We start from the raw sequence: 56,526 nt of genomic DNA on the forward strand, positions 1-56,526 counted from the left end.
CGCCGAAGGCGACGACCGCCGGTTCGTGGCCGCAGGCGCGGATGAAGCGCAGCAGGTCGCCCGGCCGGATCGCCGTGGTGCGGTCGTTCAGCAGCGGGTGGTAGTTGAGCGGGTCGTGCGCCATCATCGCCCGCTGAAGCACCACCTTCACCCGCCGCTCGGTGTCGTTGACCAGCGCGAAGGGCGAGACCGAGCCCGGCCGGATGCCGAGATGGCGCCACAGCCGGTCCGCCGAGGCGAAGGACAGCCGGGCCGAGCCGATCACCTTGTCGAGCCGGTTGAGATCGATGCGCGCGTCCTCCAGCGCCACCACCAGCCAGAGCTGGTCCTTGCGGTCCTTGAGGAACAGGTTCTTGCAATGGCCGCCGGGCAGCGCCCCGCGCAGGGCCTTGCTCTCCTCCACCGTGTGGAGCGGCGGATGGCGGTGGGTGGCCGTGACGATGCCGAGCGCGTCGAGGCGCGCCAGCAGCTCCTCCGGGGAGGTCGGCAGCGGGGCGTCGGCCGCCGGATCGCCGGCGCCTCCGACGTCCGCGGAACGGGTCGAGGCGGTGTCCATGCCCCTCTTTCTATCGGTCTCCCGCAAATTCGTCCAGCCGCCACCGAAAAACCGAAACAGGAGGCTTGCATTGCGCCCGGCGATGAGTATAGTCCGCCGCACGCCGCCGGATGGACCGGCCGCCGACGCGACAGCGCCGGACCGGGTCGGGCAGCGGATACGGAGCGCGGGCGTAGCTCAGGGGTAGAGCACAACCTTGCCAAGGTTGGGGTCGAGGGTTCGAATCCCTTCGCCCGCTCCATTTTCCACCGGCCTCATCGCCGGATGGATCGCGATCAAAAGGCCGGGCCCTTCGGGCGCCGGCCTTTCGCGCGTCTGGACCACCGGATCGTCCCATCCGCCGCGCCGGGACGCCGTCCGCCATGTTTGGATCGCCCCCTCCCGCATCACTTCCCCCGACATCGCTTCATCGGCGGCACCGGCCAGGGGCGACGCCGACCAGGCCGCCCCTGCGTTCCATCGCTTCCGGCGCCCGATCCCAGCGGCAGGCAACAGCCCTGATTCGCCCGCTCCGGCCTTCGCGGCCGCCCGGCGGGCACCACGCAACCGGCGACCCGCCTCCATCGCGGCGGCTCCAGGCGGTTGTTTGAATTCATTTGTATGCGCTTATTGGTGATTCCAGCGGTCTCAATGAGACGAATTCATTATGACGAATTTACCGTTTGTCAACTTACTTGCGTATGACCAAGCGAAGAGTTAAACTTCAAGATCGAAACAAAGCGCATATGGCGTTACGGGGGTTGTAGCAGGCATCCGCAAAACCGTGCATGGGTAACGCCGGCCTCCCTGTTTTCCCCGGATGGGGAGCGGCCGGTGGGCCGCGCCACGCGCTGCCCGGTCCATCCCCTTCGCGATGGCTCGGCGCCTTCCCGGCCAGGGCGCGCACGGCGCACCGAGGCATGCCCCGCGAACCGTTACGACCCGCCACGACCGCAAAAGGATCACCCCGATGGCTATGCAACGTTACCCGGTCAATTTTCCCCGCCTGTCCCCCGAAACGCTCGCGCTGTGGGAAACCGTGCCCAGCAGCGTCGCGTCGGACACGCAGAACCGCTGCCAGAGCATGGACGCGCGGATCAAACCCTGCGCTCCCGGCATGCGGATCTGCGGGCAGGCGCGCACCGTGGCGGCGATGCCCGGCGACAACAGCATGCTGCTGACCGCGTGCAGCGTCGCCGATCCCGGCGAGGTGGTGGTGGTGGCCGGGGGCGGCCTGGACGACGTGGCCATGGCCGGCGAATGGGTGGCGCGCGGCTGCCGGTCGCGCGGCCTCGGCGGCCTCGTCATCGACGGGTCGGTGCGCGACCTGCGCGAAATCCGCAGCATCGGCTTCCCGGTCTTCGCCCGCGGCGCGGTTCCCCGCGGCCCCCACAAGTCCTTCGGCGGCAAGATGGACATCACGGCGGCGGTCGGCGGCATCGCCGTCAACCCCGGCGACCTGATCATCGGCGACGACGACGGCATCACCGTGGTGCCGCTGGCGGCAATGGACGAGGTCCTGCGACGCTGCCTCGACCTGCTCGCCAGGGAGAAGATCTGGTCGGAGCAGCTCGACGCCGGCCGGAGCCTGGCGGAGGTGCTGGGCGTTCCGGAGCCCGAACTGATCGACGAGCCCCGCTGACCGTCCGCCAGGCGGTCCTCCGCCCGGGGCCCCGTCCGGCGGGCCCCGGCGGACCGCGCCCGTGAACCGCCTTCCCGCGCCGCGACTTCCCGCGCCGCGCCCCACCGCCATCGCCACCGGTACCGCTTTCCATGACGGCCATCATCCAGATCGTGTTGCCCATGTTCATCCTGGTGCTCGTCGGCTTCTACGCCGGCAAGTCCGGGAATTTCAGCAACACGATGTCCCAGGGGATTTCCCGGTTCCTCGGCATCTACGCACTGCCGGGACTGCTGTTCGTCGCCATGGCGAAGGCGAAGATTCCCGATCCGATCGAATGGGGCTTCGTCGCCTCCTTCTTCATCGCGGCCTTCATCGTCTTCGCGATCGGGTCCGGCTGGATGTGGATGCGGCGGCGGCGCGAGGAGATCGCCATCGTCGGCTTCGCCACCTCCTTTTCCAGCATCGGCCTGCTGGGCGCGCCCATCCTGATGGACGCCTACGGGTCGGGCGTCGCCCTGCCGGTGATGCTGCTGATCGTCTTCCAGTCGCCGCTGCTGTTCACCACCGCGACCATCATCGCCGAAGCCCTGCGCAGCAGCGGCGGCCGCCCCATCCCGACCGCCCTGGCCGCGGTCAAGGCGACGCTGCTCAGCCCGATGATCCTGTCCATCGTGCTCGGCCTCGCGGTCAACCTTCTTCACGTTCCCATGCCGGAGGTCGTGCTGAAGGCGGCCTCCCTGATCGCCTCGACGGTCCTGCCCTGCGCCTGCTTCACCCTGGGCACCGCCCTCTCCTACAGCCCGCTGACCGGAAAACTGATCCCGGCCACCGTCATGGCGCTGATGAAGGTCGCGCTGCACCCGGCCCTGACCTGGGTCCTGGCGGCGAAGGTCTTCCATCTGCCGCCCGACTGGATGGCGCCGGCGGTCACCGCCGCCGCCCTGCCCATCGGCATCAACGTCTACGCCGTGGCCGAGCGCTACCAGGCCGGGCGGGAGCTGGTGTCGATGTCGCTGCTGATTTCCAGCATGCTGTCGCCGCTGTCGATCTCCATCGCGTTCATCGTCGCGACCGGATGATCCGGAGCGACTTCCCTCATTCACCGTCTGTACTTGGATACATCTGTAATTTGACAGAACAGATGTCAATTCGGTGACGGCGCCGCGGGGCGTCGGCAATCGCCGCCCCGCGCCCGTGACATCACTTATGTCGCGGGATTGCGACAGGCTGTACACTTGTATGGCGATATTTATCCTGATAGCCTCTCGTTTCTTGAGAGAAAATCGGATGGATCAATCCCCGTGGCCGCAGAACCAGTCTCATGGCCGACTCCGCCCCGATCATCCATCCGGACGGAAACAGATAGACTCCTAAGCTTTCATCAAATCAGCGCAAAGACATACTGTAGTATGCCTACCTTTGAAATCCGGAATTTTCATAAAAATGCCGGACTGTGAAAAATCGATAGAACGGTGACATCAATAAATTTGTTAACGAATGGCCAACAATTTGCGCCCTAACGTGCATCGCACAAGAAATGATGCGGGAGCGCTGCGCTTCGCGCGCCGATCTTCCGCTTGAAAAGCCTGATCATGGCATAAAAAGGGGAATCCAGATGAACACTCGCAGCAGATTTCTGGCGGTCGCCACCGGCGCGGCGGCCCTGATGGCCGTGGCGGCCCCGCTGTCCGTCCAGGCCGCCTACCCGGAGAAGCCGATCACCATGGTCGTCGCCTACGATGCGGGCGGGTCGACCGACGTGACCGCGCGCATGCTGGCGCCCTTCATCGAGAAGCATCTGGGCGGCGCCCGGATCGAGGTGGTCAACCGGCCCGGCGCCGGCGGCGAGATCGGCTTCGCGGCGCTCGCCGACTCGCCGGCCGACGGCTACACCATCGGCTTCATCAACACGCCCAACCTGGTGTCGATCCCGATCGAGCGGCAGGCCCGCTTCTCGCTCGACCGGCTGGATCCGCTGATCAACGTCGTCGACGACCCCGGCATCTGGACCGTTCCCGCCGACAGCCCGTTCAAGACGCTGGGCGAGGCCGTGGCCCACGCCAAGGCCAACCCCAACGCGGTGACGGTCGGCACGACCGGCGTCGGCTCCGACGACCAGCTCGCCATGCTGCTGGTCCAGCGTCAGGCCGGCGTCCAGTTCACCCACGTTCCCTTCTCCGGCTCGGCCGCCAACCAGAAGGCGATGCTGGCGAAGAAGATCCAGGTCTGCGCCCAGAATCTCGGCGAGGGGCTGCGGGCGACCGCCACCGAACAGGTGCGCATCCTCGGCGTGATGAGCAGCGAGCGCTGGAAGGTCGCCCCCGACCTGCCGACCTTCAAGGAGCAGGGCTACGCCGTCAACATGGCCTCGCTGCGCGGCATCGGCGCGCCCAAGGGACTGCCGGCCGACATCCGCGCCAAGCTGGTCGACGCCCTGACCAAGGCGGCCGCCGATCCCGACTTCGTCGCCAAGGCGGAGGCCAAGGAAACCTTCCAGCCCCTGCGCGTCCTGGCGTCGGATGCCTTCGCCGGCGAACTCGCCCAGCTCGACAAGGAACTGCGGGCGCTGTGGCAGTCCTCCCCGTGGCTGAAGTGAGCCGGCCGGCTTGACTCGGCCGGGCTCCAGTTCCAGGGGCCGATGAAGCGGATGCCGTCCGGGTCCCTCCGGCGGCATCCCCTCCCGCCGGCTCCGATCCTGTCTCCCGATGGTTGATGCAGGTGTCCCATGACCTTTCTGAACCACCTTCACATTCCCACCAAAATGGGAATACCGGCCACCACCGCGATCATCGGAATGGTGGTGATCGCCTTCCTTGGCTGGTCCGCCATCACGGAGCAGTCACGGCTGCTGGACACGCTGTTCAACCGGTCCTTCACCCGTGAGGCCGAGGTCCAGTCGCTGACCGACACCCTGACGGTCGCCCACGCCGGCATGTACCGCACGGTGATCCTGAGCAACGCCAACGCCTCGCCCAAGGCGATCGAGGGAGAGACCAAGACGCTGGGCGACTATCTGAACCGGCTGAAGGGCGAAGCCGACACGCTGAAGAACGCGACGGCGGCGGACGAGAGCGAGGCCAAGTTCCTCGAACGGTTCGGCAGCGACACCGCCACCTATCTGGCGAAGGTCACCAGCTTTCTCGACCTGCTGAAGATGGGCGTCGATCCGCTCGACTTCCTACAGGAGGTGCAGGCCGCCTACACCCGGCTGCACACCACCAGCCGCGAATACCTGACCTTCCAGCGCCAGCGCTCCACCGACGCCTACACGCTGGTGAACAGCTCGGTCGACGTCACCACCCGCGCCTTCGCCATCGTCGCCGGCCTGGCGCTGGCGATCACGGTCGGCGTCGCCCTGTTCATCGGCATGAACGTCGCCCGCCCCATCGTGCGGCTGACCGACGCGATGGAGAAGCTGGCCAACGGCAAGCTCGATTCGGAGATCCCGGCCGCCGAGCGCGGCGACGAGATCGGCCAGATGGCCCGCACGGTGCAGGTGTTCAAGGAGAACGCCATGCGCGTGCAGGAACTGTCGCACGAGCAGGAGGCGATGCGGGTCCGCAACGAGGAGGAACGGCGCACCGCCATGACCTCGCTCGCCAACGACCTGGAGGCGTCGGTCAAGGCGATGATGGGCGAGGTCGTGCGCTCCGCCGGCTCGGTGCGCAACGAGGCCAGCTCGATGCTGGAGAACGCCAAGCAGACCAGCCACCACAGCGACAGCGTCGCCCATTCGGTGCAGGAGGCGACCAGCGAGGTCGAGAGCGTCGCCGCCGGCGCCGAGCAGCTCCGCGCCTCCATCGACGAGATCACCCGCTCGATCACCCAGTCGGCGCAGTTGGCGCGCGGCGCCGTGGACGAGGCCGGGCGGACCGACAGCATCGTCCAGGGCCTCAGCGAGGCCAGCCGCAAGATCGAGGAGGTCGTCGGCCTCATCCAGTCGATCGCCGGCCAGACCAACCTGCTGGCGCTGAACGCCACCATCGAGGCGGCCCGCGCCGGCGAGGCCGGCAAGGGCTTCGCCGTGGTGGCGCAGGAGGTCAAGAGCCTCGCCAACCAGACGGCCAAGGCGACCGAGGAGATCGGCGCCGAGATCGCCGCGGTCCAGGGCGCCACCCACGCGGCGGTCAGCGCCATCCGCGCCATCGTCGGCACCATCCGTCAGGTCGACGAGTCGCTGGGCACCGTCGCCGCCGCGGTGGAGGAGCAGGATGCCGCGACCCGCGACATCAGCGCCCGCTCGCAGCGCGCCGCCGTCGACACCATGGCGGTGATGCAGGAGATGCGGCTGGTGCAGCAGGCGGCCGAGACGACCGGCAAGTCCGCCGGACTCGTCCAGAACACCACGGAGGAGCTGTCGCGCAGCTTCAACCGGCTCGACCACGAGATCGAGGCCTTCATCACCCGCATCACCGCGGCCTGAGGGGAGCCTGAACGGGACGGCGTGGACAGGGCGGCATGACCGGCCTCGGCGTCTTCAGCGAAAAGGCCCCGCCGTCGCCGGCGGGGCCTTGCGCGTTCCGGCCCCTGTCGTTCCGGCCCCTGTCCGGGCCGGCCGCCTCACTTCAGCCAGGGCATCTCGGCCCACAGGGCGCGGAAGTCCTTGTCGAGTTGCGTCAACTCGGCGGTGAAGGCCGCCGAATCCAGGATGCGCAGGGGCTGGAAGGTTTCCCGTGCCTTGGCCTGGAACTCCGGATCCTGGGCGGCCTTGGTCAGGGCGTCGACCAGCTTGGCACGGATGTCGGGGGGAAGGCCCTTGGGCGCGCCGATGCCGCGCATCGACACCATCTCGATCTTGTAGCCCAGCTCGGCGAAGGTCGGAATGTCGGGAGCCACGTCCCAGCGCTTGGCGCTCATCACGCCGAGGATGCGCACCGGATCGCCGGCGGCGACCCCGCGCAGCCCCTCGCCGAGATTCTGGTTGCAGACCTGGGTGTGGCGGCCGAGCATCGCCCGGTAGTTCTCGGCGCTGCCGGGGAAGGGCACATGGATCATCCGGGCGCCCGACTGACGCTCCAGCAGCAGCATGGCGAGATGGTCGTCGGAGCCGACGCCGGTGGAGCCGACCGTGGCCGTCCGCGGGTTGGCCTTGGCGTGGCGGACCAGATCCTCAAGCGTCTTGTAGGGGCTGTCGGCGTGGACGGTCATGACGCCGGGATCGTCGATCACGTTGACCAGGGGATCCAGCCGGTCGAGGCTGTAGCGGGCCTGCCGCTCGATCGGAATCGTGATCAGGTTGGGCGTGTTGATGAAGCCGATGGTGTAGCCGTCGGGAGCCGCGTCGGCGATGGCGGCGAAGCCGATCTCGCCGCCGGCGCCGCCCCGGTTCAGCACCACGATGCGGGCCCCGCCGCCCAGTTGCCTCTCGATGAAGGGCGCCAGCATGCGCGCCGTCACGTCGGTCGATCCGCCCGCCCCGTAGGCGACGATCATGGTGATGGGCTTTTCCGGGTAGGCGGCCTTCGCACCGCTCGGCGCCAGCGCGGACGCGGTCAGGACGCCGGCCACGGTCAGGAAGGGCAGAAGCTTGGTTGCGATCATGTTTGCGTCCTTTTGTTCTTTTCCCGGAGTCATTCGTCCCGCTTTGGTTGAGCAAAGCGGTAAAACGATGCCCATTGAGATTAGGCAAGGCCGCCCATCAAGTCACGCGCATAAGATTGACTGCGACGTCTTGGAAGGAGGTTGAGACCATCAACAACAAATTATTTTTCAATATTTTTATCTAATGAACTCGCCGGCGGCATGATGAATCATCAAAAACACACTCGACTGAATCTCATAGACCGCAGATAATACAACCGAGAGAACGGGGCGCCGGCACTGCGGCCACCGACACGGCATTCGTCGCACCGTTTCGCCCCTGCCTTCGCGTGCGAGAGAAAGCGGGACACACCCTTCCAATGACACACTCCTTGAGATCGCCACAGGATCTCGCGGCCGGACTTCTGCTGAGCGTGATCGCGCTCGGCGGCTTCTGGCTGGCGCGGGATTGGGACGTCGGCACCCTGGCGATGATGCAGGCCGGCTTCTTTCCACGCCTCGTCTGCTTCCTGCTTCTGATGATGGGGCTGGCGACCATGCTGCGCGCCGTGACCGCCGACGGACCGTCGGTGCTCGGCTGGGCGTGGCGCCCCTCGCTCGCCATCACCGCGGCGGTGCTGGCCTTCGCGGCGCTGCTCGACCGGCTGGGGCTGGTGCTGGCCATCCTGGCGCTGATCGGCATCGGCGGTTTCGCCGGGCGCCCGCTGCGCCCCGGCCCCTTCACCGCGCTGTGGGCCGGTCTCGCCACCGGCTGCGTCGCCATCTTCTCCTGGGGGCTGGGCTTGCCGCTCCAGATCTGGCCATGACGGACGTCTTCGCGAATCTGTGGCTCGGCCTCGGCGTGTCGCTGATGCCGATGAACCTGCTCTACTGCTTCCTCGGCACGCTGATCGGCACGCTGATCGGGGTCCTGCCCGGCATCGGGCCGGTGGCGACGGTGGCGCTGCTGCTGCCCATCACCTTCTACCTGCCGCCGGTCGGCGCCCTGATCATGCTGGCCGGCATCTTCTACGGCGCCCAGTATGGCGGCTCGACCACGGCGATCCTGGTGAAGCTGCCGGGCGAATCCTCCTCGGTCATGACCTGCCTGGACGGCAACGCCATGGCGCGGCAGGGCCGCGCCGGGGTGGCGCTGGCCACGGCGGCGCTCGCCTCGCTGTTCGCCGGGGTGGTCGCCACGCTGGCCATCGCGGTGGCCGGGCCGCCGCTGGCCGGCGTCGCGCTGGCCTTCGGCCCGTCGGAGTATGTCGCGCTGATGATCGTCGGCCTGATCGGCGCGGTGATCCTGGCGCACGGCTCGGTGGTCAAGGCCATCGCCATGATCCTGATCGGGCTGCTGCTGTCGATGGTCGGCACCGACGTCAATTCCGGCCAGATGCGCTTCACCTTCGACATCCCGCAGCTCTATGACGGGATCGATTTCGTGCCGCTGGCGATGGGCCTGTTCGGGCTGGCCGAGATCATCCTCAACCTGGAGGAGACCGAGGGGCGCGGCGTGTCCCCGGCGCCGATCTCCCGCCTGTGGCCGAGCCTGAAGGACTTCCGCGAGGCATGGCCGGCCGCCGTGCGCGGCACGGCGCTCGGCACCGTGCTCGGCATCCTGCCGGGCGGCGGCGCCACGCTGAGCGCCTTCGCCGCCTACGCGTTGGAGAAGAAGGTCGCCCGCGATCCCGGCCGCTTCGGCGGCGGCGCCATCCAGGGCGTCGCCGGGCCGGAGGCGGCGAACAACGCCGGCGCGCAGGCCAGCTTCATCCCGATGCTCAGCCTCGGCATCCCGTCCAACGCGGTGATGGCGCTGATGATCGGGGCGATGATGATCCACGGCATCACCCCCGGCCCGCAGATCATGACCAAGCAGCCCGACCTGTTCTGGGGCATGGTCGCCAGCATGTTCGTCGGCAACGTCATGCTGGTCGTCCTCAACCTGCCGCTGATCGGGCTGTGGGTGCGGCTGCTGCGGGTGCCCTACGCCTACCTGTTCCCGGCGATCCTGGTCTTCTGCTGCATCGGCACCTACAGCCTGAAGAACGACGTCTTCGACGTGATGATGATGGCCGGCTTCGGGGTGTTCGGCTATGTCCTGCGCAAGCTGGACTGCGAGCCGGCGCCGTTGCTGCTGGGCTTCGTTCTCGGCCCGCTGCTGGAGGAGAATCTCGGCCGCGCCATGCTGCTGTCGCAGGGCGACCTGACCGTCTTCGCGACGCGGCCGATCAGCGCCGGGCTGCTGGCGGTGGCCGCCATCCTGCTGGCGCTGATCCTGCTGCCGGCCTTCCGCCGCCAGCGCGAAGTCGCCTTCAAGGAGTAGCGCGCCGAAAAGCGTGCAGGCGGCGTTGACGCAACCAACCGACGCGTCAGCGCCAGCCCTTGCACACAACCGTGGGATCTGGTGGATTGGCGGCGCGGACGCGGTGGCGGGAGGGCCGCCACCGCCGCCGCTCACTGGGAGGTGCGGAGGATGGAAAAGATCCTCGCTCTCCTGATCCTGCTGTTGCAGGTGGTCAAGGCATTGCTTGATTACCTGAACCGCTGATCGGGCGGACGTGCCGGGGAGTCCAGCCCCGGCACGTCCATCCCCGATATTGCCCCATCCCGCGTTCGGGTCAAGAGGCGCTTTGGGCGAAAATATCCCGGTCCTAAACCCGTGAAAGCAGGCGCCTCACGCCCGCTTCCAGCTCGTGCCCTGCGGGCCGTCCTCCAGGATGATGCCCTGGTCGGCCAGCTCCTTGCGGATGCGGTCGGCCTCGGTGAAGTTCTTCGCCGCGCGCGCCGCCTTGCGGTCGGCGATGAGCTGGTCGACCGCCGCGTCGCTCAGGCCAGCCTGTCCGCCGCCCGCCGGCGCCCAGCGGAACCACGCTTCCGCATCCTGCTGCAACAGGCCGAGCTGCGCGCCGGCCGCCAGCAGCGCGCCCTTGGCCGCCGCCCGCTCCGCGTCGCTCTGCGCCTTGTTCACCGCCGTCGCCAGCTCGTGCAGGTGCGCGATCGCCAGCGGCGTGTTCAGGTCGTCCTCCAACGCGGCGAGCACGTCGAAGGGCAGGTCGGAGGCCAGCGGCTCCGGTCCGCCGCGCAGCGCCTGGTACCAGCGGTCGAGCGTGCCCTTGGCGTGGCGGATGCCCTCGCGGGTGAAGTCGAGTGGCTGGCGGTACTGGGCGCTCATCAGCGTCAGGCGGATCGCCTCGCCGGGGAACTCGTCGAGCAGCTCGTGGACGGTGAAGAAGTTGCCGAGCGACTTCGACATCTTCTCGCCCTCGACGGTGACGAAACCGTTGTGGACCCAGGTGCGGGCGAGATGGTCGGTGCCGTGGGCGCAGCGGCTCTGGGCGATCTCGTTCTCATGGTGCGGGAAGATCAGGTCGAGCCCGCCGCCATGGATGTCGAAGGTGACGCCGAGATGCTCCTTGGCCATGGCCGAGCATTCGATGTGCCAGCCCGGCCGGCCACGCCCCCACGGGCTGTCCCAGCCCGGCTGGTCGTCGGCGCTCGGCTTCCACAGCACGAAATCGGAGGCGTCGCGCTTGTAGGGCGCCACCTCGACCCGCGCACCGGCGATCATGTCGTCGAGCGAGCGGCGGGAGAGCTGCCCGTAGCTGGGCATCGACGGCACCGAGAACAGCACATGCCCTTCCGCCGCGTAGGCGTTGCCGCGCTCGATCAGGGTGGCGATCAGCGCGATCATGTGGGTGATGTGGTGCGTCGCGCGCGGCTCGATGGTCGGGCGCAGCGCGTTCAGCGCGTCCATGTCGGCGTGGAACAGGTCGGTGGTGCGACGCGTCAACGCCTCGATCGGCTCCCCGCTGTCGCGCGAGCGGTCGATGATCTTGTCGTCCACGTCGGTGATGTTGCGGACGTAGGTCACCGACGGGTAGAGCCGGGTCAGCAGCCGGAACAGCAGGTCGAAGACCACCACCGGGCGGGCGTTGCCGATGTGCGCCGTGTCGTAGACGGTGGGACCACACACATACATGCCGACATGGTCCGGGCGAAGCGGCTCGAAGCGCTCCTTGCGGCGGGTCAGCGTGTTGTAGAGGTCCAGCGGCACGGTTCGGGTCTCCGAAAAGGGGAGGTCAGGCGGCTTCGCCGCCGAGACGGCGCAAGGCGCGCGCGCGTCCGATCAGGGGTAGCAGGTTCTTCAACTCCGGTCCATGGTCGCGGCCGGTCAGCGCCCGGCGCAGAGGAAGGAACAGCTCCTTCCCCTTGCGCCCCGTCGCCCCCTTCACCGCGTTGGTCCAGACGCCCCAGGTGGCGAGGTCCCAGGGCTCGGCGGGCAGCAGCGCCGCGGCCTGCTCCAGGAACGCGGCGTCCTCGACCAGCGGGGTCACCGGGGCGTGGGTCACCGCCCACCACTCCCGCGCGTCCTCCAGCCGGGCGAGGTTCGGGCGCACCGCGTCCCAGAAGGCGGCGTCGGCGCCGGTCAGCCCCATCGCCTCCAGCCGCCCGGCCACCCGCTCGAAGGGCGTCAGGTGCAGGATGCGGGCGTTCAGCCGGGCGAGATCCTCGGGGTCGAACTTCGGCGTGGCGCGCGACACCTTGGACAGGTCGAACTCGGCCACCAGCTCGTCGAGCGTCAGCCGCGCCTCGATGGGGTCGGAGGTGCCGAGCTTGGCGAGCAGGCTCGACAGCGCCATCGGCTCGATCCCGTCGTCGTCGCGCAGGCTGCCGATCGACAGGCTGCCCAGCCGCTTCGACAGCCCCTGCCCACCCGCGTCGGTCAGCAGCGGCAGATGGGCGAAGGCCGGCACGGAGGCTCCCAGCGCCTCGAAAATCTGGATCTGCACCGCCGTGTTGGCGACGTGGTCCTCGCCGCGGATGATGTGGGTGATGGCGAAGTCGGCGTCGTCCACCACGCTGGTCAGGGTGTAGAGCGGCCGCCCGTCCTCGCGGATCAGCACCGGGTCGCTCAGCGCCGTACCCTCGAACTTGACCGGGCCGCGCACGAGGTCGGTCCATTCGACCGGCGTCGGCGTCAGCTTGAAGCGCCAGTGCGGCTTGCGCCCCTCGCCCTCCAGCCGGGCGCGGTCGGCGTCGCTCAGCCGCAGGGCGGCGCGGTCGTAGATCGGCGGACGGCCCTGCGACACCAGGCTGGCGCGCTTGAGGCTCAGCTCCTCCGGCGTCTCGTAGCAGGGGTAGAGGCGGCGTGCGGCCTTCAGCGCGGCGGCGGCCTCGTCGTAGCGCGGGTAGCGGTCGCTCTCGCGGGCGAAGCGGTCCCAGGTCAGGCCCAGCCAGGTCAGATCCCGCGCGATGCCGTCGGCGAACTCCTGGGTCGAGCGTTCCTCGTCCGTGTCGTCGAGCCGGAACAGGAAGCTGCCGCCGGTCTTGCGCGCGAACAGCCAGTTCACGAGCGCCAGACGGACGTTGCCGACATGGATGCGGCCGGTCGGGCTGGGGGCGAAACGGACGGCGGTGGACATGGGACGGATCGGCTCGCTTGCGGATGGAACGGGCGGGATGGAACGATTCGGGGCCAAGTCCTAGCACGCGGCGCCGTCATCCGGAAGCCGCGCGGAGGGAGCGCCGGCCCGGTGTCGCGCAGCGGACGTCACAGCATTGTTCGTATTAAAGGAACAATGTGGTCTGATATTGATAATTTATCCCAACCCTGGAAATGAATAAACCTGCTGGCACGCCGCGCCACGCCGCACGGACCCATCCTTCAAAGACCATGGAGACAGACCATGCAATGCCTTCTCACTTCCTTGCGGCGCGACTGGCAGTCCTGGAGTTCCCAGGAGAAGGTTTCGGTGCTTTCCATCTCGCTGTCGGCCCTGATCTTTGCCGCATCGAGCATCAACTGGTGAGACGCGCACGGCGCTTTTCCGAACACTTGCCCCCATTCCTTCCTTTCCGGGAAACGGAAGGGTGAACGCGCCGGACCATCGGACGGCGGGAGGATGACATGACACGGATGCTGGCCCTGAGCATGTTCCTGGGTGTCTTTGCCTACGCGTCGTTCCTCGCGTCCTGATCGCTCCGGCGGCGCGGGGGCGCGGGGCGGGATCAGGCATTCCCCCAATAGCGCCTTGCCTTCCACGCCGTTACCGTTCCCCCGCTTCGCCGCGGATCGGTTTGGATGACCGGAGGTGTCCGTCCTCCGTCGTCCGGACCGGTCGTTGCCGAGCGGTCGGTCACGCACCGGCCCGCGGCGAGGCACCTCCCCCGCCCTGCAGCACTCCGCCGGCCACCCGCCGGTGAGGTTTCCTTCGGGGACGCCCCGAAGCCCGAAAGTCTGAAGCCCGAAAGGCTTTTTTCGGAGCGTCGCGGGAACCAACCGGACCGCCGTCTGTTTTTCCTGCACCAACCATCCTGGCTCCGCTCGCCCCTTCCCCAAGGGGCGGGCTTTTTTGTGCCCAGCCCCCTTGCCCCCCTGCCCACCGCATCCCACCGGAGAGGCCGTCATGAACCAGGACACCTTCAACATCGAAATCCGCAAATTCCTCAAGCTGGTCGGCGTCACCTCGCAGCGCGAGATCGAGAAGGCCGTGGAGGAGGCGCTGGCCGCCGGGCAGTTGAAGGGCGGCGAAACCCTGTCGGCCCGCATGGTGCTGACCATCGAGGGGTTGGGAGTCGTCCACGAGATCAAGGGCGGGATCGCGCTGGAATAGCCCGCTCCACCCCCGCGAAGCCTGGCCTTGACCGCAAGGCCGCCCCGCCGGATTCTGTTCGCGCGACGAATGGTTTCAACGGGGAGGGGGCGGGGTATGGCCGTGGTGGCGAACACGCTGGTGGCGCTGGTGGCGCTGCTGCATGTCTGGTTCCTGGTCCTGGAGATGGTCCTGTGGACCAGGCCGCTCGGGCTGCGGACCTTCCGGCAATCGCTGGAAAAGGCGCGGGCCTCGGCGGTGCTGGCGGCCAACCAGGGGCTCTACAACGGCTTCCTCGCCGCCGGGCTGCTGTGGGGGCTGGCCTATCCCGACCCGGCGCCCGCCCTGCACATCAAGAGCTTCTTCCTGGCCTGCGTCGTCGTCGCCGGCGCCTATGGCGGCTGGTCGGTCAGCCGGCGGATCCTCGTGATCCAGGCGCTGCCGGCGGCGCTGGCCCTCGCCGCCCTCTGGCTGACCTGAACGCCGACCATCCCCGCGAAAACGAAACCGGGGGCCCTGAGGCCCCCGGTCGTGGTCACGATGCTCCGCGTGCGGAACGCCCGGTCAGGCGTTGTTCATGCGGTTGTCGATCAGGTCGGTCACGACGCCGGGATCGGCCAGCGTCGAGGTGTCGCCCAGGCTGTCATGCTCGTTGGCGGCGATCTTGCGCAGGATGCGGCGCATGATCTTGCCGGAGCGGGTCTTCGGCAGGCCGGGCGCCCACTGGATCAGGTCGGGCGAGGCGATCGGGCCGATCTCCTTGCGGACCCAGGCGACCAGCTCCTTGCGCAGCTCCTCGGTCGGCTCCTCGCCGGCGTTGAGCGTCACGTAGGCGTAGATGCCCTGGCCCTTCAGGTCGTGCGGATAGCCGACGACGGCGGCCTCGGCGACCTTCGGGTGGGCGACCAGCGCGCTCTCGACCTCGGCCGTGCCCATGCGGTGGCCCGACACGTTGATGACGTCGTCGACGCGGCCGGTGATCCAGTAGTAGCCGTCGGCGTCGCGGCGGCAGCCGTCGCCGGTGAAGTACTTGCCGGGGAAGGTCGAGAAGTAGGTCTGGACGAAGCGCTCATGGTCGCCGAAGACCGTGCGCATCTGGCCCGGCCAGCTGTCGGCGATGCAGAGGTTGCCCTCGGTCTCGCCTTCCAGCACCACGCCCTCGTTGTCCACGACGACCGGCTGGACGCCGAAGAAGGGCTTGGTCGCCGAACCCGGCTTCTGGCCGATGGCGCCGATCAGCGGGGTGATCAGGATGCCGCCGGTCTCGGTCTGCCACCAGGTGTCGACGATCGGGCAGCGGGCGTCGCCGACCACGTTGTAGTACCACAGCCAGGCTTCCGGGTTGATCGGCTCGCCGACCGAGCCCAGCACGCGCAAGCTTGCGCGCGACGTCTTCTTCACCGGGCCCTCGCCCTCGCGCATCAGCGAACGGATGGCGGTCGGGGCGGTGTAGAAGATGTTGACCTTGTGCTTGTCGATGACCTGCCAGAAGCGCGAGACGTCCGGATAGGTCGGGATGCCTTCGAACATCAGCGTGGTCGCGCCGTTGGCGAGCGGCCCGTAGACGATGTAGCTGTGGCCGGTGACCCAGCCCACGTCGGCCGTGCACCAGTAGACGTCGCCGTCCTTGTAGTCGAAGACATACTGGTGCGTCATCGACGCGTAGACCAGATAGCCGCCGGTGGTGTGCAGCACGCCCTTCGGCTTGCCGGTCGAACCCGAGGTGTAGAGGATGAACAGCGGATCCTCCGCGCTCATCTCCTCCGGCGGGCAGTCGGCGGACACCGAGGCGGTCTCCTCGTGGTACCAGAGGTCGCGGCCCTCGGTCCAGGCGACGTTGCCGCCGGTGTGCTTGACGACCAGCACATGCTTGACGCAACCGGCCGCCGCCACCGCCTTGTCGGCGTTGGCCTTCAGCGGAACCTTGCGGCCGCCGCGCAGGCCCTCGTCCGACGTGATGACGAAGTGGCTGTCGCAGTCGACGATGCGGTCCTTCAGGCTGTCCGGCGAGAAGCCGCCGAACACGATGGAGTGGATGGCGCCGACACGGGTGCAGGCCAGCATCGCGTAGGCCGCTTCCGGGATCATCGGCAGGTAGATGGTGACGCGGTCGCCCTTCTTGACGCCGTTCTTCTTCAGGACGTTGGCGAGGCGGCAGACCTGCTCGTGCAGTTCCTTGTAGGTGATCGCCTTGGAAACGCCGGGGTCGTCGCCCTCGAACAGGATCGCCGTCTGGTCGCCGCGGGTGGCGAGGTGGCGGTCGATGCAGTTGGCCGACACGTTCAGCGTGCCGTCGTAGAACCAGCGGATGTGGACGTCGCCGTTGTAATCGACGTCCTTCACCTTGCTGTAGGGCTTGATCCAGTCCAGGCGCTTGCCCTGCTCGCCCCAGAAGGCTTCGGGGTCCTTGACCGACTGCTCGTACATGCGGGCGTAAGCGGCCTCGTCGACATGCGCGGCCGCCGCGATCTCGGGCTTTACCGGAAAGAAGCTGTTGTCGGTCATGCTGCGCGATTCCCCCGTGCTGCTTCCGATTGGACCGGAAGATGTTGGAGGGCGGCGGGCCTGCCGCCCGTGTTGGCCGGCATTATCCACATAAGTTGCGGGACGAACAAGCAGAACGGCCCCGCAGCCCCCCCGACCAAAGGAGGATTGTGTCGCGTATTTCAACGGGGGAGACTTATTATTCTCGAAGTCTTGGGGTTCCCCGACGTCACCCGGCGGATTCGTCAATGCGGCGCGATGCCGCGCCTCTTGCGCCAAGCCATCTCGTGTCGGCGCCGCAACGGCGGCGCCTATGCTTAACCGGCCATTAACCGTCGGAGCGGTAGATTGCCGCAGGACGGCAACGATCACGGGCGGCAGGGATTTCCGATGTCCAGCACCACCAGCACGGACGCCAACACCGACAGCGCCGACGTCACCGCCCGGCTGACGCAGATCGGTGACCGGACCAGCCTGATGGTGATCGACGCGACGCTGCGCACGGCGCACGCCGACGGCGTCAAGCCCCTGCCCGGCCTGACCGCCGCCGGGGCCGCCGGCGAGGTGCGCGAACTGGCCCGCCGGATGCTTCAGGCCACCCGCGACTTCCGGGCGGTCCTCCACGAAGCGGCGGAATAACGCCGCTCCGCTTTTCCTACGGATTCACGGATCGATCCCAGCCAGTTCGCAGACCCGCGCCCATTCGTCGTCGGCGACCGGGCACACCGACAGCCGCGACTGGCGCACCAGCGCCATGTTCTGCAACAGCGGGTCGGCCTTCATCTGCTTCAGCGTGACCGGCACCTTCACCGCCTTCACCGGGGCGACGTCGACCATCCCGAAACGGCCCGCCGGGTCGCTCGGGTCGGGGTAGTAGGTGCGGGCGATCTCGACGACGCCCACCACCTCCAGCCCCTCGTTGGAATGGTAGAAGAAGGCGTGGTCGCCGACCCGCATGGCCTTCAGGTTGTTCGCCGCCTGATGGTTGCGCACGCCGTCCCAATGGGTGCGGCCATCGGCGACCATGCGGTCCCACGAATACTTGAACGGTTCCGACTTCAGCAGCCAATGGGCCATCACCGGGGCACTCCCGCTCAGACCTTCGGGTAGACGCGGCGCCAGGGCCGGATCACCACGCTGTCGAACAGGCCGGCCTTGGCGTAGGGGTCGTTGTCGGCGAAGGCCCGCGCCTCGGCGGCGTCGGCGAACTCGACGATCAGCAGGCTGCCGACCATGCCCTGGCCGTCGTCCGACAGCAGCGGGCCGGCGGCGAACAGGCGCGCCGCGTTGGCCTCCAGATACTCCAGGTGGGCGGCGCGGTTGGACGCGCGGATCTCGGCGGCGCCCGCCTTGTCGGTGCAATGGAACATGTACAGCATCGAGGAACTCCTCCCGTTCGGTCGGGCGCGAGCCTAGCGCAGGCGGCGACCGGGGAAAAGCGTCAGCCGAGGCCGTGCCCGATGCTCCGGCGGGATGTCAGACGCCCTCGCCGCGGAAGGGCCGCGCCAGCAGACCGTCGATGGTCTCGTCCAGCCCGGCGCCGCGGTTGAGGATGGCGTCCACCGCGGCGCAGATCGGCATGTCGACCCCGAGCCGCCCGGCCAGCCCGACCACGGCGGCGGCGGTGTAGACGCCCTCCGCCACCGAGCGGCGCGCCGCCAGGATGTCGGCCAGCGCCCGGCCCTCGCCCAGCGCCGCCCCCAGCGACATGTTGCGCGATTGCAGGCTGGAGCAGGTCAGCGTCAGGTCGCCCAGCCCCGACAGCCCCATCAGCGTCTCCGCCCGCCCGCCGAGCGCCAGCGCCAGCCGGGTGATCTCGGCAAGGCCGCGCGTGATCAGCGCCGCCCGCGCGTTGTCGCCCAGCCTGCGGCCCTCGACGACGCCGCAGGCGATGGCCAGCACGTTCTTCACCGCCCCGCCGATCTGCGAGCCGACGACATCGTCCGAGCGGTAGGGCCGGAAGGTGCGGCTGCCCAGCGCCGCGACCAGGGCGGCGCCGAGCTCCGCGTCCTCGCAGGCCAGCGTCACCGCCGTCGGCAGCCCGCGCGCGACCTCCGCCGCGAAGGTCGGGCCGGACAGGATCGCCACCGGCGTGCCGGCCGGCAGGGCCGCCGCCACCGCCTCGCTCATCAGCGCGAAGCTGTCCAGCTCGATGCCCTTGGCGCAGACGATCACCGGCACGCCGGGCCGCAGCAGCGGGGCCAGCCGGGCGCAGACCGCGCGGGCGTGCTGGGCGGGCGACACCAGCAGCAGCGCGTCGCAGGCGCCGGCCTCGGCGAGATCGCCGGTCACCGCCAGTTCGGCCGGAAGCGGCACGCCGGGCAGGTAGTCGCGATTCTCGCGGTGAATGACCATCGCCTCGACCACCGCCGGCTCGCGCGCCCACAGCAGCGCCTCGCGCCCGGCGCGCAGGGACGCCAGCGCCAGGGCGGTGCCCCAGGCGCCGCCGCCGACGACGCCGATGCGGTGGATGGAGGGAAGAGCGGGGGTCGTCATGGAAGACTGTCCTTCGGGATAAGGTCGGTCGGGGGGCGGGGAGCAAGCAAAGCCCCTCTCCCACAAGGGGAGAGGGGCTGTCTGTCAGCCCTGCGCTTCGGCCGCCAGGGCCTCCTTGACCGCCGGGCGGGCGGCGACACGCTCCACGAAGGCGGCCAGATTCGGCCAGGACGCCAGATCGATCCCGACGCGCGGCGCCCAGCCCAGCACGACGAAGGCGTAGGCGTCGGCCACCGTGAACGCCTCGCCGGTCAGGAAGGGCTTGCCGTCGAGCTGGCGGTCGAGCACGCCGAACTTGGCGGCCAGCGTCTGCTTGACGATGTCCTTGTAGGCGTCCGGCGTGTTCGGGCGGAACAGCGGGCTGAAGGTCTTGTGCAGTTCGCTCGACACGAAGTTCAGCCATTCCTGCACGCGGTAGCGCGCGATGGTCCCGGCCGCCGGGATCAGGCCGCTTTCGGGCGCCTTGTCGGCGACGTACTGGACGATCACCGGCCCTTCGGTGAGGATGCCGCCGTCGCCCAGACCCAGCGTCGGGACCTGCCCCTTGGGGTTGACGGCGAGGAAGTCGCTGCCGTCCTCCAGCACCTTCTTCGCCAGATCGACCTTCACCAGATCGAAGGGCAGCCCGGCCTCGCGCAGCACGATGTGGGGCGAGAGGGAGCAGGCGCCGGGCTTGTAATAGAGCTTCATGTCCAGGGTCCCGTGTGGGTGAGGGGGCTGAGAGCCCCAGAGGTAGCGCGCTCCGCGCCTCCAGGCCAGCCCCCCGTCGCGCTCCCCCTCAGGCCTCGGCCAGACGGCGGCCGCCGTCGGCGTCGAACAGGTGCAGCGCGCCCGGCTGCGGCGCCACCGTCAGGCGGTCGCCCTCGCGGCAGGCCGGCAGCCCGGCCATGCGGACCACCAGCGACTCGCCGTCGGGCAGGCGGCCATAGACCACGGTGTCGGCGCCCAGCGCCTCCACCAGCTCCACCTGGATCGACGAGGCGCCGGGGGCGTCGGCCGCCGTCAGCGCCAGATGCTCCGGCCGGATGCCCAGCTTGACGGCGCGTCCGGCGTCGGCGGCGCGCGGGGCGGCGAGCGGCAGGACGGCGCCGCCCGGCATGGCGATCGCCGCTCCCGCCGGGTCGATGCGGCCGTCCAGCACGTTCATCGGCGGCGAGCCGATGAAGCCGGCGACGAACAGGCTGGCCGGGCGCTGGTAGACCTCCAGCGGCGTGCCGATCTGCTCGGCGACGCCGTGGTTCATCACCAGGATGCGGTCGGCCAGCGTCATCGCCTCCACCTGGTCGTGGGTGACGTAGAGGCTGGTGATGCCCAGCCGGTCCTGAAGCCGCTTGATCTCGACGCGCATCTGGGTGCGCAGCTTGGCGTCGAGGTTGGACAGCGGCTCGTCGAACAGGAAGGCCGAGGGCTCGCGCACGATGGCGCGGCCCATGGCGACGCGCTGGCGCTGGCCGCCGGAGAGCTGGCTCGGCCGGCGGTCGAGGAAGCGGCCGAGCTCCAGGATCTCGGCGGCCTTGGCGACGCGGCTCTGGATCTCCGGCTTGGGGATGCCGCGGATCTTCAGGCCGTAGGCCATGTTGTCGAACACGCTCATGTGCGGGTAGAGCGCGTAGTTCTGGAACACCATGGCGATGTCGCGGTCCTTGGGGTCGAGCCCGTTGACCACGCGGCCGCCGATGGCGATCTCGCCGCCGGTGATGCCCTCCAGCCCGGCGACCATGCGCAGCAGGGTGGATTTCCCGCAGCCGCTGGGACCGAGCAGGACGAGGAACTCGCCGTCCTGGACGGCGACGTCGATGCCCTTGATCGCCTCGACCGGGCCATAGGACTTGCGGACGTTTCGGATGTCTACGGTTGCCATGTCTGTCTTGTTTCCCGCTGTCCTACTTTTCGCTGTCCACCAGGCCCTTGACGAACCAGCGCTGCATGAAGACCACCACCGCGACCGGCGGCAGCATCGCCAGCACGGTCGTCGCCATGATCAGGTTCCAGTCGTTGGCGGCCTCGCCGGTGCCGATCATCTTGGTGATGCCGATGACGATGGTCTCCATGTCCGCGCTGTTGGTGATCAGCAGCGGCCAGAGATACTGGTTCCAGCCATAGATGAAGAGGATGACGAACAGCGCCGCGATGTTGGTCTTCGACAGCGGCAGCACGACGTCGAGGAAGAAGCGCACCGCCCCCGCCCCGTCGATCCGGGCGGCCTCCACCAGCTCGTCCGGGATGGTCAGGAAGAACTGGCGGAACAGCAGCGTCGCGGTGGCCGACGCGATCAGCGGGATGGTCAGCCCGGCGTAGCTGTCGATCAGACCGAGGTCGGCGACCACCTTGTAGGTCGGGATGATCCGCACCTCCACCGGCAGCATCAGCGTGATGAAGATCATCCAGAAGAAGGCCATGCGGAAGGGAAACCGGAAGAAGGCCACCGCGTAGGCGGAAAGGATCGAGATGGCGATCTTGCCGAGCGCGATGGCCAGCGCCATCACCAGGCTGTTCAGCACCATCACCCGCACCGGGGTGTAGGAGGCGCGGGCGCCGTGGCTCTCGCTCCAGGCCTGGGAATAGTTGTTGAAGGCCTCGCCGCCGGGGATCAGCGGCAGGTTGCCGCGCCCGATGGTGGCCGAATCCCAGGTCGAGCCGATCAGCGTCACGTAGATCGGAAAGGCGAAGATCAGAACGCCGACGATCAGCACGATGTGGGGCACGAGGTCGATCAGGCGGCGCCCGCCGGTGGTGTGGGATGCGGTCATGCGTAGTGCACCTTGCGCTCGACGAAGCGGAACTGCACCGCGGTCAGCGCGATGACGATGACCATCAGGATCACCGATTGGGCCGAGGAGGCGCCGAGGTCGTTGTTGACCACGCCGTCCTGGTAGACGCGGAAGATCAGCGTCTCGGTCGATTTGCCGGGGCCGCCGTGGGTCAGCGCGTGGATGGTGCCGAAGGTCTCGAAGAAGGCGTAGACCATGTCCACCACCAGCAGGAAGAAGGTGGTCGGCGACAGCAGCGGGAAGGTGATGGTCCAGAAGCGCCGCACCGGGCCGGCGCCGTCGATGCTCGCCGCCTCCATCACCGAGCGCGGGATCGCCTGGAGCCCGGCCAGGAAGAAGATGAAGTTGTAGGCGACCTGCTTCCAGCTCGCCGCCAGGATGACCATGATCATCGCCTGGGTGCCGTTCAGCCGGTAGTCCCAGTCGAGCCCCAGCCGGTTGAGCAGCTGGCCGAGCGAGCCGATCTCCGGGTTGAAGATGAACATCCACAGCACGGCGGCGACGGCCGGCGCCAGCGCGTAGGGCCAGATCAGCAGCGTCTTGTAGGCGCGCGCCCCCTTGATCTTCGAATCGGCCAGCACCGCCAGCAGCAGCGCCACGCCGAGCGACAGGACCGTGACCGAGACGCTGAAGATGGCGGTGGTCTTCAGCGTCTCGATGTAGTTCGGGTCGCGCAGGATGACCTCGAAATTCTCGAACCAGACGAACTCGCTGCGCAGCCCGAAGGCGTCCTGGATGTGGACCGACTGCCAGATCGCCTGGGCCGCCGGCCAGATGAAGAAGACCAGCGTCACCGCCACCTGCGGCGCCAGCAGCAGGTAGGGCAGAAGCTTGTTGTCGAAGATCACGCGACGCTGCAAGGGCGGGCCTCGTTCAAGATTTTAGACCATCCACGGATGAAGGCGGGCAAGGGAAGGGAGATCGGACCGGAACGCCCCATCCTCCACAAGCGTCATGCCCGGCCTTGGGCCGGGCATCCACGGCCGCGAACCAAGGCGCGGCAACGGCGCGTGGATGGCCGGGACAAGCCCGGCCATGACGGAGGGTGGGAAAAGGTCGGCCCTGTTCTCAGTTCTTGTTCGCGCGCTCGAAGTTGCGCAGCACCACGTTGCCGCGCTGGACGGCGGTGTCGAGCGACTGCTGGACCGGCTGGCCCTGGAAGGCCTTCTCGAGCTCCTCCTGGATGATGTTGCGGATCTCCGGCAGGTTGCCGAGCCGCAGCCCCATCGTGTTCTCGGTCGTCGGCGTGCGGGTGAGCTGCTTCGCCGGAACGTCGGCGCCGGGGTTCTTCTCGTAGAAGCCCTCGGCCTTGGCCAGCTCGAAGCCCTTGAAGGTCACCGGGACGTAGCCGGTGTCCATGTGCCACTTGGCGTCGATCTCCGGCTTGGCGAGGTAGGTGAAGAACTCCGACACCGCCTTGTATTCGGCCGGGGTCCGCTTGGGCGCGGTCATCACCCAGAAGGCGGCGCCGCCGATGATGCCGTTCTTCGGCTCGCCCTTGATCTGGTCGGGCCAGTAGGGCAGCGGGGCGGCGCCCCAGGCGAAGGTCGCCTCCTTGGCGATGCGGCTGCGCAGGCCCGACGAGGCGTGGATGATCGCGCATTCGCCCGACGGGAACAGGCCGTCCGGCTTGTTGTCGCGGCCGCCGTAGCGGAAGGTGCCCTCCTTCTGCATGTCGACCAGCGTCTGCACATGCTTGACGTAGAGCGGCGCGTTGATCTTCAGCTCGGCGTTCAGCCCGCCGAAGCCGTTGGCCTGCGAGGCGAAGGGCGTGTCGTGGATGGCGCCGAGCTGCTCGAACTGCGCCCAGGTCGGCCAGGAGGTGGTGAAGGGGCAGGCGATTCCGGCCGCCTTCAGCGCTTTCGCCGCCCCGATCAGCTCCGGCCAGGTCGCCGGCGCCTTGTTGGGGTCGAGGCCGGCCTTCTGGAAGGCGTCCTTGTTGTAGAACATGATGTTGGTGGAGCTGTTGAACGGCAGCGCCATCATCTTCCCGTCCTTGGACGAGTAGTAGCCGCTGACCGCCGGGATGTAAGCCTTGGGGTCGACCGTGGCCCCCGTCTCCTGCATCAGCTGGTGGACCGGCTTGACCGCCGGTCCGGCGGCCAGCATGGTCGCGGTGCCGACCTCGAACATCTGCACGATGTGCGGCGCGTTGCCGGCGCGGAAGGCGGCGATGGCGGCCTGCATCGTCTCCGGGTAGCTGCCCTTGAAGGAGGGGTTGACCTGGACCTTGTCCTGGCTGGCGTTGAAGCCCTTCACGACCTCCTCGAGCTGGCCGCCGAGCGGCTGCGGCAGGCCGTGCCAGAACTCCACGACCGTCTTCTGCTGCGCGAGGGCGGCACCCGAGGACAGGCCGGCGGCAAGAGCGAGGGCGGCGGTCGCGAGGCCGAGCGTGCGGCGGGTCAACATGCGGTGGATCTCCCTGTCACGATTGAGTTTCGTGGTTGTCTGGATGAAGCTTGCGGGTTGCCGTCCCGCGACGGTTTCGTGAAGTTTCCGTGGCAACCGCATACGGGGATGCGCAACAGCCTCACGCCCTGCCAACGACGGCAGCCCCGCCGCCGGATGGCGCGAGGCTGGAAAAGGCACAGGGGTGGGCAAACGGATCGGCAACTCGCGGCCGATGCGGCATGACGGAAACCTCCCCAACGCTCTTGCTCGGGACCTTCTGGTTCCCGTTAAGGGAAGCCTGCGCGCGTGGGGGGCATCCTGTCAATCGGCCGTCCGAAATACGCGGGGGCAACGGACCCGGCCGGCAAGGGGGCCGGTGCAAGCGAGACCGTCCCGGGACGCGGATGAACACGGATTCGTCATCCTCTCGACCCGTGTTCATCCGTGGGCCGGCGCAGCCGGCATTTTGTTCATCCGTGTCGAAATCCTCTTGCACGGACGTTCAGCCGATCCGACCGCCGGGCGCCGCCCTCACATCACCGGGCGGCGCCCGGCGGTCAGGGTGCGGGCCAGCAGCGACTTCAGCAGCGCCGGGTCGCAGGGCTTGTGGAGCAGGCGCAGACCCGAACGGTCGACGCTGCGCAGCCGGTCCGGATCGGTGTCGCCGGTGACGATCACCCCCGGCACCCGCCGCCCGCAGCGGGCGCGCACCGCCTGGATGGCGTCGATGCCGCTCTCCGGCCCGGACAGGCGCAGGTCGGACAGCACCAGATCCGGCGGGGCCGCCGCGTCCAGCCCGGCGACCGCCTCGTCGATGCCGCGCACCGGGATCACGTCGTAGCCCCAGCCGCGCAGCAGAAGCCCGATGCCCTCCAGCTGCATGGCGTCGTCCTCGATCACCAGCACGGTGCCGGTCTCGGCCGGGTCCCCCTCCGCCGCATCCTCGGCGCCCGGATCGTCCTCGTCGGTGCCGGCGTCGGCCAGCGGCACCTCGACGACGAAGACCGAGCCGCGCCCCGGCCTGGAGCGCAGCGTCACCGGGTGGCCGAGCGTCTCCGCCAGCCGCCGCACGATGGCCAGCCCGAGCCCGAGCCCCTGCTTGCGGTCGCGCCCCGGATTGCCGAGCTGGTGGAAATCCTCGAAGATCGCCGCGTGGTTGGCCGGGTCGATGCCGATGCCGGTGTCCCACACCTCGATCAGCAGCCGGTCCTTCCGGCGCCGCGCCGCCAGCAGCACCCCGCCGCTCTCGGTGTAGCGGATGGCGTTGGACAGGATCGGGCGCAGCAGCCGCTCCAGCAGGGTCGGGTCGCTGGTGATCTCGACCCCGGCCGGGCGGACGTTGAAGCGCAGGCCCTTGGCCTCGGCCTCCGGCCCGAATTCCTCCAGCATCTGGCCCAGCGTCTCGTCGACGGGGAAGCCGCGCGGCTGCGGCACGACCAGACCGGCCTCCAGCGCCGAGACGTCGAGCAGGGCGCGCAGCAGCGTCTCGCCGCCGATGATCGACTGCTCCAGCTTGTTGCCCAGCTCGACGCTGGCCGGGTCGGTCAGCCGCATCATCAGCAGGTGGTGAAACAGGTGCATCGCCTGGAAGGGCTGGCGCAGGTCGTGGCTCGCCGCCGACAGGAACTTGCCCTTGGCGGTGCGCGCCCGCTCGGCGTCGGCGCGGGCGCGGGCCGCCTCCTCCTGCGCCACCGCCAGCCTTGCGGCGTCGGCGTCGCCGATGGCGGCCACGCCGGTCACCGCGCCGTCGGCGTCGCGCACCGCCGTCAGCGTCAGCGCGCCCGTCGGCAGCACGCCGGCCACCGTCGCCGAGGCGCCGGTCACCGCCACCCGGCGCCGCTGCCCCTCGACGAGCTGGGCGAGCGCCGCCGGCACCCCCGCCTGCGCCAGCGTCTTGCCCTCGATCTCCTCCGGCTGCTGGCCGAGCGCCGCCGCGAAGGCGCGGTTGGCCACGAGAAGCCGCCCCTGCGCGTCGAGCAGCGCGTGCGGCGCACCGTTCGCCGAGAGCAGCGCGTCCAGCCAATCCTCGCGTTTCGTCGTATGGCTTCCGTTCAGAGGCATGGCTGTATACTCGGTGAGGATTTTGGAGCGGTGGAAGAAGAACGGTGGCGGTACCACTCCTTTATCTTGTCCCTCGATCGATCGTGTCAAATCCGACCTGAGTCGATCCCCTGGGAGAAAATTGGCACGAACCCTATAGACCGTCCGGCAGGGGCATAGGCTTGGCCATGACGAATCGGTGTGGAGATTGGCGTCTTCCGGCGGGCGGGCTATAAGGACGCATGGTGTCCCGCCGCCCCGCCCCGTCGCGCCGACCGAAGCGCTCCGCCGCCCAGAAGCCCAAGCCGCCGCGCGCCCTGGAGGTCGTCGGGCTGCCGGTGCCGCTGGAGCTGCGCGAGAGCGCCCGGGCCACCCGGATGACGCTGCGGGTCGATCCCGGACGCGGGCTGGTCCAGGTGGTGATCCCGGTCGGCGTGTCGGAGACCGACGCCCGCCATTTCATCGGCCGCCACGACGGCTGGCTGCGCGCCCGCATCGCCGCCCTGCCGCCCTCGCTGCCCTTCGAGGACGGCGCGTCGATCCCCTATCTCGGAGTCGAGCACCCGATCCGCCACACCCCCGAGCTGCGCGGCGCGACCCGGATCGAGGACGGCGCCCTGCTGGTCGGCGGTCAGGCCGGGCATGTCGCCCGCCGCGTCCGCGACTTCCTGGTCAACGAGGCGCGCCGCGAGCTGGCCAGCCGCGCGCGGGAGAAGGCCGCGACCATCGGCGCGCGGGTCGCCGCCGTCACCGTGCGCGACACCAAGAGCCGCTGGGGAAGCTGTTCCTCGACCGGCCGGCTGTCCTTCTCCTGGCGGCTGATCCTGACGCCGGAGCCGGTGCTGGATTACGTCGTCGCCCACGAAGTGGCCCATCTGCGCGAGATGAACCATTCCGCCCGCTTCTGGGCGCTGTGCGCCAGCCTCGCCACCGGAATGGGGGCCACCGGAATGGGGGCCGCCGGGATGGAGACGCCGCGCGCCTGGCTGAAGGCCAACGGCACCCGGCTGCTGCGCTACGGCTGAGCACGCGCGCTTTTTCCCGTGCGGACTGGTTTCGTCTGATAGAGTGCGGCCGCGCTTCCGCTGCCGGCCCGATTCCCGCCCATGCCACGTTCCGATTCGCTCGTCATCCGCGTCCTGCTGACGGCGCTGGTCGCCTTCGGCCCGCTGTCCACCGACCTCTACCTGCCGTCGCTGCCGACGCTGGTGCGGGTGCTCGACACCGACATCGCCACCGTGCAGCTCACGCTGTCGGTGTTCCTGGTCGGCTTCGCGGTGTCGCAGCTCGTCTACGGGCCGATGTCCGACCGCTTCGGGCGGCGGCCGGTGCTGCTGGTCGGGATCGTCATCTATCTGGTCGCCAGCGCCGCCTGCGCCCTGACCAATGACATCCACGGGCTGATCGCCGCCCGCTTCCTCCAGGCTCTCGGCGCCTGCTGCGGCCCGGTGGTGGCGCGCGCGGTGGTGCGCGACGTGTTCGGGCGCGACCGGGCGGCGACCGTGCTCGCCTACATGGCGATGGCGATGGCGCTCGCCCCGGCGGTCGGGCCGATCCTCGGCGGCGTGGTGACCGAGCTGTTCGGCTGGCGCGCCAACTTCGTGCTGCTCGCCGGCTTCGCGGCCCTCATCCTCGCCGCCGTCTGGAGCCTGCTGGCCGAGACCAACGCCCACCGCGACGAGGAGGCGCTGCAACCCGGACGGCTGCTCGCCAACTACGCCCTGCTGCTGCGCAACCGGGCCTTCGTCGGCCATGTGCTGGTGGTCGCCTGCTCCTACAGCGGCATCTTCGCCTTCATCTCCGGCTCCTCCTTCGTGCTGATCGGGCGGCTGCATTTGTCGCCCGCCGAATACGGCATGAGCTTCGGCACGGCGGTGCTCGGCTACATGGCCGGCTCCTTCCTGGCCGGGCGGCTGACCGGCCGGCTCGGCGGGCCGCGGATGGTGCGCATCGGCACGGCGGTGTCGCTCGTCGGCGGGCTGGTGGGCGGCGCGCTGGCGCTGGCCGACATCCTGCACCTCGCCGCCATCCTGGCGCCGGTCTTCCTCTTCATCCTGGGGGCCGGGCTGACCCTGCCCAACGCCACCGCCAACGCGGTCGGCCCCTACCCGACCATGGCCGGGCTGGCCTCGTCGCTGCTGGGATTCGCCCAGATGACCATCGCCGCCATCGTCGGCATCGGGGTCGGCCACCTGCACGACGGCACCCAGCTGCCGATGATGGGCGCCATCGCCGCCGTCGGGCTGGGCGCGGTGGCGGCGCACCGGCTGCTGGTCAGTCCCGCGGACGCGGCGAGGCGATCCGCCTGACCCGGATGTCCCGGCTTCCGGCCCGGTTCCGGGCGCGGCCGCCGTCGCGGCGGCTCTCCTTGTCCAGGTCGGGGAACCAGCCCAGCAGCAGGGAGAAGACGATCGTCACCGCCAGGCACAGCCCGAGCGCCATGCCGGCCAGCATGTAATAGCCGGCGCCGCAGGCGATGCCGAGCGACCCCGCCACCCAGATGACCGCCGCCGTCGTCGCCCCGCGCACGCTGTCGCCCGAGCGGAACATGACGCCGGCGCTGATGAATCCGACCGCCTGGGCCACCCCCTGGATGACGCGGACCGGGTCGCTCCGCCCCTCGTCGCCCGGCGCGGCGAGCCCGCTGTAGAACTCCAGCGCCACCAGCGTGGTGACGGCGGAGCTGATGGCGATCAACGTGTGCGTGCGCAACCCCGCCGCCTTGCCCCGCATCTCGCGGTCCAGCCCGAGCAAGGCCCCGCAGAAGGCCGCCGCCAGCAGCCGCAACCCGATCTCCTCCAACGTCAAAACATCGGTCAAGCCCATGAAAACGCTCCGGTTTTTGTCACACTCCGGTGACCTGCCACTTTTTTGGGGCGCGTCGCATTTTTCACTTTGAATCCGCGTTCGTTGGATCTATGTAACGCGAACTCGCAAGCGCACGTGCCGCTGGCCCGCCCCTCGATTTCCCGAGATGTGGTTATGCAACGACGTAACGCGTGATCCCCGACCGTCCCTTAAACAAGGCGGCGTCTTGGAGGTTACGATGGTTCATGTTGTTGTGGGCGAGCCCGTGCTCGTCCGTCTCCGATTTTCCAGACTTCTGGTGCAAACCGACAGGACAGGGTCCTGTACGGGGCAATCCAGTATCGGCGGCCTTTACGCCTGACCAGCAAGAACCGCTGCTGGTCCGCTGAGCGTTAGGCCGCTCCGATCCCCCGACTCCGCCTTTTCCTATCCATCATCTTGCGTCCCAGGAGACTGAGATGAACCAGAAGATCGCGCGCTTTTTCGATGAGCAGCGCCCGCAGACCCCGTGCCTCGTCGTCGACCTCGACGTCGTCGAGCAGAACTACAACGACCTGCACGATGCGCTGCCCGACGCCCGCATCTTCTACGCGGTGAAGGCCAACCCGGCCGCGGAGATCCTGTCGCTGCTGGCGCGCCTCGGCTCGGCCTTCGACTGCGCCTCGGTCCCGGAAATCCAGATGGCGCTGGCCGCCGGCGCCACGCCCGAGCGCATCTCCTTCGGCAACACCATCAAGAAGGAGAGCGACATCCGCCGCGCCTTCGAGCTGGGCGTGCGCCTGTTCGCCTTCGACAGCGAGCCGGAACTGGAGAAGATCGAGCGCGCCGCCCCCGGCGCCCGCGTCTTCTGCCGCATCCTGACCTCGGGCGAGGGCGCCGAATGGCCGCTGTCGCGCAAGTTCGGCTGCGACCTGCCGATGGCCCGCGCGCTGCTGCTGAAGGCCCGCGACATGAACGTCCAGCCCTACGGCGTGTCGTTCCACGTCGGCTCGCAGCAGAAGGATCTGATGCAGTGGGACCACGCCATCTTCCAGGTGGCGCAGCTGTTCCGCGAGCTCGAGATCCTCGGCGTCGACCTCGGCATGATCAACCTGGGCGGCGGCTTCCCGACCCGCTACCGCACCGACGTGCCGGAATGCACCGCCTACGGCCAGGCGATCTTCGACTCGCTGCGCACCCACTTCGGCAACCACCTGCCGGAGACCATCGTCGAACCCGGCCGCGGCATGGTCGGCAGCGCCGGCGTGATCGAGAGCGAGGTCGTCCTGGTGTCGCGCAAGTCGGCCGAGGACACCAAGCGCTGGGTCTATCTCGACATCGGCAAGTTCGGCGGCCTCGCCGAGACGATGGACGAGGCCATCCAGTACCCGATCGAGGTGCTGGGCGACGACCTGACGGGCGAGCGCGAGGGCGTGATCCTGGCCGGCCCGACCTGCGACTCGGCCGACGTGCTGTACGAGCGCGCCGACTACCCGATGCCGATGGATCTGAAGGCCGGCGACCGCGTGCGCATCCACGCCACCGGCGCCTACACGACGACCTATTCGGCCGTCTGCTTCAACGGCTTCGAGCCGCTCAAGCATTACTGCATCTGAGGCTGTGCGGGGCTTCGGCCCCGCCGCTGTTCAGCGTCCGGCGATCCGTCGGCCGTCCATCCCGGCCGGCGGATCGAAGGGCCCCAGGGAACAGGCCCAGGAAGCGGGCAGGACGACGCCGCGTCCGGACAATGAAAAAGGGCCGCATCCCGATCGGGAGCGGCCCTTTTTGTCGTCTGCCCTGTCGTCCGGGGCGCTCATTCGCGCCAGAACGGCTTGGACATTTCCTGGTCGGCGTCCAGACGGCTGAAGCCGATGTCCTGGAGCATGCGCTCGTCGAGACGGCCGAGCTCGCGGCGGGTCACGATGCGCTGGCGCCACAGGCCGAACATGTTGGAGGCGCTCTCGACGATATGGGCGAAGGACAGGGTGCCGCGGCCGGCATCGGCCGAATGCAGGAGGGTTGCCATGATGGTGATTCCTATTGTCTTGTTTTCCGAGGGGTTCGCCGGTGAGGCGATCACGTCCTCTGTGTGTGGAAAGATAATTACGCCGTTTCGAGTCCCATTGCCACCCCCTTCGGCAACATGCCCGCTTTGCAGGCAACGAGTAACTGGCTGTGGAATGTCACCGATCTGTGGCAGAACTGTCATTCCATACACTTATCGTTCGCTCGGCCTACAATAGACGGCCCCCTGGACAATCCCGCCCGTCTTGGGTCATGCTTTGTTTTACTTACGGAAGATACGGCGCTCATCATGATCGACACCATCGGCTTCGACGGCGACGACACGCTGTGGCACAACGAGTCGCTCTTCTCGATGACGCAGGAGCGCTTCCGCGCCCTGCTCGCCCACAGCGCCGACCCGGCCGACCTCGACCGCCGGCTGCTGGAGGCGGAGCGCGCGAACCTGCGGATCTACGGCTACGGCATCAAGGGCTTCGTCCTGTCGATGATCGAGACCGCCATCGCCGTCACCGACGGCCGCGTGCCCGCCCGCGACCTGCAAAGCCTCGTCGATTTCGGCAAGGCGATGCTGGAGCATCCGGTGGAGCTGCTGCCCGGCGTCGCCGACACGGTGGCGGCGCTGGCCGGCCGCTACCGGCTGGTCCTGGTCACCAAGGGCGACCTGTTCGACCAGGAAAGCAAGATCGCCCGTTCCGGCCTCGCCGGCCGCTTCGACGCGGTGGAGATCGTCAGCGAGAAGGATCCCGCCAGCTACCGCCGGGTGCTGGAGCGCCACGGCGTCGACCCGGCGCGCTTCGTGATGGTCGGCAACTCGGTGCGCTCGGACATCCTGCCGGTGCTGGCCATCGGCGCCCACGCGGTCCACGTCCCCTACGCCATCACCTGGGCGCACGAGGAGGCCGCACCGCCCGACGAGCATTACCGCCGCATCGACTCGGTGCTGGATTTGCCGCCGCTGCTGGCGGCGTGGTGAGGAGGAGCCCGTCATGACCACGCTTTCCCCGCTGCCCATCGACGCGGCGCCCGAGACCGGCGCCCCCGCCGCCGACCGGCTGCTGTCCGGCGCCCCGGTCTTCACCACCTGGAACGCCTACGAGTCGCCCGACGGCAAGCGCTTCGCCGGGACATGGCGCTCCACGCCCGGCGCCTGGCGGATCGTCTACGACGAGTGGGAATATTGCGAGATCCTGGAGGGCGAGAGCGTCGTCGCCCACGACGACGGCCGCTCCTGGCGGCTGACGGCCGGCGACCGCTTCGTCATCGAGCCGGGCTTCCAGGGACGCTGGACGGTGGTCGGGACGACGACCAAGCGCTACGTCGTCATCCTGCCGTAGAGACACCGCTCCCTCTCGTCATGCCCGGTCTTGTGCCGGGCACGGGCATGACGTGTCGGAGGAAGAGGAAGCCGCGCGATGCCTCCGCGTCCTCTCAGCCGATGCTGGAACTCGCCGCCGGTGCGCTGGCGTGGTTGAGAACGGTGACCGCCTTGCGGCTCATTTCGACGACGAGCACCGCGAGCATCACCAGCGAGGCGACCAGCATCAGGCGGGCGATGTCGCGAACATGGGTGCGCTTCTTCGCACCGGCGCGGCGTTGCCGCTGCATCAGGCGGGTGCGGGCGGCCTCGCGGCGGCTTTCCAGCCGTTCCTCGATCCAATCGGTCGCCGACATGACGCCCTCCCGCCTCGGTCATCGCATCAATTCGATTGGCTTTTATATAAAATTTTATGCGAATGCGCAAGGGGGCTCCGCAACCCGGCACTCCGCGCCAAAGAAAAAGGCCGCTCCCGAGGGAGCGGCCTTGTCTTTTGCGGCGGAAGCCGACCGATCAGCGCGAGTAGAACTCGACGACCAGGTTCGGTTCCATCTGGACCGGGTACGGCACGTCGGCGAGCAGCGGCGCGCGGACGAAACGGCCCTTCAGGTTGCCGCCCTCGACCTCCAGGTAGTCGGGGATGTCACGCTCGCCGGAGGCCGAGGCTTCCAGGATCAGCGCCATCTGCTTCGACTTGGCCTTGACCTCGACGACGTCGTTGTCCTTCAGGCGGGCCGAGGCGATGTTCAGGCGGCGGCCGTTGACCAGGATGTGGCCGTGGTTGATGATCTGGCGCGCGGCGAACGGGGTCGGCGCGAACTTCATGCGGTAGACCACCGCGTCCAGACGGCGCTCGAGCAGGCCGATCAGGTTCTCGCCGGTGTCGCCCTTGCGGCGCACGGCCTCGGCGTAGATGCGGCGGAACTGCTTCTCGCCGATGTTGCCGTAGTAGCCCTTCAGCTTCTGCTTGGCCATCAGCTGGAGGCCGTAGTCCGACGGCTTCTTGCGGCGCTGGCCGTGCTGGCCGGGACCGTACTCGCGCTTGTTCAGCGGGCTCTTGGAACGGCCCCAGAGGTTGACGCCGAGGCGGCGGTCGATCTTGTACTTGGACTCTTGACGCTTGCTCATGACTCTCACGTCCTCGTTGGAACACGAGTTGATGTTGTCCCGGTAGTTCCGCCAGCCTTGCGGCAACGGACGGGGCGCACGCACGACGGCGCACACCCGCTTTCCCAGGAGGTGAAGGCGCGCACTATACGCATCCGCGCGCTCGAGTCAAACGCCGCGTCGCGGCAGGGCACGCATCGCCGGGTTCCGCTTGCGCCGCCCTCCGCTTTGCGCTCCCCTGCCGGCGGACGACGTGCGAAGAGGCGGGGCGATGGAACGGGTGGAGTGCGTGGTGGTCGGGGCCGGGGTGGTCGGGCTGGCGATCGCCCGCCGGCTGGCGCGGGCCGGACACGAGGTGATCGTGCTGGAGGCCGCCGACGCCATCGGCACCGGGACCAGCTCGCGCAACTCCGAGGTCATCCACGCCGGCATCTACTACCCCACCGGCAGCCTGCGCGCCCGGCTCTGCGTCGCCGGGCGGGACGCGCTCTATCAATATTGCGCCGAGCATGGGGTGGAGCACCGCCGGCTCGGCAAGCTGATCGTCGCGACCGAGGACAGCCAGCTCGCCCGGCTCGACGCGATCCGCGCCCAGGCCGCCGCCAACGGCGTCACCGATCTGTACGCCATCGACGCCGCCACCGCCCGCGAATGGGAGCCCAACCTGCGCACGGTCGGCGCGCTGGTCTCGCCCTCCACCGGAATCGTCGACAGCCACGGGCTGATGCTGGCCCTGCTGGGCGACGCCGAGGATTCCGGCGCCATGCTGGCCCTGCTGAGCCCGCTGGAGCGCGCCCACCGCGAGACGGACGGTTTCGTGCTGGAGGTCGGCGGGGCCGAGCCGATGCGGCTGGGCTGCGCGACGCTGGTCAACGCCGCCGGGCTCGGCGCCTGGGCGGTGGCAATCGGGCTGGAGGGCTTCCCGGCCGGGGATCTGCCGCCGCGCGTGCTGGCCAAGGGCAACTACTACGCGCTGGGCCAGGGGCGCTCGCCCTTCTCGCGCCTCGTCTACCCGGTGCCGGTCGATGGCGGGCTCGGGGTGCACCTGACGCTCGACCTCGCCGGGCAGGCGCGTTTCGGGCCGGACGTCGAATGGCTGGCGGACGCCGACGCCCCCGTCGACTACGCGGTCGATCCGGCGCGGGCCGACGCCTTCTACGACTCGGTGCGCGCCTATTGGCCCGGCCTGCCCGACGGGGCGCTGGTGCCGGCCTATTCCGGCGTCCGCCCCAAGCTGAGCGGCCCCGGCCAGCCGCAGCGGGATTTCCTGCTGCAAGGGCCGGAGACCCACGGGATTCCGGGGCTGGTCAACCTGTTCGGCATCGAATCGCCGGGTCTGACCTCCTGCCTCGCCATCGCCGACGCGGTCGCCGGGCGGCTCGATCGCTGACGGGATCCTTGACCGGCGGAGCGCGTCCCCCAATCTAGGAGATATGGCAGCGCCGAAAGCCTTTTGGGCTGCCCTTCGCCGGACGCCGGAAACGGGTCCATGTTCCGTGCAACTCGCTCGCACCAAGAGGAGGATGCGCCCGTGACGACACGCCTGTCGCTCTTCAACAGCCCGCTGTTGCTGGGCTTCGACCAGTTCGAGCGCACGCTCGACCGGATCGCCAAGAATTCCGCCGAGGGCTACCCGCCCTACAACATCGAGCAGATCGGCGACGACGGCCTGCGCATCACCCTCGCGGTGGCCGGCTTCACCTCCGAGGACCTGTCGGTCCAGATCGAGGACAACCAGCTCGTCATCCGCGGCCGCCAGACCGACGACAAGTCGCGCCTGTACCTGCACCGCGGCATCGCCGCCCGCCAGTTCCAGCGCAGCTTCGTGCTGGCCGACGGGATCGAGGTGATCGGCTGCTCGCTCGACAACGGGCTGCTGAACATCGACCTGACGCGCCCGATGCCCGAGCCCAAGGTCCGCACGATCAAGATCGAGCAACCCCGCGCCGCCGGCTCGCCGGGGCCGCAGACGATCGACGTCGCCGCCGACCGCCAAGGATCCTGACCATGACCACGACGCACCCCCTGCTCGCCCAGTTGAGCCATCTCTCGCCGCAGGATTTCGCGGCCTTCGGCCTGGGCCACGTCGCCTATGTCCGCCCGGTGGAGGTCGACGGCGAGACCGCCTTCTCCATCCACGCCGCCGACGGCACGCCGCTCAGCGTCATGCCGGAACGCGACGTCGCCTTCGCCGCCGTCCGCCAGAACGACATGGAGCCGCTGAGCGTCCATTGACGCCCGGCGCCCTCCCGCCACCGGCGATGGGCCGGTCCGCCCCCGCCGGGCGGACCGGCCTTTTCCATTGCGGGCGATGGCGTGCCTTTCCTATGGAAATCCCCTATGGAAATCCGGAGGCGGGCGTGGAATCTGGTTTCTTGCCTGGACCGCCACCTGTTGTATGGTGCGTTCGGCGATAACATTCGGACGGCGCCGGGCGCGCGTTGGGAGTGATCGGGGTGGAGGGCGACACAGGTCAGATCGAGACGGACGCGGCGAAGGCAGCCGCCAGCGGCGACGAGGCCAGGCGCAAGACCTGGGACGACGAGGCCCGCGATTCGCTGCACATCCTGCCGCTGTCGAGCATCCCGCTGGAGACCCCCGGCCTCCAGCACGCCCGCCTGATCAAGAACGTCCGCCTCCAGACCGTCGTCGAGATGTTCCGCGACGCCCAGACCGGCAGCGGGCAGGTGGTGCCGCGCCACATCCCGGCCTACTTCGAATCCTACAAGGACGAGGTCGAGCGCGATCTGCTGAAGATCGAGAAGATCGCCACCGCCTCCAGCTTCGACGTCTATTCCTCGCGCATCGAGCTGCGGCGGATGAACATCGACGTCAACAGCGTCGAGTCCCTGACCCTGTCGGACCGCAAGAAGGCGGAGCTGACCAGCTACATGCGCGTCTTCACCCGCCCGCTGATGGAGTATGTCTACGGGCAGGAGGAGGTGCAGGTCGCCGACGTCAGCGACATCATCCGCATGTTCGCCACCCCCAACCGCGACGAGGCCCTGCGCAACCTGCGCATGATGGCCGACCGGCTCGACATCGGCCTGACCGAGATCCCGCAGTTCCTGGAGGAATACGGCGACATCTTCCTGTCGCTGGCCTATTTCCGCAAATGCCTGGACGAGATCGTCCCCGAGGTCCAGCGCTTCGTCACCTGGATGGGCGAGATCCGCAGCTCCGCCGAGGTCAAGCGCGACCCCCGCCAGATGAAGATGCTGGACGAGATCGCCAACGACCTGACCGACATCTCGACCTCGATCACCGGGCGGTTCGAGAGCTTCGACAACCGGTCGAAGGACTTCTGGAACGACATCAACGCCGACACCTTCCGGGCGATCCGCGAGCTGATCGCCTCCCACCACGTCACCATCGGCGGCGTGCTGTGCGGGCTGGCGGTGAAGATGAACCTGTGGAAGAGCCGCTTCCTGCGCGGCGGCGGCGGTCCCAACCGCCGGATGGAGTTCGTGAAGTCCGAGATCCTGCCCGGCCTGTCGCACATCAAGGCGCTGGAGCAGTCGGCCCGCAGCTCCCACGTCTGAGGCTTTCCGTCGCCGCCCTCCGCGACCGGCGGAATCATGAAAGATTTGTCATCTTCCACCGCTCTGTGAGGCTCCGCCACGCACCCCCATATGCGCGGCGGCTTCACAGAACGGAGGACTTCCAATGGGCCTGTTCGACAAGTTCAAGGGCGCCGCCCCCCTGGAACTCACCCCCCGCCGCGCGCTGGCGGTGTCGTTGATCCAGTGCATGGGATCGGACGGCGAGATCGACCCGGAGGAGGTGGCCCACCTCGTCTCGGTGCTCGGCCGCAACGCCACCCGCGACGAGTTGGACCGCTGCCTGAAATACGCCCGCAGCACGCCGACGGCCGCCTTCCTGCAAGAGATCACGCCCCGGCTGGACCAGAAGCAGCGCCTGTGCATCCTGCTGAACATGATCGACAGCGCCATGGCCGACGGCGAGGCCGAGCCCGGCGAGCGCGACCTGATCATCCAGTACCAGCAGGCCTTCGGCCTCGACGACGCGACGATGGAGCCCTACTTCAACGCGCTGGTCGCCAAGAACGACCGCGGCGTGCTCGGCGCCTGATCCCGGCAACGGGGAAAGCGGCAAGGAAGACGGAGGGCGGCGGTTGCCATCGGCGCGCCGCCCGATCATCCTGACAGCACGCTGTCAGGAGGGGGTGTGTATAGAAGGGGGCGTGCCGGCGCGAACCCTTCCTCCCCCTCCCCTCTTGTCAGGAGCCTGTTCCATGAGCGCCACCCCCACGGCCACCCCCACGGCCATCGCCAACGTCGCCGTCTGGTTCGAAATCCCGGTCGCCGACCTTGCCCGCGCCGTCCGCTTCTACGAGACGGTCTTCGCCGTCACGCTGCGCCAGGAAGGCTGCCCCAGCGGCATGGCGACGCCCATGGCGATCTTCCCCGCCGACGACCGGAACGCCGTCACCGGCGCCCTGATCCAGCACGAGAGCTGCACGCCCGGCGCCAGCGGCGCCACGGTCTACCTGAACGGCGGCGACGACCTGTCGGTCCCGCTGGCCCGCGCGCTGGAGGCCGGCGCCACCCTGGCGGTGCCGAAGACGATCATCACCCCGGAGATCGGCTGGTTCGCCCAGTTCATCGACAGCGAGGGCAACCGCATCGGGCTGCATTCGCCGCACTGACCGCCGGTCCAAAGCCGCCGATCCGGAAGCCGCCGCCATGCGCCGCGCCGACCGCCTGTTCCAGATCGTCCAACAGCTCCGCAAGGGCCGGCTGGTGACGGCGGCCGAGCTGGCGCGGCGCCTGGAGGTCTCCGAACGCACCGTCTACCGCGACATGCGCGACCTGATCGGGTCGGGCGTGCCGGTGGAGGGGGAGGCCGGCGTCGGCTATCTGCTGCGCGACGGCTACGACCTGCCGCCGCTGATGTTCACCCGCGACGAGGTCGAGGCGCTGGTCGTCGGCGCCCGGCTGGCCCGCGCCTGGACCGGCGGCGAACTGGCCGAGGCCGCCGCCCGCGCCCTGGAGAAGGTCGAGGCGGCGGTGCCCGAGGCCCGGCGGCGCGAACTGGCCGACAGCCGGCTGTTCGTCCCCGATTTCGGTTTTCCGGTCCCCCTGCGCGAACGGATGGACACGCTGCGCGCGGCGATCAACGGCCGCCGCGTCGTGCTGTTCGACTACCGGCGCGAGGACGGAACCCATTCCGCCCGCTCGGTCCAGCCGCTCGGGCTGTTCTTCTGGGGCAAGGTGTGGACGCTCGGCGGCTGGTGCGAGCTGCGCGAGGATTTCCGCAGCTTCCGTCTCGACCGCATGGACGCGCTGCACCCGCTGGAGCGCGGCTTCGACGAGACGCCGGGCCGCAGCCTGTCCGACTACATCGCCCTATGGAGCGGCTGCCACTGACCGGCGCCGGTTGTCGGCGGCCGGCCAGCGGCGGCCCGTTCCGTTACGACTTGGCCGGCAGCAGGGCGGCCGCGCGCGCGCCGAGCAGCGCCGCCGCCTGGTCCGCCGCGACACGGGCCCGCGCGTCCTCCAGCCAGGGGCCGGCCGTTTCCGCCGCCGCCCCTTCCAGCTTGCCGAGCACCTCGACCGTCGCCACCAAATCGCCGGAGGCGATCAGGCTGCCGGCCTGTTCCAGCAGGCTGGCCGCGTTGCGCACCTCGCCGCCGCTGAAGCTCGCGGTGCGCAGCAGGTCGGCGGTGCCGGACAGCAGCGACCAGACCTGCTCGTAGAGACCCGGCCCATCGGTGGCCGGCGCGGCGGCCGTTTCGGCGCTTCCCTCGGCCGGGGCCGCCGCCGGAGGCGTGGCGACCTCCGCGGCGGGGGCCGGAGCCACCTGGGCAGCCTGCGCCGCCTGCGCCGCCTTGGCGGCTTCCTCGGCGGCGGCGCGCAGGTCGGCGGCCAGGGCCTGGGGAACCACCAGCAGGAATCGCTCGGTCAGGTCGCCCGCGGTGGGGATGCCGGTCGCGGCGCGCGGCGCCAGACCGTCCAGCGCGGCCTGCAACGTGGCGTCGGCGACGCCGGAGGCGCGGACGGCGACCAGCTGCGCCGCGAAGGGATCGGAATCCGCCAGGGCGGTGGTGAGCTGCGCGATGGCCAGCGCGCCGAACGCCTTGGCGTCGGGCAGCGCCGCGATCTTGCGGTCGAGCGCGCCGAGGCTGGCCTCCAGCGCCGTCACCCGGTCGGCCAGCGGGGCGCCCGCCGCCGCCACGACGCCGAGCCGGCTCTCGACCGTGCCGATCCGTCCGTCCAGGGCCTGGGCGGCGCTGGCCTGCCGGCGCAGGTCGGGCGACCAGTAGGGCAGGCTCGCGGTCGCCGCCAGTCCGGCGGTTCCCAGCAGCGCCGCGACGACCGCCAGCGCGAAGGCGCCCGACGAACGCGCCGGAGCCGGAGCGGCGGACGGCGGGGTTTGTCCGATGGAAGCCGGGCTGGCGGCGGGGGTCGGGGATTCGACCGTTTCACTGGAAGCAGAGGACACGACCGTCTCCATGGCGGAAGGAACTGCGGGATTGGGGGCTGGGCTGGCGGTGCGCTCCGGCACGGCGGCATCCGCGGCAAGCGCCGGGGGCGGTTCGGAAACGGCCGCCGGGCCGGGAGCGGGCTCCGGTTCGGACGGGACGGGGGCCGCCGGGGATTGGCTCACCGCGGCCTCGGCGGACGGCTGCGCCACCGGGTCGGCAGCGGCAGCGACGGGCTCGGGATCAGGATTGGGATTGGGATTGGGGGCAAGAGAAGGCTCCACATCGGCGGCAGCGGCCAGGCCGCCGGCGGCCGTTTCCGAAGCGCCTTCCGCCGGCTTCCCATCGGAAGCAGCGTCGGGCGGCGCGCCCGGAGCCTCGCCGGAAGCCTCGGCCGGGGCGATGTTGTCACGCAACGAGGGACGCTTCCTTGAGGCCATCACTTCACCCTTCTGACAATCGCCGCGAGAACCTCGATCTCATCGTGCGCCACCGAGCGGGGCGCGTAGGCGCCGACCCATTCGCCGGCCGTGAAGGCGTCGACATGGACGGTGCGCTGGCCGATGGCCGGAGCCACCGGCTCCCCGAAATCATGCAGCACCGCCTCGATCTCCTTGCCGGCGGCGGTTCGGCGATCGACCCGCGACGGCACCAGCAGGCAGGCGGGGCGGCGGTCGTCGCGCAGGGCGCGCGCCCGCCGCAGCAGGTCGATCGCCTTGGCCGTCGCCTTCAGGTCGGCGCCGCTGGCGGTCACCGGAACGACGAACAGGTTGGCCCCGACCAGCGCGTTCAGGGTCGCGTCGCCCAGCTGCGGCGGCAGATCGACGACGACAAAGTCGTGCCCGGCCTTCAGCTCGTCGACCGCCGCGTTCCAGGCAGCCGAACCGGCGCCGCCCGCCTCCTCGAAGGGGTGGGAGCGGACGCTGACCCCGAGCCGGCCCTTGGCGCCCCAGTCGGTCGCCGTGCCCTGCCCGTCGGCATCGACGAGGACGACCTTCGCCCTCCCGCCGCTCGCCAGAGCGCAGGCCACATTGACGGCCACCGTGCTTTTGCCGGTTCCGCCTTTCAGGTTGCCGACCGCGACAATCTTTCCAGACATGGAGAAACGGTAACGCAGATATCTTTCGAAAGAAAAGCGCGGACGTGCACAAAAGAGTTAACCCGAGCGCGTTTTCCCGGCACCGCAACAAAACCGGCACCGCCCGCCCACACCCCGGCCGAAACCGGGCGCAACCTCGGGCGGTCCTGGATGTTTCATGCCGGCCGGACGCCGGCGCGACGGCACGCGAGACCGGCGAGACGCTTTTTGGAAGGACACGCCAAGCGGGCATCAAGCTTCCCTCATCGTTCTTCGCCGGCAGATTTTCCCAGGGGATCTGATGGGGGTACCTCTTTTTTTCCTACAAAGATAAAATAATTCTCATCAATATTTATCGGATTTCTTGGGGAATCGGAGAACCAAAGGAGTACCGCCGCTTTGCGACCATATGTTGACTTCGCCTCTTCAAAATTCGACCGACCAATTAACCTTGATTTAACCATAAACGGGCTATTCCAAAGCAGCGGCAAGGATGGGCGCAGCACGCGCCGGCCCCGACCCGCTTCGTGTGGGAGCCTGTCGACGCCATGACCCTTCTGGCACGCCTCTTCGTTCTGGTCCTGCTCGCCGTGCTGCCGGCCATCGGCATCCAGCTCCACGGCGTGCTGACGCTCCGCGCCGAGCGCGAGGCGGAGATCGTGACCCAGGCCGAACGCCTGCTGCATCTGGTCGAGGGCGAACAGGCCCGCATCATCGACAGCGCCCACCTGATGATCACCGCCGTGACCGAGGCGTCCTTCCTGCGCACCGGCGACACCGCGCGCTGCCAGACCTACCTGCAACGGCTGGCCAGCCGTTCCGCCGACTACCGGACGATCACCGTGGCCGACGCCGGGGGGCGCGTGCTGTGCAGCGGCGACCTGAACAGCCTGGGCACCTCGCTGGCCGAACAGCCGCATTTCCGCCGCGCCCTGGCCGGGAACAGCTTCGTCGTCGGCGAATGGATGCCGGGCGGCGCGCAGGCCAGCGGCGGCGAGCTGCCGGTGGCCGCCCCCTTCCACGACGACGAGGGCAACACCGCCGGCGTGGTCACGCTGTCGCTCGACGTGCCGTGGCTGACCGCCAACTTCGCCGCGCGCCCGCTGCCCGAGAACGCCACCCTGACCGTCGCCGACCGCGCCGGCACCATCCTGGTCAAGCTGCCCGCCGGCGCCGGCCAGCCCGGCCAGCGCCTGCCCGAGTCCCAGATGGCCCTGCTGCGCGCCGACGCGATCGGCGTGACCACGCTGGAGGGGCTGGACGGCGTGCCGCGCGTCACCGCCTTCTCCCCGGCGGACAAGGGCATCCCCGACCTCTTCATCAGCGTCGGCATCGACCAGCGGACGGCCATGGGCCTCGTGGACAGCGCCACCCGCGACGGCCTGATCCTGACCCTGCTGGGCTTCCTGGTGGCGGCGGCGGCGGCCTGGATCGGCGGCACCCTGTTCATCCGCCGCCCGGTCGGCGCGCTGGTCCGCGCCGCCCGCGACTGGAGCGCCGGGGAGACGGCGACCCGCGCCAACCTGTCCGACCGCTCGTCGGAGATCGGCCAGCTCGGCCGCGCCTTCGACGCCATGGCCGACACGGTGGAGGCGCGCGCGGTGGAGCTGCGCCGGTCCGAGCGCCACACCCGCGCCGTGCTCGACGCCCTGCCGGCCTTCATCGGCGTGCTGACCCCCGACGGCGTGATCGCCGAGGTCAACCACGCCGCCGCCGAGGCCGCCGGCCTGCCGGCGTCGCGCATCGTCGGCCGCCCCTTCGAGGAGATGTGCTGGCTGTACCTGAACGAGCCCGGCCGCGACCGGCTGCGCGCGGCGCTGGCCCGCGCGGCGACCGGACGGACGGAGCGCTTCGACGCCGACATCCGGCTGGCCGGCGGCCGCGCCCGCACGCTCGACGTCGGGCTGACGCCGATGTTCGACACCGACGGCCGCATCACCCACCTGATCGCGTCGGGCCTCGACATCACCGAGCGCACGCGCACCGAGGAGGCCCTGCGGGTCGCCGAGGAGCGCTTCCGCACCGGCCTGCGCAACTCCGGCGTGGTGGTGTTCAACCAGGACCGCGACCTGCGCTACAGCTGGGCGCACGCCGCGATGCTTGGCCACAGCCCGGAAGCGATGATCGGCCGCACCGACCACGACCTGTTCGAGCGCGCCGAGGACGCCGACCGCACCACCGCCCTGAAGCGCCGCGTGCTGGAGACCGGCGAGGGCGCCCGCGCCGAGATCCGCATCCGCTGCAAGGGCGAGGACCGCTTCTTCGACCTGACCGTCGATCCGCTGCGCGTCGGCAACCGGGTGGAGGGCGTGACCTGCGCCGCCGTCGACGTCACCGGCCGCAAGCAGGCCGAGGCCGAGCTGTCCCGCCTGCGGGAGGAGGCCGACCGCGCCAACGAGGCCAAGTCGAAGTTCCTCGCCGCCGCCAGCCACGACCTGCGCCAGCCGGTGCAGTCGCTCTACCTGTTCGCCGCGGCGCTGGCCGACCGGCTGCAAGGCCATCCCGGCCTGCCCATGCTGGAGAACATGCGCCAGGGCCTCGACACGCTGAAGGGCCTGCTCGACGGGCTGCTCGACATGTCGCGGCTGGAATCGGGCAGGATCGTCGCCGCCCCGACCGACGTGCGCCTCAACCAGCTTCTCGGCCGGCTGGTCGCCGAGTATGGCCCGCGCGCCGCGCAGAAGGGGCTGGAGCTGCGCGCCATCCCGACCCGCGCCTGGGTCCGCACCGACCCGGCCCATCTGGAGCGCATCCTGCGCAACCTGATGGAGAACGCCCTGCGCTACACCCACAACGGCCGCGTGCTGCTCGGCTGCCGCCGCACCGCCGAGGGCGTCCGGGTCGAGGTGTGGGACAGCGGCGTCGGCATTCCGGCCGACCGGCTGGAGGACATCTTCGAGGAGTTCACCCAGCTCGGCGAGCCCAACGCGCGCGGCCTGGGGCTGGGGCTCGCCATCGTGCAGCGGCTGTCGCGGCTGCTCGGCCACCGGGTGACGGTGCGCTCCACCGAGGGCAAGGGCTCGGTCTTCGCGGTCGAGCTGCCGCGCGTCGTGCTCGCCGCCCCGCCGCGCGCCGCCCACCGCCCGGGCCACGGGTCGGGCCACGGGTCCGGCACGGCCGCCGCCGCCGCGTCGCTGGCTCTGCGCTCGGTCGCCAACGACGAGCCGTCGAAGGGCGGCGCCTCCCCGTCGGGCAAGGGCGTGGTGCTGGTGATCGACGACGAGGCGATCATCCTGCTGGGCCTGAAGGCGATGCTGGAGGGCTGGGGCTACGACGTGCTGACCGCCAAGTCGGGCGACCAGGCGCTGGAGCGCCTGCGCGCCGACGGCCGCCGTCCGCAGATCGTGCTGGCCGACTACCAGCTCCAGCGCGGCCGCACCGGCCCCGAGGCGCTGGTCGCGGTGCAGGATCTGGTGGGCAAGGACGTGCCGGGCATCATCCTGACCGGCGACACCGCGCCGGAACGCCTGCGCGAGGCCGAGCGCAACGGCTTCCGCATCCTGCACAAGCCGGTGTTCCCCAACGACCTGCGCCGCATGATGGCGAGCGCCGGCGCGGCCTGAACGCCGGTTTCCGCGGCCGATGCCCCGGTCAGGCCGCCGCCCGCGGCCGGCGCGGGGCCTTGCCGCCCTTGCAGGGGCTGTAGCCGCCGGGCGCGAGCTGCCCGAAGGTGATCCCCGTCGCCCTGGCGATCTCCGACAGGCCGCCCAGCCCCAGTTCCCGCGTCGCCGCCAGGGCGATGCGCCCGCAGGCTTCGGCGTCGCTGCCGGCCCGGTGGTGGTCGAGCGCGATGCCGAGGAAGTCGGCGAGGTGGTTCAGCTTGTGCGCGGTCAGCGCCGGCCAGGCCCGCCGCGCCAGCACCACCGTGCACAGGTAGGAGCAGGCCGGCCAGTCGAGCCCGTAGTCGGTCAGCGTGTGGCGCAGCACGCTGAGGTCGAAGGCGGCGTTGTGGGCCAGCACCAGCCGCCCCTCCATGCGGTCGCGCAGGCGCGCCCACACCGCCGGGAATTCCGGGGCGTCGGCGACGTCCTCGGCGCGGATGCCGTGGATGACGGTGTTGAAGGGGTTGAAGCGCATCTCGCGCGGGCGGATCAGATGCTCCTCCGTCTCCGTCACCCGCCCGTTCTCGATCCAGGCGACGCCGATGGAACAGGCGCTGGTGCGCAGTTCGTTGGCCGTCTCGAAATCGATGGCGACGGCAAGACCCTCGGTCTCGAAAAGGGGAAGCGTCGCGCCCCGAACGGTCATCGGCATTCTCACAGGCGGATCAGGCGGGCGACGTCGGCGGGCAGAAGCCCTTCCGCCGCCATCAGGCGCACCTTGAACAGGCTGGCCACCGCCATCGAGTCGGTGATCTCCCCGCGCATCGCCATGGCAACCGCCTCGGCGAAGGGAACCCGGCGGGTCGCCAGCACCTCGGTGTCGTCCGGGCAGGCGACACCCTGCTCCAGCCCCCAGGCGAGGAAGGTGTGGGCCACCTCGTCGGTGATGCAGTTGGACAGGTGGAGGGTCATCAGCGGCAGCCAGTGGCGCGCCGTCTGGCCGGTCTCCTCCAGCAGTTCGCGGGCCGCCGACTCCTGTGGATCGACCCCCTTGGCGCCGCCCCCCTCCGGGATCTCCCAGCTGTAGCGCTCCAGCGGAAAGCGGTACTGGCCGACCAGGGTGACGTTCCCGTCATCGTCGATGGGCACCACGCCGGTGGCGAGGCTGCGCGGGCGGACCACCCCGTAGATTCCCGGATTGCCCTTCGGCGTCAGCACCTTGTGCTCGATCACCTCGATCCAGGCGTTCTCGTACTTGGTCGTGCTGGACAGCACGGTCCAAGGATTGCCGGTGTCGTGCGGCACGCGAAACCCTCCGTCGGTTGCGTTCGGACTATAGGTGGGCGGGCCCGCCGCCGCAACGGCAGCACCGGCGATCAAAACTTGGGCAGACTCGCTAAAATTTTCCCAGAATTGGGCTCAATCAAAAGGAAATCGTTAAATATTGGTTTCTTGACAGGCAAGTTCGACCTTCTTACTTCTATATTGCAGGATAGAAAGGGGCAAGCAACGCCCCGCGATGATTCGTCTAAAATTTGTTTTATCTCGGGCTCGATCGGAGGATGGCTGCGTCTTGGTCCCGCGCGACATCGAACGCTGGCACAACCCGGATTGGCGCACCCGCCTGGAAGCTTGGTGGGAAGGCTACGACCTGTCCAAGCTGCCGCGTCCGGGCAGCCGCCCCGGCGCCCGTCCGACCCGCGACCACCGCCAGCCCCTGCAACCGGTCGACAGCCTGGGCGCCGCCCTGCCGGTCGCCGGCCCGGCCTCGCCGCTCCCGGCGGCCTCCCTCGACGATGCCGAACTCGACCGCCTGTCGCTGATGCAGCTCGACCGCCACGGCGAGCCGGTGTGGTCGCCGGCCCGCGCCGAGGGCGCGCAGTTCCTGTGGGGGGAGGACCAGACCGGACCGGGCGACGCCCAGTGGGTGGTCGACGCGGCGCGGCCCTTCGGGCTGAACGCCGCCAAGAGCGTGCTCGACCTGTCGGCCGGTCTGGGCGGGCCGGCGCGCGCGCTGGCGACCGCCTGCGACACCTGGGTGACCGGGCTGGAGCCGTCGCCGCTGCTGGCGAAGATGGCGATGGACCGCTCCAGGACGCTCGGCCTGTCGAAGAAGGCGCCGATCGCCCATTACGACCCCGAGCATTTCAACCAGGCCGGCAGCTTCGATCTGGTGATGGCCGACCGGATCGTCCACCGGGTCCGCGACAAGGAGATGCTGCTCGACCGCATCGGCGACTGCGTCAAGCCCAAGGGCGGCATCCTGATGTTCGATTACGTCATCGACGGCACCCCCGGCTCCTGGGACAACTGGAACGGCTGGCGGGAGGAGGAGCCGCTGGACGTCTACCCCTGGACCGGCACCCGCCTGGCCGACGAGTTGACCCAGCGCAACCTCGACCTCCGCATCACCGAGGACCTGACGCAACTGCACCGCCGCCAGATCGTCGAGCGCGTCCGCAAGCTGGGCGAGGCGCTGAAGACCAATGCCCCCGGCTCCCGCGTCCTGGCCGCCCTGTCGCGCGAACTGAAGCTGTGGTGGGCCCGGCTCCAGGTGCTGGGCAACGGGCTGCGCTTCTGCCGCTACGTGGCGATGAAGCCGGCCTGAGCGCGCGATCCGAACGCGCGATCCGAACTCCTGGCCTGAACCGAAGTTCCGCCCCAATACCCACACCGCGCCTGTTGACACATCCGCCGCGACGACTTGCGGCGGCGCGCTTGTCCTCCAATCCGTTCCGGTACTTCCAAGTGGTCGTACCAGTACGGTCCGAATTCACCACCCTCCGCCATTGTGTTCCCGCGCCCGAAACAGGCCTGCCGGAGCCCGGCCATTCCCTTGCATTCTTGGGATGGCGACTTAGATCCTGTGCGAAATCTGCACTGGACGCCAGCCCGAGACCAAGCCCGAGCCCCAAACGCCCGATTCCCAAGCGTCGCCAGCGATCACCGGACTCCGTCGCCGAGAACACAAAAGCCAAGGAGGGTTCCCGTGACCACATTCACCGGTCAGGACACGTTGAAGACCCGCCGTTCCATCGCGGTGGGCGGCCACAGCTACGACTATTTCAGCCTGAAGGCCGCCGAGGACTCGGGGCTGGGCGATCTGTCGCGGCTGCCCTTCTCGATGAAGGTGCTGCTGGAGAACCTGCTGCGCTTCGAGGATGGCCGGACGGTCTCCGTGGACGACGTGAAGGCGGTCGCGCAATGGCTGGTCGACAAGCGGTCCGACCGCGAGATCGCCTACCGCCCGGCCCGCGTGCTGATGCAGGACTTCACCGGCGTGCCGGCGGTCTGCGATCTGGCGGCGATGCGCGAGGCGATGGCGTCGCTCGGCGGCGACCCGGCGAAGATCAACCCGCTGGTCCCGGTCGATCTCGTCATCGACCACTCGGTGATGGTCGATTATTTCGGCGGCAAGGACGCCTTCCAGAAGAACGTCGACCTTGAGTTCGAGCGCAACCTGGAACGCTACGCCTTCCTGCGCTGGGGCCAGAAGGCCTTCGACAATTTCCGCGTCGTGCCGCCCGGCACCGGCATCTGCCACCAGGTGAACACCGAGTATCTCGCCCAGGTCGTCTGGACCGATTCCGACCCGTCCGGCAAGCCGGTCGCCTACCCCGACACGCTGGTCGGCACCGACAGCCACACCACCATGGTCAATGGCCTGGCCGTGCTCGGCTGGGGCGTCGGCGGCATCGAGGCCGAGGCGGCGATGCTGGGTCAGCCGATCTCCATGCTGATCCCCGAGGTCGTCGGCTTCAAGCTGACCGGCAAGCTGAAGGAGGGCACGACCGCCACCGACCTCGTGCTGACCGTCACCCAGATGCTGCGCAGGAAGGGGGTGGTCGGCAAGTTCGTCGAGTTCTTCGGCCCCGGCCTCGACGGGCTGACCCTGCCCGACCGCGCCACCATCGGCAACATGGCGCCCGAATACGGCGCCACCTGCGGCATCTTCCCGATCGACGCCGAAACCATCCGCTATTTGACCTTCACCGGCCGCGACGCCGACCGCGTGGCGCTGGTCGAGGCCTACGCCAAGGCCCAGGGCATGTGGCGCGAGCCGAACAGCCCCGACCCGGTCTTCACCGAGACGCTGGAACTCGACATGGGCACGGTCGAGCCGTCGCTGGCCGGGCCCAAGCGCCCGCAGGACCGCGTGCCGCTGTCGGGACTGGCGCAGGGCTTCGCCACCGACATGGTCGAGGCCTTCAAGGCCGACGACCCCAAGAAGGCCGTCCCGGTCAAGGGCGCCGACTACAGCCTGGAGCAGGGCGCCGTGGTGATCGCCGCCATCACCTCCTGCACCAACACCTCCAACCCGGCGGTGCTGGTCGCCGCCGGGCTGGTCGCCAAGAAGGCGGTCGAGAAGGGGCTGAAGCAGAAGCCGTGGGTGAAGACCTCGCTGGCCCCCGGCTCCCAGGTCGTCACCGACTATCTCGCCAAGGCCGGGTTGCAGCCCTACCTCGACCAGATCGGCTTCAACATCGTCGGCTACGGCTGCACCACCTGCATCGGCAACTCCGGCCCGCTGCCCGACGCCATCGCGGCGGCCGTGGAGGAGGGCAACCTCGTGGTCGGCGCCGTGCTGTCGGGCAACCGCAACTTCGAGGGCCGCGTCAACCCGCACACCCGCGCCAACTACCTCGCCTCGCCGCCGCTCTGCGTCGCCTACGCGCTGGCCGGCAACCTGCTGGTCGATCTGACCAAGGATCCCCTTGGCACCGGGTCGGACGGGCAGCCGGTCTATCTCAAGGACATCTGGCCGAGCAACCGCGAGGTCCAGGACGCGATCGCCGCCTCGCTGACCGCCGACATGTTCCGCGGCCGCTATTCCGACGTCTTCAAGGGGCCGGAGCAGTGGCAGGCCATCGCCACGGCCGAGGGCCAGACCTACCAGTGGCAGGACAGCTCGACCTACGTGAAGCTGCCGCCCTTCTTCGCCGACCTCGGCAAGACGCCGGCTCCGGTGTCGGACGTCCGGGGCGCCCGCGCGCTGGCGGTGCTCGGCGACTCGATCACCACCGACCACATCTCCCCGGCCGGCTCGATCAAGAAGACCAGCCCGGCCGGGGAGTATCTGCTGAGCTATCAGGTGCGCCCGCAGGACTTCAACAGCTACGGCGCCCGCCGTGGCAACCACGAGGTCATGATGCGCGGCACCTTCGCCAACATCCGCATCCGCAACGAGCTGGTTCCGGGCGTGGAGGGCGGCGAGACCAAGCACTACCCGTCGGGCGAGCGGCTGCCGATCTACACCGCCGCGATGCGCTACGCCGACGAGGGCGTGCCGCTGGTCGTCGTCGCCGGCAAGGAGTACGGCACCGGCTCGTCGCGCGACTGGGCGGCGAAGGGCACCAAGCTGCTGGGCATCAAGGCGGTCATCGCCGAGAGCTTCGAGCGCATCCACCGCTCCAATCTGGTCGGGATGGGCATCCTGCCCTTGCAGTTCAAGGACGGCATCACCCGCGCCTCGCTGAAGCTGGACGGCTCCGAGAGTTTCGACATCGTCGGCATCGAGAATGGGCTGCGTCCGCGCAAGGACGTCGACCTGACCCTCACCCGCGCCGACGGCAGCAAGGAGTTCCACACGCTGCTGCTGCGCATCGACACGGTGGACGAGGTCGAATATTACAAGAACGGCGGCGTTTTGAACTATGTGCTGCGGAACCTGGCCGCGTAATAGTCAAATCGTCACAATCGAGACAAGGGCCGCTTCCGAAAGGAAGCGGCCCTTCCCGTTCGTGAAAATCTTCAGACCCCCTCCAGTCGACGACAAGACCGGACGGACACATGGCTCGCATTCGCGGCCATCATGACGGTTTGGGTTGGCGGGAAAAGCGCCGATGTGCTTTTAAAAACGGCAACAACGGCAACGCTTACGATACAATGATTGTCCGAATGTCCGCCTCTCCAATCATAACGACCACCACGGCGTCGCCCCGCCGGCCCGGCCCGAAGCATCCTCCGCACGGCGCCTCCTGACCGGAGCCGCCCGCTCCTCGATTTTTGCCCAACCGGCGGAACAATCCGACCCCACCGGGCGTCAATGCTCAGCGGAGCCGCCGCACCATCTCCAGCGGCCGGACCGGGAGCCGCCCGGTCGTCTCAAAAAAGGTATGACCACCATGTTTTGCTACGGCATCGTCGCCGCATCGCTCGGCGTCCTCCTGCTGTCGGGCATCGGCTTCAGCCTCCAGCTCCCCTCGGGACTGGACAAGACCCAGACCGCCGACGACACCAAGAGGCGCGCCCAGACCGAGGACATCATGGGGTGACGGGAGCGCTCATCGTCTTGAGACACGGATGAGCAGGAATGGAGCCGTCACCTCAGATCCCTGTCCATCCGTGAGCCGGCGCAGCCGCCATCCGCGCTCATCCGTGTCAAAACCCTTACCCCCCTGACAGAGCGCACGACGGACCATCCGGCCCCTCTTCCCCATGGAGGAGGGGCTTTTTTCATTCAGGGGCTTTGTCCACAAAGGAAAACCCCCGCCGGAGAACTCCGGCGGGGGCCAACTTCACGGCGGACTGTATCGCGCGAGCTTACGCCGCGACGACCTCGACCTTGTCCGCGACGTCCTGGAAGGCCGGGATCTGGTCGAAGTTCATGTAGCGGTAGACCTCGGCGGCCTTCTCGTTCACGACGCCGACCTGGGCCAGATACTCCTCGTTGGTCGGGATCTTGCCCAGCAGCGCCGCGACGGCGGCCAGCTCGGCCGACGACAGGTAGACGCGGGTGTCGATGCCCAGACGGTTCGGGAAGTTGCGGGTCGAGGTCGAGATCGCGGTCGAGCCCTTGCGGATCTGCGCCTGGTTGCCCATGCACAGCGAGCAGCCCGGCATCTCCATGCGGGCGCCGGCCTTGCCGAGCGTGGCGTAGTAGCCTTCCTCGGTCAGCATCATCGCGTCCATCTTGGTCGGCGGCGCGATCCACAGGCGGGTCGGGATGTCCGACTTGCCGTTCAGGATCTTACCGGCGGCGCGGAAATGGCCGATGTTGGTCATGCAGGAGCCGATGAACACCTCGTCGATCGTGTCGCCGGCGACCTCGGCCAGCGTCTTCACGTCGTCCGGGTCGTTCGGGCAGGCGAGGATCGGCTCCTTGATGTCGGCCAGATCGATCTCGATCACCGCCGCGTAGTCGGCGTCGGCGTCGGGCTGGAGAAGCTGCGGGTCGGCGATCCACGCCTCCATCGCCTTGATGCGGCGCTCCAGGGTGCGCTTCTCGGCGTACCCGTTGGCGATCATCCACTTCATCAGCGTGATGTTCGAGGTCATGTATTCGATGATCGGCGCCTTGTCGAGATGCACCGTGCAGCCCGCCGCCGAGCGCTCGGCCGAGGCATCGGACAGCTCGAACGCCTGCTCGACCTTCAGGTCGGGCAGCCCCTCGATCTCCAGGATGCGGCCGGAGAAGATGTTCTTCTTGCCCTTCTTCTCGACCGTCAGCAGGCCGGCCTTGATGGCGTAGAGCGGGATGGCGTTGACGAGGTCGCGCAGGGTGACGCCCGGCTGCATCGTGCCCTTGAAGCGCACCAGCACCGATTCCGGCATGTCGAGCGGCATGACGCCGGTGGCGGCGGCGAAGGCCACCAGACCGGAGCCGGCCGGGAAGGAGATGCCGATGGGGAAGCGGGTGTGGCTGTCGCCGCCGGTGCCGACGGTGTCGGGCAGCAGCAGGCGGTTCAGCCAGGAGTGGATGACGCCGTCGCCCGGACGCAGCGCGACGCCGCCGCGGGTCGAGATGAAGTCCGGCAGCTCGTGGTGCATCTTCACGTCCACCAGCTTCGGGTAAGCGGCGGTGTGGCAGAAGGACTGCATCACGAGGTCGGCCGAGAAGCCCAGGCAGGCCAGGTCCTTCAGCTCGTCGCGGGTCATCGGGCCGGTGGTGTCCTGCGACCCCACGGTGGTCATCTTCGGCTCGCAATAGGTGCCGGGGCGCACGCCCTGGCCTTCCGGCAGGCCGCAGGCGCGGCCGACCATCTTCTGGGCGAGGCTGAAGCCCTTGCCGGTGTCGGCCGGGGCGGCCGGCTGGCGGAACAGGGTCGAGGCCGGCAGGCCCAGCGCCTCGCGGGCGCGGCCGGTCAGGCCACGGCCGATGATCAGCGGGATGCGGCCGCCGGCGCGCACCTCGTCGAAGATCACCTCGGACTTGACGGTGAACTCGGCGATGACCTCGCCGTTCTTCAGCGCCTTGCCCTCATAGGGGCGCAGCTCGATCACGTCGCCCATGTCCATCTTGCCGACGTCCAGCTCGATGGGCAGCGCGCCCGCGTCCTCCATGGTGTTGTAGAAGATCGGGGCGATCTTGGTGCCGAGGCAGACGCCGCCGAAGCGCTTGTTGGGGACGAAGGGGATGTCCTCGCCGGTGAACCACAGGACCGAGTTGGTCGCCGACTTGCGCGAGGAACCGGTGCCGACCACGTCGCCGACATAGGCGATCAGGTTGCCCTTCTTCTGGAGCTCGGCGAGCTGCTTCGTCGGGCCACGCATGCCCGGCTCGTCGGCCTCGATGCCGGGGCGCGGGTTCTTCAGCATCGCCAGCGCGTGCAGCGGGATGTCCGGGCGCGACCAAGCGTCGGGGGCCGGCGACAGGTCGTCGGTGTTGGTCTCGCCGGTCACCTTGAAGACGGTCAGCGTCAGCGAGGCCGGGACCTCCGGGCGCGAGGTGAACCACTCGGCGTCGGCCCAGGATTGCAGCACCGCCTTGGCGTTGGCGTTGCCGGCGTCGGCCAGCGCCTTGATGTCGTGGAAGAAGTCGAAGACCAGCAGGGTCTTCTTCAGCCCCTCGGCCGCCGCGGCGCCGCACTCGGCGTCGGAGAGCAGGTCGATCAGCGGCTGGACGTTGAAGCCGCCCAGCATGGTGCCGAGCAGCTCGGTGGCCTTGACGCGGGAGATCAGCGGGCTGCTGTCCAGGCCCTTGGCGACGGCGGCCAGGAAGCCGGCCTTGACGCGGGCGGCGTCGTCCACGCCGGCCGGAACGCGGTGGGTGACGAGGTCGAGGAGGAACGCCTCCTCCCCGGCTGGCGGAGCCTTCAGCAGGTCGATCAGGTCCGACGTCTGCTTGGCGGAGAGCGGCAGGGCCGGAATTCCAAGGGCGGCGCGTTCGGCCGCGTGCTGGCGGTAGGCTTCGAGCACGGCTGGGTTCCTCGCAAATGAAAGGCCGGCCCTTGGACAGGACCCCTGAGACGGCCCGCTTGACTTCAATTCGGCTTTATATCCGCGCGCAAATCAAAGAGCAAGGGGGCGCGTCCACTTCCCCTGATCGGTCACACGATGAAGAAACCGAGAGGTTTGAACTGGTATTACCTGTCCCTGGTATGACCATTCGGACCGATAACCTTACTTTAGACCTGCCGCTTGTTCCGCCGTCAGGATCACGATTCCGTCCTCGTCGGCGAACACCACGTCACCGGGCCGGACCGTGGCGCCGGGCAGCTCGGCGGGCACATCGGCCAGCCCCTGGTCGCGGCGGGTCGAGGCGCGCGGCGTCGCCGCCAGCGCCTTGACTCCGAGGTCGAGCGCCGCCAGTTCGGCCACGTCGCGCACGCAGCCCCAGATGACCACGCCGGCCCAGCCGTTCCGCACCGCCGAGGCGGCGATCATGTCGCCCATCAGCGCGCAGCGCAGGCTGCCGCCGCCGTCCACCACCAGCACCCGCCCCTCGCCGGGGGTGGCCAGCAGCTCCTTGACCCGCGAGTTGTCCTCGAAGCACTTGACGGTGACGGCCGGGCCGGAGAAACGCGTCACCGCGCCGAAATCCCGGAAGCCCGGCAGGACGAACCGGGCGTCGTCCTTGAAGCGGTCGAACAGGTCGCAGGTGGCAACGAAGGTCATCCCGGCAACTCCACGCGGTGAGGATCGATGCCGACGTCTTGCGCCAAGGCCCGGTCCAACGCAAGAGGGCATCGGGACGCGGAGCAGCTGTTGGAATCGATCCACCCAAGTCAGTCTCGCTCATCCAACACAACCCGAACCACTTAAATCTCACGCCTTGATGGAGCTGCGGATTGCATGATAAACCTATGCATATATCTTTCTCCACGCTTGAGAGAAACATGGAAAAGAAAATCGATTGGGATTCCGAGGAAACTCTCCTAAGCGCTCGAACTCTACATTAGAAGCGAAAATAAACCTCCCGCGGCAGAGAGCTTAGAGGTTATTGAATTATCAAAATTCCTCCGCAAGAGAAGCCAAAAAATTGGAAGAATTTTCGGCGAAAAACACAGAAATCCGAATGGCGTTGAGGCAAAGCTATGGAACATAGCTTATGTCGCAACAAAAGGCGCCAACGGAAGAGAACATGTGAGCGCAATGGACAAATCTGTTTGTGCGCAATATCTTGGGAATGAGCATTCAATATTCGAAGAAGCAAAAGCGATCAGAGAAAAATACAGCGATTAACCCGGATCATGCATCCCCATACAACACCTCCAACGGCCACTCACCACCCAGGCGCGGCAGCACCAGCACCGCATTCGCACCGGACAGGCGGGGAGACAGGGTCCAGGCATCCCGGTCGTCGCGCGTCCAATGTTCCACGGCGTAGGCGTCCTGATCGATGAACAGAATGTCGGCAATGCTGCCCACCGCCTGATAAGCGCGCAGCTTTTTCATCATCTCCGACGCACTGTTCGATGGCGACAGAACCTCCACGACAAGGATCGGGGCACCAGGTGCATCGCGCGATCCACCGCAATGCACCATCACATCAGGCCCCAGGTAATAGTCACGATCAAGGCGGATCGGCAGCCCAGTTCCGGTCTGCGCCCGGCACGGCCGTTGGCCGGCACGCAAAGCGCCAGCCAACGCCACGAGGACGCCGCCGGTGATGTCACCGTGCCGCGAGGTCGGAAAAGCCTGAGCCAGTACAACCAAACCATCAATCAGTTCAGCCTTGCGATCGCCAAAGCTCATTGTCTGGAATTCTTCCAGGGTCACTGGATCAAACCGCCATGCCGCCTCGGCCATCGTCTGTCCCTCCACCGCTCCGCCTCCTCATTGTGCCGCATCGCCATTGCCGGGAAAAGGTCGGCGGGGAACGGACACCGCCGCCACGTGTTGAACGGTCGCCATGACCGTGTCCCCGCTCCTCCCCCCGCTCCTCACCACCTCGGCCGGAACACCGCGCCGCGTCGGGGTCGAGCTTGAGTTCGCCGACCTCGACGCCCCGTCGGCCGCCACCGCCGTGCGGACGCTCTACGGCGGCAGCGTCACCATCGAGAATCCGCACCGCTGCGCCGTGACCGGCACCAGCCTCGGCGACTTCACGGTGGAGCTGGACATGCGCTCCGCCCACCCCGGCAAGGGCGGGACGAAGCTGCTCGACCCGCTGCGGCCGCTGTGGGGCAACATCGGCAGCCTGGTGATGCCCTTCGAGATCGCCACCCCACCCATCCCCTTCGACCGGCTGGGCGAGCTGGAGGCGCTGGTCGCCAGCCTGCGCGACCGTGGGGCGGCGGGGACCGAGGCCAGCCCGCTCTTCGCCTTCGGCCTGCATTTCAACCCGGAGGTGGCGCGGACCGACGGCGACTACATCCTCGACCACCTGAAGGCGTTCCTGATCCTGGCGCCCTGGCTGCGCGGGGAGATCCGCGTCGACCCGACGCGCCGGCTGTCCGGCTTCATCGCCGCCTTCCCGCCGGCCTACGCGGCGATGGTGGCCGATCCCGGCTACCGCCCCGACCGCGAGCGGATGATCGACGAGTATCTCGCCGCCAACCCGACCCGCAACCGCGAACTGGACCTGTTCCCCCTCTTCGCCCACATC

Annotated in this window: 52 protein-coding genes and 1 tRNA gene (2 of these 53 running past the window's edge); 27 read left to right on the plus strand and 26 right to left on the minus strand. The window is 68.8% G+C overall.

The window, feature by feature from the left end:
- Window positions 1–556, minus strand: partial view of a prolyl-tRNA synthetase associated domain-containing protein gene (locus J2847_RS07470; RefSeq protein WP_209778295.1) — the 5' portion only. It extends 11 nt beyond the left edge of the window; 556 of the gene's 567 nt are visible here — the first part of the coding sequence; it begins with the start codon at window positions 554–556; the stop codon falls past the left edge of the window.
- A gap of 166 nt (window positions 557–722) precedes the next feature.
- Here J2847_RS07470 and J2847_RS07475 point away from each other — a divergent pair.
- The 5 genes from J2847_RS07475 (at window position 723) to J2847_RS07495 (ending at window position 6,582) form a co-directional block, all read left to right on the plus strand.
- Window positions 723–797 (plus strand) — tRNA-Gly (locus tag J2847_RS07475).
- A gap of 708 nt (window positions 798–1,505) precedes the next feature.
- Window positions 1,506–2,177 carry an RraA family protein gene (locus J2847_RS07480; protein WP_085555267.1) on the plus strand — a complete coding sequence of 224 codons (672 nt, stop codon included), beginning with the start codon at window positions 1,506–1,508 and terminating at the stop codon, window positions 2,175–2,177.
- A 131-nt stretch (window positions 2,178–2,308) separates the two neighbouring features.
- Window positions 2,309–3,238: an AEC family transporter gene (locus tag J2847_RS07485; protein ID WP_209778296.1), complete on the plus strand. Its 930-nt coding sequence runs from the start codon at window positions 2,309–2,311 to the stop codon at window positions 3,236–3,238.
- Between the two features lie 536 nt (window positions 3,239–3,774).
- Window positions 3,775–4,755 (plus strand): tripartite tricarboxylate transporter substrate binding protein, encoded by a 981-nt coding sequence (locus tag J2847_RS07490; protein WP_209778298.1) that lies wholly within the window; start codon window positions 3,775–3,777, stop codon window positions 4,753–4,755.
- Window positions 4,756–4,953: 198 nt separating this feature from the next.
- A complete protein-coding gene (locus J2847_RS07495; RefSeq protein ID WP_233474371.1) occupies window positions 4,954–6,582 on the plus strand; it encodes a methyl-accepting chemotaxis protein in 1,629 nt (542 codons plus the stop codon).
- A gap of 137 nt (window positions 6,583–6,719) precedes the next feature.
- Here the strand turns inward: J2847_RS07495 and J2847_RS07500 are convergent, their stop codons facing one another.
- Window positions 6,720–7,700, minus strand: coding sequence for a tripartite tricarboxylate transporter substrate binding protein (locus J2847_RS07500; protein WP_209778302.1), 981 nt, complete (start codon window positions 7,698–7,700; stop codon window positions 6,720–6,722).
- A gap of 371 nt (window positions 7,701–8,071) precedes the next feature.
- On the opposite strand from J2847_RS07500, the gene J2847_RS07505 reads away from it, so the two are divergent.
- Both J2847_RS07505 and J2847_RS07510 read left to right on the plus strand, forming a co-directional pair.
- Window positions 8,072–8,506, plus strand: coding sequence for a tripartite tricarboxylate transporter TctB family protein (locus J2847_RS07505; protein ID WP_233474346.1), 435 nt, complete (start codon window positions 8,072–8,074; stop codon window positions 8,504–8,506).
- Entirely contained in the window at window positions 8,503–10,005 is a 1,503-nt protein-coding gene (locus J2847_RS07510; RefSeq protein WP_209778305.1) for a tripartite tricarboxylate transporter permease, read from the plus strand. The genes J2847_RS07505 and J2847_RS07510 overlap by 4 nt, the downstream gene beginning before the upstream one ends.
- A gap of 351 nt (window positions 10,006–10,356) precedes the next feature.
- Here J2847_RS07510 and cysS read toward each other — a convergent pair whose 3' ends face one another.
- The 3 genes from cysS to J2847_RS07525 form a co-directional block, all read right to left on the minus strand.
- Window positions 10,357–11,736, minus strand: coding sequence for a cysteine--tRNA ligase (gene cysS / locus J2847_RS07515; protein WP_209778306.1), 1,380 nt, complete (start codon window positions 11,734–11,736; stop codon window positions 10,357–10,359).
- A 25-nt stretch (window positions 11,737–11,761) separates the two neighbouring features.
- Window positions 11,762–13,105, minus strand: a complete 1,344-nt coding sequence (gltX, locus tag J2847_RS07520) for a glutamate--tRNA ligase (RefSeq protein WP_209778308.1) — start codon at window positions 13,103–13,105, stop codon at window positions 11,762–11,764.
- 242 nt (window positions 13,106–13,347) lie between these two features.
- Entirely contained in the window at window positions 13,348–13,725 is a 378-nt protein-coding gene (locus J2847_RS07525; protein WP_209778309.1) for a hypothetical protein, read from the minus strand.
- 364 nt (window positions 13,726–14,089) lie between these two features.
- Between J2847_RS07525 and J2847_RS07530 the strand changes: the two genes are divergently transcribed.
- On the plus strand, window positions 14,090–14,296 hold the full coding sequence (locus J2847_RS07530) for a DUF6494 family protein (protein ID WP_209778311.1): 207 nt from the start codon (window positions 14,090–14,092) through the stop codon (window positions 14,294–14,296).
- Window positions 14,297–14,392: 96 nt separating this feature from the next.
- Window positions 14,393–14,755, plus strand: coding sequence for a DUF1304 domain-containing protein (locus J2847_RS07535; protein WP_211114643.1), 363 nt, complete (start codon window positions 14,393–14,395; stop codon window positions 14,753–14,755).
- 84 nt (window positions 14,756–14,839) lie between these two features.
- Here J2847_RS07535 and acs read toward each other — a convergent pair whose 3' ends face one another.
- Complete coding sequence (gene acs, locus J2847_RS07540; protein WP_209778313.1) at window positions 14,840–16,780, minus strand: acetate--CoA ligase; 1,941 nt, start codon at window positions 16,778–16,780, stop codon at window positions 14,840–14,842.
- A gap of 369 nt (window positions 16,781–17,149) precedes the next feature.
- Between acs and J2847_RS07545 the strand changes: the two genes are divergently transcribed.
- The gene (locus tag J2847_RS07545) at window positions 17,150–17,398 is read left to right on the plus strand and encodes a hypothetical protein (RefSeq protein WP_209778314.1); all 249 of its coding nucleotides are present in this window, start codon (window positions 17,150–17,152) and stop codon (window positions 17,396–17,398) included.
- 24 nt (window positions 17,399–17,422) lie between these two features.
- On the opposite strand, the gene J2847_RS07550 is transcribed toward J2847_RS07545, so the two are convergent.
- From J2847_RS07550 to J2847_RS07590, 9 genes are all read right to left on the minus strand, one after another.
- The gene (locus tag J2847_RS07550) at window positions 17,423–17,836 is read right to left on the minus strand and encodes an EVE domain-containing protein (protein WP_085555279.1); all 414 of its coding nucleotides are present in this window, start codon (window positions 17,834–17,836) and stop codon (window positions 17,423–17,425) included.
- A 17-nt stretch (window positions 17,837–17,853) separates the two neighbouring features.
- The gene (locus J2847_RS07555; RefSeq protein ID WP_209778316.1) at window positions 17,854–18,138 is read right to left on the minus strand and encodes a YciI family protein; all 285 of its coding nucleotides are present in this window, start codon (window positions 18,136–18,138) and stop codon (window positions 17,854–17,856) included.
- 97 nt (window positions 18,139–18,235) lie between these two features.
- Complete coding sequence (locus tag J2847_RS07560) at window positions 18,236–19,255, minus strand: NAD(P)H-dependent glycerol-3-phosphate dehydrogenase (RefSeq protein ID WP_209778318.1); 1,020 nt, start codon at window positions 19,253–19,255, stop codon at window positions 18,236–18,238.
- 84 nt (window positions 19,256–19,339) lie between these two features.
- Window positions 19,340–19,945 (minus strand): glutathione transferase GstA, encoded by a 606-nt coding sequence (gene gstA, locus J2847_RS07565; protein WP_209778320.1) that lies wholly within the window; start codon window positions 19,943–19,945, stop codon window positions 19,340–19,342.
- Window positions 19,946–20,033: 88 nt separating this feature from the next.
- Window positions 20,034–21,116 carry a sn-glycerol-3-phosphate import ATP-binding protein UgpC gene (locus J2847_RS07570; RefSeq protein ID WP_209778321.1) on the minus strand — a complete coding sequence of 361 codons (1,083 nt, stop codon included), beginning with the start codon at window positions 21,114–21,116 and terminating at the stop codon, window positions 20,034–20,036.
- A 22-nt stretch (window positions 21,117–21,138) separates the two neighbouring features.
- Entirely contained in the window at window positions 21,139–22,005 is an 867-nt protein-coding gene (gene ugpE, locus J2847_RS07575) for a sn-glycerol-3-phosphate ABC transporter permease UgpE (RefSeq protein ID WP_209778323.1), read from the minus strand.
- Complete coding sequence (gene ugpA, locus J2847_RS07580) at window positions 22,002–22,886, minus strand: sn-glycerol-3-phosphate ABC transporter permease UgpA (protein ID WP_209778324.1); 885 nt, start codon at window positions 22,884–22,886, stop codon at window positions 22,002–22,004. The genes ugpE and ugpA overlap by 4 nt, the downstream gene beginning before the upstream one ends.
- Window positions 22,887–23,094: 208 nt before the next feature.
- Window positions 23,095–24,435 (minus strand): sn-glycerol-3-phosphate ABC transporter substrate-binding protein UgpB, encoded by a 1,341-nt coding sequence (gene ugpB, locus J2847_RS07585; protein ID WP_209778326.1) that lies wholly within the window; start codon window positions 24,433–24,435, stop codon window positions 23,095–23,097.
- Window positions 24,436–24,948: 513 nt separating this feature from the next.
- Window positions 24,949–26,478: an ATP-binding response regulator gene (locus J2847_RS07590; RefSeq protein ID WP_209778328.1), complete on the minus strand. Its 1,530-nt coding sequence runs from the start codon at window positions 26,476–26,478 to the stop codon at window positions 24,949–24,951.
- Between the two features lie 221 nt (window positions 26,479–26,699).
- Between J2847_RS07590 and J2847_RS07595 the strand changes: the two genes are divergently transcribed.
- A complete protein-coding gene (locus J2847_RS07595) occupies window positions 26,700–27,482 on the plus strand; it encodes a M48 family metallopeptidase (protein ID WP_209778330.1) in 783 nt (260 codons plus the stop codon).
- Between the two features lie 81 nt (window positions 27,483–27,563).
- The gene (locus tag J2847_RS07600) at window positions 27,564–28,766 is read left to right on the plus strand and encodes a multidrug effflux MFS transporter (protein WP_209778331.1); all 1,203 of its coding nucleotides are present in this window, start codon (window positions 27,564–27,566) and stop codon (window positions 28,764–28,766) included.
- Here the strand turns inward: J2847_RS07600 and J2847_RS07605 are convergent.
- Window positions 28,732–29,283: an MgtC/SapB family protein gene (locus J2847_RS07605; protein ID WP_209778333.1), complete on the minus strand. Its 552-nt coding sequence runs from the start codon at window positions 29,281–29,283 to the stop codon at window positions 28,732–28,734. The two genes, J2847_RS07600 and J2847_RS07605, sit on opposite strands and share 35 nt — an antisense overlap.
- A 440-nt stretch (window positions 29,284–29,723) precedes the next feature.
- Between J2847_RS07605 and J2847_RS07610 the strand changes: the two genes are divergently transcribed.
- On the plus strand, window positions 29,724–30,860 hold the full coding sequence (locus tag J2847_RS07610) for a type III PLP-dependent enzyme (protein WP_209778334.1): 1,137 nt from the start codon (window positions 29,724–29,726) through the stop codon (window positions 30,858–30,860).
- Window positions 30,861–31,057: 197 nt separating this feature from the next.
- On the opposite strand, the gene J2847_RS07615 is transcribed toward J2847_RS07610, so the two are convergent.
- Window positions 31,058–31,270 carry a DUF1127 domain-containing protein gene (locus J2847_RS07615; RefSeq protein ID WP_085555292.1) on the minus strand — a complete coding sequence of 71 codons (213 nt, stop codon included), beginning with the start codon at window positions 31,268–31,270 and terminating at the stop codon, window positions 31,058–31,060.
- Window positions 31,271–31,558: 288 nt separating this feature from the next.
- Here J2847_RS07615 and J2847_RS07620 point away from each other — a divergent pair, with 288 nt between their 5' ends.
- Complete coding sequence (locus J2847_RS07620) at window positions 31,559–32,242, plus strand: HAD family hydrolase (RefSeq protein WP_209778336.1); 684 nt, start codon at window positions 31,559–31,561, stop codon at window positions 32,240–32,242.
- A 13-nt stretch (window positions 32,243–32,255) separates the two neighbouring features.
- The gene (locus J2847_RS07625; RefSeq protein WP_209778337.1) at window positions 32,256–32,603 is read left to right on the plus strand and encodes a cupin domain-containing protein; all 348 of its coding nucleotides are present in this window, start codon (window positions 32,256–32,258) and stop codon (window positions 32,601–32,603) included.
- Between the two features lie 94 nt (window positions 32,604–32,697).
- Here J2847_RS07625 and J2847_RS07630 read toward each other — a convergent pair whose 3' ends face one another.
- Together J2847_RS07630 and rpsD are read right to left on the minus strand one after the other, a co-directional pair.
- On the minus strand, window positions 32,698–32,940 hold the full coding sequence (locus J2847_RS07630; protein WP_209778339.1) for a hypothetical protein: 243 nt from the start codon (window positions 32,938–32,940) through the stop codon (window positions 32,698–32,700).
- A gap of 157 nt (window positions 32,941–33,097) precedes the next feature.
- Window positions 33,098–33,712 (minus strand): 30S ribosomal protein S4, encoded by a 615-nt coding sequence (gene rpsD / locus J2847_RS07635; protein ID WP_085555296.1) that lies wholly within the window; start codon window positions 33,710–33,712, stop codon window positions 33,098–33,100.
- 250 nt (window positions 33,713–33,962) lie between these two features.
- On the opposite strand from rpsD, the gene J2847_RS07640 reads away from it, so the two are divergent.
- The 7 genes from J2847_RS07640 to J2847_RS07670 all read left to right on the plus strand — a co-directional run bounded on the left by J2847_RS07640 (window position 33,963) and on the right by J2847_RS07670 (window position 39,081).
- Window positions 33,963–35,081 carry an NAD(P)/FAD-dependent oxidoreductase gene (locus J2847_RS07640; RefSeq protein WP_209778341.1) on the plus strand — a complete coding sequence of 373 codons (1,119 nt, stop codon included), beginning with the start codon at window positions 33,963–33,965 and terminating at the stop codon, window positions 35,079–35,081.
- Between the two features lie 141 nt (window positions 35,082–35,222).
- Window positions 35,223–35,696, plus strand: a complete 474-nt coding sequence (locus J2847_RS07645) for an Hsp20 family protein (RefSeq protein ID WP_085555298.1) — start codon at window positions 35,223–35,225, stop codon at window positions 35,694–35,696.
- Between the two features lie 2 nt (window positions 35,697–35,698).
- Entirely contained in the window at window positions 35,699–35,926 is a 228-nt protein-coding gene (locus J2847_RS07650) for a DUF1150 family protein (protein ID WP_085555299.1), read from the plus strand.
- A 242-nt stretch (window positions 35,927–36,168) separates the two neighbouring features.
- Window positions 36,169–37,233 carry a hypothetical protein gene (locus tag J2847_RS07655; RefSeq protein ID WP_209778570.1) on the plus strand — a complete coding sequence of 355 codons (1,065 nt, stop codon included), beginning with the start codon at window positions 36,169–36,171 and terminating at the stop codon, window positions 37,231–37,233.
- Between the two features lie 124 nt (window positions 37,234–37,357).
- Window positions 37,358–37,783: a tellurite resistance TerB family protein gene (locus J2847_RS07660; RefSeq protein WP_209778343.1), complete on the plus strand. Its 426-nt coding sequence runs from the start codon at window positions 37,358–37,360 to the stop codon at window positions 37,781–37,783.
- 163 nt (window positions 37,784–37,946) lie between these two features.
- Window positions 37,947–38,360, plus strand: a complete 414-nt coding sequence (locus tag J2847_RS07665; protein WP_209778344.1) for a VOC family protein — start codon at window positions 37,947–37,949, stop codon at window positions 38,358–38,360.
- Between the two features lie 37 nt (window positions 38,361–38,397).
- Window positions 38,398–39,081, plus strand: coding sequence for a helix-turn-helix transcriptional regulator (locus tag J2847_RS07670; RefSeq protein WP_085555301.1), 684 nt, complete (start codon window positions 38,398–38,400; stop codon window positions 39,079–39,081).
- Window positions 39,082–39,124: 43 nt separating this feature from the next.
- Here J2847_RS07670 and J2847_RS34540 read toward each other — a convergent pair whose 3' ends face one another.
- Window positions 39,125–40,156, minus strand: a complete 1,032-nt coding sequence (locus J2847_RS34540) for a hypothetical protein (RefSeq protein ID WP_209778346.1) — start codon at window positions 40,154–40,156, stop codon at window positions 39,125–39,127.
- A 419-nt stretch (window positions 40,157–40,575) separates the two neighbouring features.
- Window positions 40,576–41,235 carry a ParA family protein gene (locus J2847_RS07680; RefSeq protein ID WP_209778348.1) on the minus strand — a complete coding sequence of 220 codons (660 nt, stop codon included), beginning with the start codon at window positions 41,233–41,235 and terminating at the stop codon, window positions 40,576–40,578.
- A 527-nt stretch (window positions 41,236–41,762) separates the two neighbouring features.
- Between J2847_RS07680 and J2847_RS07685 the strand changes: the two genes are divergently transcribed.
- Window positions 41,763–44,777, plus strand: a complete 3,015-nt coding sequence (locus J2847_RS07685; RefSeq protein WP_209778350.1) for a PAS domain-containing protein — start codon at window positions 41,763–41,765, stop codon at window positions 44,775–44,777.
- A gap of 28 nt (window positions 44,778–44,805) precedes the next feature.
- Here J2847_RS07685 and J2847_RS07690 read toward each other — a convergent pair whose 3' ends face one another.
- Window positions 44,806–45,462: a 3'-5' exonuclease gene (locus J2847_RS07690; RefSeq protein ID WP_209778351.1), complete on the minus strand. Its 657-nt coding sequence runs from the start codon at window positions 45,460–45,462 to the stop codon at window positions 44,806–44,808.
- A gap of 8 nt (window positions 45,463–45,470) precedes the next feature.
- Entirely contained in the window at window positions 45,471–46,061 is a 591-nt protein-coding gene (locus tag J2847_RS07695; protein WP_209778353.1) for an NUDIX domain-containing protein, read from the minus strand.
- A gap of 268 nt (window positions 46,062–46,329) precedes the next feature.
- On the opposite strand from J2847_RS07695, the gene J2847_RS07700 reads away from it, so the two are divergent.
- From J2847_RS07700 to J2847_RS07710, 3 genes are all read left to right on the plus strand, one after another.
- Window positions 46,330–47,364 (plus strand): class I SAM-dependent methyltransferase, encoded by a 1,035-nt coding sequence (locus J2847_RS07700; protein ID WP_233474347.1) that lies wholly within the window; start codon window positions 46,330–46,332, stop codon window positions 47,362–47,364.
- Between the two features lie 381 nt (window positions 47,365–47,745).
- Window positions 47,746–50,436, plus strand: coding sequence for an aconitate hydratase AcnA (gene acnA, locus J2847_RS07705; protein ID WP_209778356.1), 2,691 nt, complete (start codon window positions 47,746–47,748; stop codon window positions 50,434–50,436).
- A 436-nt stretch (window positions 50,437–50,872) separates the two neighbouring features.
- Window positions 50,873–51,031, plus strand: coding sequence for a hypothetical protein (locus tag J2847_RS07710; protein ID WP_209778358.1), 159 nt, complete (start codon window positions 50,873–50,875; stop codon window positions 51,029–51,031).
- A gap of 268 nt (window positions 51,032–51,299) precedes the next feature.
- On the opposite strand, the gene acnB is transcribed toward J2847_RS07710, so the two are convergent.
- The 3 genes from acnB to J2847_RS07725 all read right to left on the minus strand — a co-directional run bounded on the left by acnB (window position 51,300) and on the right by J2847_RS07725 (window position 55,742).
- Window positions 51,300–53,894, minus strand: coding sequence for a bifunctional aconitate hydratase 2/2-methylisocitrate dehydratase (acnB, locus tag J2847_RS07715; protein WP_209778360.1), 2,595 nt, complete (start codon window positions 53,892–53,894; stop codon window positions 51,300–51,302).
- Between the two features lie 204 nt (window positions 53,895–54,098).
- The gene (gene rraA / locus J2847_RS07720) at window positions 54,099–54,593 is read right to left on the minus strand and encodes a ribonuclease E activity regulator RraA (protein WP_209778361.1); all 495 of its coding nucleotides are present in this window, start codon (window positions 54,591–54,593) and stop codon (window positions 54,099–54,101) included.
- Window positions 54,594–55,166: 573 nt separating this feature from the next.
- On the minus strand, window positions 55,167–55,742 hold the full coding sequence (locus J2847_RS07725; protein ID WP_209778363.1) for a Uma2 family endonuclease: 576 nt from the start codon (window positions 55,740–55,742) through the stop codon (window positions 55,167–55,169).
- An 88-nt stretch (window positions 55,743–55,830) separates the two neighbouring features.
- Here J2847_RS07725 and J2847_RS07730 point away from each other — a divergent pair, with 88 nt between their 5' ends.
- Window positions 55,831–56,526 carry the 5' portion of an amidoligase family protein gene (locus J2847_RS07730; protein WP_209778364.1) on the plus strand. It continues 276 nt past the right edge of the window, so the window shows 696 of its 972 coding nt (coding positions 1–696); the start codon lies at window positions 55,831–55,833; its stop codon lies beyond the right edge, outside the window.

It is taken from the genome of Azospirillum agricola (assembly GCF_017876095.1).
GTDB classification, from domain to species: Bacteria; Pseudomonadota; Alphaproteobacteria; order Azospirillales; family Azospirillaceae; genus Azospirillum; species Azospirillum agricola.

Bases quoted from the DNA above. Each gene is read 5' to 3' on its own strand.
- J2847_RS07480 (WP_085555267.1), top strand. From the start codon at position 1,506: ATGGCTATGCAACGTTACCCGGTCAATTTTCCCCGCCTGTCCCCCGAA.
- J2847_RS07485 (WP_209778296.1), top strand. From the start codon at position 2,309: ATGACGGCCATCATCCAGATCGTGTTGCCCATGTTCATCCTGGTGCTC.
- J2847_RS07490 (WP_209778298.1), top strand. From the start codon at position 3,775: ATGAACACTCGCAGCAGATTTCTGGCGGTCGCCACCGGCGCGGCGGCC.
- J2847_RS07495 (WP_233474371.1), top strand. From the start codon at position 4,954: ATGGTGGTGATCGCCTTCCTTGGCTGGTCCGCCATCACGGAGCAGTCA.
- J2847_RS07500 (WP_209778302.1), bottom strand. From the start codon at position 7,700: ATGATCGCAACCAAGCTTCTGCCCTTCCTGACCGTGGCCGGCGTCCTG.
- J2847_RS07510 (WP_209778305.1), top strand. From the start codon at position 8,503: ATGACGGACGTCTTCGCGAATCTGTGGCTCGGCCTCGGCGTGTCGCTG.
- gltX (WP_209778308.1), bottom strand. From the start codon at position 13,105: ATGTCCACCGCCGTCCGTTTCGCCCCCAGCCCGACCGGCCGCATCCAT.
- J2847_RS07530 (WP_209778311.1), top strand. From the start codon at position 14,090: ATGAACCAGGACACCTTCAACATCGAAATCCGCAAATTCCTCAAGCTG.
- J2847_RS07535 (WP_211114643.1), top strand. From the start codon at position 14,393: ATGGCCGTGGTGGCGAACACGCTGGTGGCGCTGGTGGCGCTGCTGCAT.
- acs (WP_209778313.1), bottom strand. From the start codon at position 16,780: ATGACCGACAACAGCTTCTTTCCGGTAAAGCCCGAGATCGCGGCGGCC.
- J2847_RS07545 (WP_209778314.1), top strand. From the start codon at position 17,150: ATGTCCAGCACCACCAGCACGGACGCCAACACCGACAGCGCCGACGTC.
- J2847_RS07550 (WP_085555279.1), bottom strand. From the start codon at position 17,836: ATGGCCCATTGGCTGCTGAAGTCGGAACCGTTCAAGTATTCGTGGGAC.
- J2847_RS07555 (WP_209778316.1), bottom strand. From the start codon at position 18,138: ATGCTGTACATGTTCCATTGCACCGACAAGGCGGGCGCCGCCGAGATC.
- J2847_RS07560 (WP_209778318.1), bottom strand. From the start codon at position 19,255: ATGACGACCCCCGCTCTTCCCTCCATCCACCGCATCGGCGTCGTCGGC.
- gstA (WP_209778320.1), bottom strand. From the start codon at position 19,945: ATGAAGCTCTATTACAAGCCCGGCGCCTGCTCCCTCTCGCCCCACATC.
- J2847_RS07570 (WP_209778321.1), bottom strand. From the start codon at position 21,116: ATGGCAACCGTAGACATCCGAAACGTCCGCAAGTCCTATGGCCCGGTC.
- ugpE (WP_209778323.1), bottom strand. From the start codon at position 22,005: ATGACCGCATCCCACACCACCGGCGGGCGCCGCCTGATCGACCTCGTG.
- ugpB (WP_209778326.1), bottom strand. From the start codon at position 24,435: ATGTTGACCCGCCGCACGCTCGGCCTCGCGACCGCCGCCCTCGCTCTT.
- J2847_RS07590 (WP_209778328.1), bottom strand. From the start codon at position 26,478: ATGCCTCTGAACGGAAGCCATACGACGAAACGCGAGGATTGGCTGGAC.
- J2847_RS07595 (WP_209778330.1), top strand. From the start codon at position 26,700: ATGGTGTCCCGCCGCCCCGCCCCGTCGCGCCGACCGAAGCGCTCCGCC.
- J2847_RS07600 (WP_209778331.1), top strand. From the start codon at position 27,564: ATGCCACGTTCCGATTCGCTCGTCATCCGCGTCCTGCTGACGGCGCTG.
- J2847_RS07605 (WP_209778333.1), bottom strand. From the start codon at position 29,283: ATGGGCTTGACCGATGTTTTGACGTTGGAGGAGATCGGGTTGCGGCTG.
- J2847_RS07610 (WP_209778334.1), top strand. From the start codon at position 29,724: ATGAACCAGAAGATCGCGCGCTTTTTCGATGAGCAGCGCCCGCAGACC.
- J2847_RS07615 (WP_085555292.1), bottom strand. From the start codon at position 31,270: ATGGCAACCCTCCTGCATTCGGCCGATGCCGGCCGCGGCACCCTGTCC.
- J2847_RS07620 (WP_209778336.1), top strand. From the start codon at position 31,559: ATGATCGACACCATCGGCTTCGACGGCGACGACACGCTGTGGCACAAC.
- J2847_RS07625 (WP_209778337.1), top strand. From the start codon at position 32,256: ATGACCACGCTTTCCCCGCTGCCCATCGACGCGGCGCCCGAGACCGGC.
- J2847_RS07630 (WP_209778339.1), bottom strand. From the start codon at position 32,940: ATGTCGGCGACCGATTGGATCGAGGAACGGCTGGAAAGCCGCCGCGAG.
- rpsD (WP_085555296.1), bottom strand. From the start codon at position 33,712: ATGAGCAAGCGTCAAGAGTCCAAGTACAAGATCGACCGCCGCCTCGGC.
- J2847_RS07640 (WP_209778341.1), top strand. From the start codon at position 33,963: ATGGAACGGGTGGAGTGCGTGGTGGTCGGGGCCGGGGTGGTCGGGCTG.
- J2847_RS07650 (WP_085555299.1), top strand. From the start codon at position 35,699: ATGACCACGACGCACCCCCTGCTCGCCCAGTTGAGCCATCTCTCGCCG.
- J2847_RS07660 (WP_209778343.1), top strand. From the start codon at position 37,358: ATGGGCCTGTTCGACAAGTTCAAGGGCGCCGCCCCCCTGGAACTCACC.
- J2847_RS07665 (WP_209778344.1), top strand. From the start codon at position 37,947: ATGAGCGCCACCCCCACGGCCACCCCCACGGCCATCGCCAACGTCGCC.
- J2847_RS07670 (WP_085555301.1), top strand. From the start codon at position 38,398: ATGCGCCGCGCCGACCGCCTGTTCCAGATCGTCCAACAGCTCCGCAAG.
- J2847_RS07680 (WP_209778348.1), bottom strand. From the start codon at position 41,235: ATGTCTGGAAAGATTGTCGCGGTCGGCAACCTGAAAGGCGGAACCGGC.
- J2847_RS07685 (WP_209778350.1), top strand. From the start codon at position 41,763: ATGACCCTTCTGGCACGCCTCTTCGTTCTGGTCCTGCTCGCCGTGCTG.
- J2847_RS07690 (WP_209778351.1), bottom strand. From the start codon at position 45,462: ATGACCGTTCGGGGCGCGACGCTTCCCCTTTTCGAGACCGAGGGTCTT.
- J2847_RS07710 (WP_209778358.1), top strand. From the start codon at position 50,873: ATGACCACCATGTTTTGCTACGGCATCGTCGCCGCATCGCTCGGCGTC.
- rraA (WP_209778361.1), bottom strand. From the start codon at position 54,593: ATGACCTTCGTTGCCACCTGCGACCTGTTCGACCGCTTCAAGGACGAC.